Origin of the sequence: Paenibacillus macquariensis (assembly GCF_900156375.1) — a bacterium.
Classification (GTDB): Bacteria; Bacillota; Bacilli; order Paenibacillales; family Paenibacillaceae; genus Paenibacillus_AQ; species Paenibacillus_AQ macquariensis.
The window spans coordinates 1-43,609 of record NZ_FTNK01000026.1 but is presented as its reverse complement, the minus strand read 5'-3'; the positions used below and the strand labels follow the sequence as shown (position 1 = coordinate 43,609).

The following is a 43,609-nucleotide window of genomic DNA, read 5'->3' as shown; positions in this document are numbered from 1 at the left end:
AGCCTTCAGGACTAATCAGTGCTTCCACGAATTTCAGTGAAGGGCGGATGGAGGAGAAAGGAGAGCTTGATCATTACATCGGGGCGGCCACAACGAATGAAGCACGAGATGGCTTCGCCCAGCTGGAGGTGTCAGCCTCTACATGGGCTGTATTCACGGCCGTTGGCTCTTTTCCGAGTGCGCTTCAAGAGATCTGGGGACGCATTTATTCCGAATGGTTTCCGTCTTCGGAATATGAGCTATGCGAAGGGCCTGAAATGCTCTGGAATGAGCAGAAAGATGTAGCATCGCCGCAATTTAAAAGCGAAATATGGATACCCATTAAAAAGAAATAAGTAGCGTTTGTTGAAGTAACGGGACACGATAGTTCAACGAAACAAGGTGCGGCAGTGTTCCTTGTTTTTATTAAACTAACGGACAGGATTGTTTAATCAGTTAGCGAATAACTCAAGGAAGAAGTAATTCACGAAGTTCGTAAATAGATATTATTAGAAACAGCGCAAATCATCAAGCCTTTAAAGGAGGAAATATCAATTATTGAATACATAACTCACTGCTATGATACTGTGCCTTTTAGAAGTTTGTCTGCACTATCTAAGACTGAAGCTTTAGAAGTAATGGAAGATTTGTGTGATGACACTCCTTTTTTTGAGAGATTTAAGGAACCACTTCAATGTTGGGAAAATCGATTAGAAACAGAAGCCTGGTTGAGGGCTGGATTCATCCAAAAAGGTGGTAAACCGAAAGATGAATATCCTTTGTATTCTGTGCTTGGGTCAGCAACTTGGATAGAAAATTATTCATTATCTACAGGTTTAGTCGTCGATATGCTCCAAATTCCTATCTCAATATTTAATGAGAGTGATATAAGTTTCACATTACCGGACAGTATGGTTTCATATTGGATAGCTAGAGACAAACCTAAAGCGTTGTACCAGCCTAGTTATCATGGACAAATCTTTACATTAACAGAAATAAGGTCTCTAATTACAAATGAGTTTATGGATAAGATAGACTCAATGATCCCGGAAGGCACAATACCATATGTTGAAGCACAAATTTGGAATTATGAAATTGCGAAGAATTATTTTGTTGAGAAGATAAGTGCTGAAAAGTAATACCTTCGGACACATCAATACTGAGATTGGATCCAAATTATGGCATGATGCCAATAGGAATATTATTACTTTGAATGGGAATGGAGACTTATGGGATGAGAATGTATACAGACCCTAGAGGTGAAGCTTACGAACAGATAATAGATTTGGCAATACTGAACTCGGAATGTTTTGTACTTGGGGAGAAAATATCGGCTGATATGGTACAGGGCAATTACACAAGCGTATTGGAAGAGCTGGAACCCTATCTGGTGAAAACAATCGTAATCCAAGACGATAATATGGATGAAGTTACACAAATAAGTAATACCTATCGCAGTCATGCCTTTTATACCGCAGGAACCTACAATTTTTATAGATGCTGCGAAGAAAGCGGGAACCTACTGAAGAAAATGGCAAATCGCCTGTCGGATTGGATTTATCCTAGCCTACCGGAAGACTTGTGTTTCTTGAAAGAAGGTGGCGGAGACTACCTTTACTCGGTTGTACATGAACATATGTATGGTATGGATGTAACTGAAGAAGAAGCAATCGAACTGATGGATCGAATTACAGGGCTATTTTTAAAATTAAAGTCTCACCGGGAACTGGATCGTCTGCTAGATGATGCCATTAAGCATAAAGCCGACTGGCTTTATATAAGTGGACATAGGCTGACAGAGCTGCCTGAGCGAATCCGGGAGCTTACAGAGTTGCGTGATCTAGAAATTTTTGAACAGGATCTTTATCGTCTACCCGAAGGGCTGTTCGAATTAAGCAAGCTTGAACGCTTGACAATCATGACGGCTGATTTGGAGAGTATTCCCGCATCAATAGCCAGGCTAAAGAACCTGAGAGAGCTTTGCATCCAATGTGCGAGCTCGGATCGGCCTACTCCAGGGTATCGGACCAAGCCGAAGGAAGAGATCAGCCTAAACCGCATCCCACCGGAGATTGGAAAGCTGGAACAACTGGAGAGGCTTACGATTCAATACACCTCGATCCATGAGCTACCGCCCGAGTTAGAGAAGCTGAAGCGCCTGCGAATCTTGGACTTAGGAATGTGTATGATCAATCGGAAGCCTGATTTCCTCTATGATATGAAGCAACTGAAATACATTAATGTGTCACGGGACTCGTTATGGGAAACGATTGAATCGGAACAATAGCTTAATGCGTTACGCTAACGGGGAACGTTAGTTGAATTAAACAAGGAGTAGTTTGCCTCGGCAGCTGCTCCTTGTTTTCGTTAAGCTAACGGGCAGTTTAACGTAAAAGAACTTCACTTCTTCGCTTACAACCTTTCCCTGTAATAAACGTTTTATTAAGAAGATTAAAAGTGAATGGAGGTTTTCGAAATCGAAAAGAGATTGGTAAAGGGAGCAATATACGGATTTTTAATCGGCTTAGCCCTCGCTATTTTATTTATTCCAGATACTATTACACGTGTAGAAACTAATGTGATTAATGTGACTACAAGCTATTCAATCTCGATGCGGGAGTATTCGCTTAAATTACTTAGATTTGCTGTGAAAACAAGTTTAGCAACCACTGTTGTTCTATGGATCCGAGAGTTTTATCTTGGTCCACGCAAAAAGGGTGAGCCTTCGTTTTTAATTGGTTTTGTTAAAAGTTTTGCAATTGTCTTTACACTAATTATTTTGGTTGTAGTCGCAATTTCGCTGATTACTTAATTTATTTGGCGTTAAAATATTCATTAAGCTAACGGGACACCTTTGTTCAACTAACGGGAAGTAAATTCCCATTACTTAGTTTTCTTGTTGAGATAGCATGATGAAGAAAAGCTCGAACTTCATCGTAACCAACGGATGCAGGAGGCTTACCACAAAATGAATAGAAACGCATCATGTGAGCTAGATACGTTTTTTGAGTGCTTTTGGCAAACCCACGTAACTCCATTGAAAACGTCATGGATTGAATCCAATCTTGCATAGATAACACACCTTCCTTTTTTTACTAAATAATAAAGGAAGGCGTGGTAAAATGGCAGTAAGGATTGTAGGATTAAAAAAGCTACCGCGTAGCGGTTTAGTTCAACATCCTATCTACGCTGCGGTTCTTACGAACCTTGGTCTGCAAGAGGGATTTCTAGGATGCGGATTCAGCAGACAACCATGTACCTCCTAACCGCGACGCGGCCAGTCGCTTTGCTCCTTTAAGGTGGTGAGGATTCTTAGTTACCCACACGTTATAAGAAATATCAGCTAAAGACTAAATAAATTAAAAATTCAAAGGAGAAGTGTAAGACATGAAGTTAAGATTACTAGTAATTGTTTTAATATTAATAAATTTATTCGGATGTTCCAAAACGAATATATCTACTGAAGAAATAATAGAGGAAAACATTTCTATTTTTTTAAAGGCAGTAGAAAATAATGAAGTAGATACTATGGTAAAGTATGCAGATGATTTAAGATTTCCAGACAAGAAAGAACAAAAAAACGAGTATATAAGTATAAACCAAAAAATTAAAAAAACATCAGTAAAAGATTTAAAACAATTAAATGATAAGGAGTATAGTGTCACAATTACGTGTGAAGTTGAGGGTAAAGCGGATGAATTTACATTTCCAATTAAATATGAAAACAAGGATTGGAGAATAATAGTAGGACAAGAACATTTTCATGATTTGCCAAGGATACACGATGTTAAATAAAAGAGAAGTTCTATTAAAGAAGCCACTCTATTGATTCGGAGTGGCTTTGTGGTTATATACAGATGACCTTTGGTTGAAAGATTAGATAATGAAAAAGTTGATCGAGTATCTAATGATGTTTATTCAGAAATGATGGACAAAACATCTAGTATTCAAAATTACGTGCTCAATATTATCGGTGATGCACAAAAAATATCAATTTCTTATTATAAATATCGAAAGCAAGCGGAACGCTTAATTAAGGCTGGTGTAGATGATATAACTTTGTCTACTTTAGATGATGTATTAGAATCACACTTAAATGAATTTAATCGATTAAGATATTGGCAGAATCATATTCCAGAATCACTACTTACATCAGAAGTTTCATTAATTGATGAAGGTAAGTTATTATCACGATCAAAAAATCCAATTGAAGTATATTATTATAACTATGTGTCACTTGAATACTTTAAGGAGATATTGTATTAGAAGAGACTAAATACGGGTCAATTTTAAAACCAAAGAAAAAGAAACATGCACGAATTTATATAAATGGTCTCTGTGTCGCCGAAGAAGAAAATTTTCTCTTTACGTACAATGTCACTTCATTGAATGCAGCCCTTCGTAAAGCCCTCAATAGGGAACGAACAAACGTGGGGCGGAGTGCTTATACCGATCGTGTTAAATCTATATTATTAGATTGTTCATCCCCCTTGGTAGCGGATGAATTGGCGGCAGACCTGAAGAACTTTGAGACCAGCCATCTGCATGATGAACTCCTCTGGACGGACGTACAGCTTCATGCCTGTAAGATCTTGAATGCCAATGAAAAAGTGATCTTTTTGACACCGGACCAATTGCGGAATGGAGGAGCTCTAGTAACTCATGCCCAAAATGATGGCCATCGGATCGTGGTCGTGCCCGATTCCATTGCCAATCGTTTAGGAAATTTACAAGATACCCAAGGCCAGCCAATTCGTGATTCAAGTGGTTATCGCGCGGAGTTTAACAACAGTTTTGAATTTAATATAGTTCCATTAAATCAACTTTCAGAAACAGAGCAGAAAGTATTCGCTGCGAAAGATATGATTTTTAACTGGTTAAGGAAATCCCAGATCCAAAACATCAAAGAGATAAGAATATCTGAAACCATGCGGGTGGACTATGAAGGCAATGAGGTACTTGGATTGTGGGAACCACTGGACCAACGAATTACTATAAAGCGGAGTCAGTTAGGTAACATCGTTGATTTTGCTGGGACTCTCTTGCATGAGGTTACCCATGCGTTTACGAATGCAGATGATGAGACGATGGAATTTGAACACGGATTAACCGAACTACTTGGTCAAGTGGCGTCCTGTGCCTTTAAGAAAGAGTCAAAGAAAGGATTCTGGGATTTATTTAGGTGATCTCCACATAGATCCTCACAGGATGATTAATATGGAGGCACAGTTTGTACGATAATATCATAAGTCATTACGCTAACGGGTAACGTTAGTTAAACACAAACGGATATTGGGGATCTTTTAAACCGAAGATGAAGTCGAAAAGCCGCATCAAACAGGCATACTGTTCATGTGGCTTTTCATCGTATGAAATTCAAGCTAGAAGGAGTATGGGGACTTAAGCTCAAATTCGCAAAATCTTTAATGGACTGTCAGATTTAAAGCGCAGTGCAGCGAAAAATGCGCTCAGGCCGTCTAATAAGGTGGAGGTGATAATTCAGTGAAGCCGGCCGGCTCGAATAACAAGGAAAATTTCCCGAAAGATCCCTCTCAAGCTCTAGAGCAGCTGATGGAAAGCTATGGCTCGACGGTCATGCGCACCGCTTATTTTTATACCGGCGATCGGCATTTTGCCGAGGATATCAGTCAGGAGGTATTCCTTCGCGCTTATCGCAACTGGAACTCGTTTCGTGGAGATAGCGCGGTTAAAACCTGGTTGACGACGATCGCCATCAACGTTTGCCGGGACAAGATGGGCGTGCGGATGTTTACGGAACAGCCGACCGATCCCAGCCGGATGGAGCGGGGACGGACATTCAACGTGGAAGAAGAAGCGCTTAAAAGATTGCAGAAAAGCGAGATTTTGCGGCATATGCTGCGTCTGCCTCTGCCGTATCAGGAGGCTTTGTATTTATATTATTATCTGGACTTGGACACACGGGAAATTGCGAAAGCGACGTCGTCGCCCGAGGGTACCGTGAGAAACAGACTGCACCGGGCGCGCGAGGCGTTGGCTCGGGAAATGCGCAAGGAGGAGATAACCGATGACGGACATGGAGCGTAATTTACGTCAACATTTGCAAAAGGAGTCGGATGATATGTTGTTTTCTAAAATGGAATTGAGTGATAGCGTTAAACAGAAGATCAGGAAGCAAGCCGCCGCGGAACAGAGAAGCCGCCGCCGATTCGTTCTTCCGAAAGCCTGGCTTGCAGGAGCGGCAGCGCTGGTCGCGGCAGTCGTCATAGTGACGGGATTGCCGATGCTGCAAGAGCCCGCCGCAGTACCGACGCCAACGGATAATTCGTCGGGAACCGTGCTGCCCGGAAACGGAGGAGCCACAGGTTCGGAGTTGTCCCAATTGATTACAACTCCATTCGGAACGGCGGAGGCAGCGAAAACAGCTTTCGGTTCCGGTGTGCATGTTCCTCAAGTCGCCCCGGAAGGCTTCAAGCTGGCTGAGATCGTTGGCGTGGGAATGACGGACCAACCGCTCAGAGATTTGAACTTCACATACGGCTCGGGTGATAAGACGGTGACGTTCAGCGCGAGCCGCATGCCGGCGGTGTTCCCGACGGACCTGTTCACACAGACCAAAGTGGGCGGAGCGGACGGCTTTATTTTCGAGCAAGCCGAGTTCACGGAACTGTTCTGGGTGGTTGACGGCATTCAGTATGGCGTGTCCGGTCCGATTTCGGGCGATGAGGCCATGAAGGTAGCCGAATCGGTTGAGCCTTAATGAGTTGATGCGTGTATATCGTGAATGAATTGAACGCCCCACCCGTCGAGGTGGGTTTTTTCGTCAGTAAAGGATTTATTGCAGGGTATTATCAAGCTTTGACTCCATAGACTCCCCCAACCGTATGTGGATTCACTTACAAAGGAAGACATTGAAAGAGGAGGAGTCATTCTACCGAAAAGAACTGTTGATAAAATAGGAGTTTTCGTATCGGGCTGCAGTATTGGATCAGAATTAATCCTATTCCCTAACAGGATAAACAGTTTCGGAGCATAGATTACGCTAACGGGTAACGATAGTTGAATAATATACATTGATGAGCAGTTGCTTCGGTATCCTGCTCTTTTTATTAAGCTAACGGGCAGTATAGTTCCAGTATGTGGTAATATAAGAATGAACCTATTTGGGACTAGGAGTTAGCCAAGAAGCGTCATCGGAATTCATTTCTGAGCTTCTACCTCTGCCGTATGTCGGTTTCGATGCAGTCTATGAAAATACAAAACATGAGGCTGGTATTTTCCTGCGTGTGCACCTTCAAGATGGCGCATCATTTCGGATGGTCTACTATACGAAAGCGAATGGTTTTACGGCAGGAGCCTTTGGAACGGAAAAGTTGAAATTATTAATCACGTCTCAGAGAGAACAAATTAAAGCATCGGCGATACGAAGCCGTAACATTTCGGTCTCAGTCATTCTGCAGAATATGACTCAACTTAAAGGCTTATATAAGGATTCTAGGGAAACGATCATTGGGAACTGTGACACGATTTTATTCCTTGGTGGACAAGAACGATCTACTCTTGAATGGGTGAATAAAAGGCTTGGGAAACAGACCTTTGATACAAAAAATTCAAGCCAATCGAGGGGGAGAAACAGCTCATCGAGTATTAATTACGGAATTCAAGGCCGTGATTTGATGACTATTGATGAAATCGCCCAAATGCTTGATAACAAATGCATTCTGTTTATCCGGGGGATGCCACCTTTCTACAGTGAGAAATTTAAGCTGGAATTGCATCCTAACTATAAGCTTCTGTATGAAGCTAACGACGCGAATTATTTTGATTCTAATATGGGGGTGAAACACGCTGTCGAGCAGATTGCAGAGGATGTTAACATGCGGGTTCCAGACCAAGACCGTGAAGATCGGAAAGAAGAACTAATATTAGTTAATGTTGAGCAGCTGGATGATATCGAAAAACGAATGAATGCATTAATTTAATTTTTTCAAAGCCACCTTGAAGGAGGAATGAACAGATGATTAAAAACCTGAAAACCAAGTTTTCCTGCGAGATGCGCATTAAATTACGATGGTCTTCATTTCTGCCGGCGACGCTTCTGGCCACGGCTGTAGCATTTGTCATCGCGCTACCCGTAAGCGCGGACAAATCCGAAGCCCCCGCTACTTCTGTAAAAAACGACATTAACATCACGATTAACGAAAAAGTGGTGAAGACGATAACGCCTCCTTTCCTAGACCAAGGTGTGGTCTATCTGCCTGTCCGGGATATCGGGGAACTGCTCGGAACCTTGGTGGCCTGGAACACACAGGCCAAAACGGTGACGATGAGGTATCCTGAACTCACGGTTAAAGTTCCCTTCGGCTCGACCAGCGCATCCGTAAATGGGCAGCCAGTCGCTCTGTCCACGCCCCTCCGAATGGTTGATGGTCGTGTGTATGTACCGCTGCGCTTTTTCTCAGAAGCTGTTGGAGCGGAAGTTAAATGGGAGGCGACCACACATAACGTACGCATGACGAAGCCGAATGATTACCTCAAGCTGAACCCATTTGCGATATGGTTCAATCGTACGACCCGTGACCTGTATATGGCCAAAGACGAACAGTTCGATGCACTTTCCATCGGCAAGCTGGATGCGCAGCTGCAGGGCACGGTTTTGGTTCAGTACCCTAGCATACAAGGTGAGAATACGGTGCTGACATTAGTGGACAAATATGCAAGTCCCCATCCCCATCATGAAGTGTACACTCTTCTGATCCGCGATAACCAGATCGTCGAGCAGAAGCATGCGTCTTATGACCAGCGGTATGATCCAAATACGTCGTATTATCAGGTCTATGATCCGAACGGCTGGATTCAATATACGGTGCTGACTGACGGCAAGATCGTGTGGGTATATAACGATGAAGGGAAAGTCGTCTCAACGTATGATCTGCCGGAGCTGACCCAGCAGGACGACGTGTTCGGCGTCCAGGCTGTGGGTACCGATTTTCTGGTAGTCCGACCCAACCGCAGCGGCCTGCTGACACTTATTGACCTGAAAGACAACTCTACTGTGGTTCTGGCCGATAAGCTCCTGACGGGAAAAAATTTGGCATATGCCCATGACAACCAGACGCCATATCCTGGGGATTCGTTGAACTTTGGCGGGGATGTGGGGCACGGCGTTTTGGATTTCGCTTATCTCAGTCCGTTCCAAAACAATAACGGCCAATCAGAACGACTGTCCTACGAACGACCGTCTTATGAAGAAGAACGAAAGTCACTTCCCAAGGAGCGCAGCTTTCAGGAGATGGCATCCACATGCTCTACCGATACGGTCGTGTCTGTAGATATTAAGGATGGGGATCTCATGTATAAACCGCTGATCGGAACGAATAAGCAGGATCAGGAAGGGATCCGCACGGTTTGCCGCATCCTCAAGAAAATCACCGCAGAAGGCGTTGAAGTTACGCTGCCCCGGACATTTCCGGAAACGTTCTTCCATGGAATGTCAGTTAATTTTTCTACCGGAGATTCGGTCAGCATTCACTTAGCATCCGGGGGTAAGCTGGCCATGGGTTCCGAGCTTGGAGGAAAAAACATATTTCTTGGCGATGCCCAAACCATCAAGGAGTTTGAGCGCCTGAAAGTGCTGCCTAAGCAATGAATGATCTGGAAATATGTTGGAGCCCTACAGTACTCCGAATAAACGATCGCCTAAACAAGCCGAGATTTGCCCGGCTTGTTTTTTTGTGGTCGATTTAGAGGGAAATAATCCAAAACCTGCATCTAAAAATAGGACATCCGAGTAATTCGGATTATGATATTGCCATTCCTGCTCATCGATAACGGACTTCTCTACGCGGTTTAGGCCAAATTGGTGTGCCAGGATGGCAGGCGGCTATAAGAACCGCGGCTTCTTGTGATCGGCTGCTTTTTCTAAACTAACGGGCAGTATAGTTTAACATCAAGCAGGGTGAATCGTTTCACAAATAGTGGTAAAGCAGAAAATCGAGTTGATGTTATGATGCTAGGTTTGCAATTGGGTGCTTAAAATAAGCATTTGACACATATCGAAACGGCTGTGAAAATGGCTTTAAAAGGAAGGTCAACATAAATGAAATATGGGAAAATAATTGGTGAAGGTAACACGGCAACTGTATTTGAATGGGAAGAAGGTACAGTGCTTAAGCTTTTCGATCAGGGCTATCCAAAAAATGCAGTAGAAAGAGAGTTTCAAAACGCAAAGGCAATCAATGTTATGAACTTTGCAAAACCAAAGGCATATGAAATTATTTGTTACGAAGAGCGAATGGGTATTATTTATGACAGAGTGGAGGGCGAATCCCTGTTGGATTGGGTTTTGAAAACAGGTGACCTCCAGGGATGTGCGGAATATATGGCAATGCTGCATAAGACTATCGTTCAGAACAGAGTTAGCAATGTACCAGATTACAAAGAATTTTTAAAATCCAATATATTAAACGCGACATCGGTTAATTTAATGGAACAAGAAGGAGTATTAAAAATCTTGGATAGATTGAAAGATGGAGACACACTTTGTCATGGTGATTTTCATCCGGGTAATATATTATTATCAAACGGGCATGCAATGGTTATAGACTTCATGAATGTATGCCATGGAGATTTTTTGTATGATGTTGCAAGAACTGTTTTTTTAGTTCAATATACACCAGTTCCAGTAGAGGCAGATGATAGAGAAACGCTTCTACGATTTAAGAGAACGCTGGCAGACTTATATCTTATCGAAATGAATGTTACCCGAGAAATGATACAAGATTATCTATCTGTGATTATTACGGCTAGAGTAGGTGAATGCCCCAACGAATAGGTTGTGTTTAGGCGTTCCTCACTAACTCTGGGGAATGTTGAACTTAATAGATGATGTACTGGATATCAATTAGCCCTCTCTGGAACAAAAGATTGAACTAACGGGACACGATAGTTGAATAATACACATTGATGAGCAGGAGCTTCGGTATCCTGCTCTTTTTATTAGGCTCTTTTAAACGAGGAGGGAGAGATAAAAAGAGAGGGATTAGCAATCTTAAATGTTGTGGTCGCTCAAGACCGCAATGGTCAAGTCATCGCTCTAAAGCTGGAACAGGTCGAGTACGAGCAGAAGAAGTTGACGCGGTTATCGGTAGCAATATCGACCCGTCTTCTTTTCTATGCACGGATACTGCCACGAACTACAAGAAGTTTGCTCTCATTAAGGAATAGAAGCACGAACATTAACTTGAGTAAAGAAGGATACATTAAAAAAGGCATTTATCATCTGTAAAAACGTCAACAACTACCATAAACGATTAAAAGGTTGGATGGATAGGTTCCAAGGAGTAGCGAGCAAATACTTGGATAATTACCTCTATTGGTTCAGTTTCCTTCAGCAAAGTAAGAAGATGGCGGATAAAGAACAAATAAATCAAATGTTACTCAGTGCCTGACAAAAATCAAATTGTATTTCGGTGAATTTTTTGCGTGAGGTATAGAAAAACAGCCATTCAAATGAGGGTGGCTGCACTCTGAAAAGTAATATTTACTTTTTTAACTCTTGATAATATACTTCAAGTAGTTTTTCTACTGGAATATTATCTATTGTCATTCCTGTTATGTCACTATCAGTAATTTGTAGGTTTCTTAGGTTACTGTTACTAATCTTAGTCCCTTGAAGGTCACATCTTTCAAAAGAGAGTGGTTCTTTGTCATCTCCAAGGTTTGTATCTATAAAGTGAACCCCTCCTAGAGTAACCAACCTTATTTTGCTATAAGATAGGTTTAAATCTGCATAAAACGAATGTTTGAAATTAATGTTTTGGAACTTGGAGTGACTAAGGTTACAGTTACTTATATGAGTATTCATTAGGTTACTGTTACTAAAAGAACTTCCTTCTAAATTCACTTGATAACACTCGGTTTTTTCCATATTGCAATTTTCATATTGAGTATTCGAAATATCTTTATTTTCGATTAGGTTCTCTATATCTGATGAACTTTCTTTTCTCTTAGTGTAGCAATATTCGTCTTCTGTTTTAAAGTTGGTTCTGTAACCCATCTTCTCGTAAAAATGGTGGTTATTAACTTGTCTACTAGATGTCTCAAGATCCCAAGTTCTTACGGTCGGAAATTCCTTCTCGATTAATTCTATTACTCTTGAACCGATTTTTCTCCCTTGATAATCTGGGTCAACGAAAATACGGTCTATTCTTCCAAAGGACTTGCCCGTTATGGTCACTATAATGCCGCCAACAATATCTTTGTTATATATTATTTTGTAATAAACTAATTCTTCAATCATATATTTTGTCATTTCAACTGAAGAATAACCAGGAGGTTGGATATTGTAATCTGAAATTTCTTGATTTAAAATCCATCTTCTTGCTTCTTCATCAAATGTATTTTTCATTATTTCTGTTAGCTTATCGGCATCCGTTATGACTGCTTTTTGAATAGTTATCAATATTTAATTCTCCCTTTTACAAAATTGAATGAACATCTACTCAGTTAAACTGCCTGCTAATTGAGTAGGCTCTTGGTTTATATAATATCATAAAAAGTAAATAATTCTTTGTCTGTTTAAAAAGCAACATTCTTTACGAAAAGAGTCTTTTATTAAGCTAACGGGCAGTTTTCTCTAATGGAAATATCCATAGTATGGATTATGTGGTAAGTTAAAGATTGGCAAGGAATAGTTTTCCATAATGTAATAAAGTCGGTCGTGAATATAGATATGGTAAGAGGGATCTGCGAAGGGTGTCGCAGATATTACGTTAGGTGAAATTATTTCTAAAAGCAGAAAGGACAAAATTATGAATCTCCAATCATTATTCAATGAACAAATTCAAACAGTAACTAAGCTTGGTGGGCATGCAAGCGATGTATGGCATGTGAGAACTTCTCAAGAAGATGTTGTTGTTAGGTCTTCCGGTGTTAGTGAGGACTCAGATGCTCCCTTTATATTTGGATGCAACAAATTATTTGGTGTAGAACTTAACAAAACATTTGATCTTGAAATTATTAATAAAGAACTTTCACTTGTTAGTCCAATTCCAATTCCAAAATGTATTCGTAAAGGAGTAATAGATGGAAGAGAGTTTGTGGTAGTCACCATGATGGTTGGTGAGAAAGTTGATCTAAAGAATGTACCAAGTTCTTTTGCATATCAATTTGGCAGAGATCTAGCTGAAATACATAGCAATAAATTTACAAAGTGCGGAAACATAAAAGGAACTCTCAGATACAGTTTGGATGAATTTCATTTGAGGTTATTTGGAATTATTGAAAAGATAATTTCCCGATTCTATTCTGACAATAAAGTCATAGCTGATTTTTGGGAGACCTATAAGGATGAGGTAACATCATTACCATCTCCAGATTTTGCTGCTTTTATTATGGTTGATATGGATTCAAGGCAGATATTATCCGATGGAACAAGAGTAACTTCAATTGTTGATACAGAGGCCTATGTGATAGGACCAAAAGAGTTTGATTTAATAACACTAGAGTATAATTTTAATCAAGAAACTGCGACTTCATTTAAGTTAGGATATCAATCAGTAATTCCCTTTCCAAATCTATCACTGATAAGGAATACCTATAGATTCTTCTATGGATTAATGCAAGTAAAAGGTCCAATTGAGATTAATGATTGGATGACTAGACCAATTCTTTTTTAGTATATCGAGGAAGAGAAATAACTTCACCTAACACCACATTCCTACTGCGGGCATTCGCCCTTGATCGCTAGAAGGATTTTCAAGGAGTATATTCAGGCGATACATTCAACCAGGTAAGTCTGACGACCCGGACCTACGGTCCTTAAGCTGCTTGAACGTCAGGAATGCCAAACGTTATACGACATCAACAGAAGTCACTTATTACTACGGGGGGCAATGCGAAATTCCTAATTAATTTCAGGAATGTAGAGGTATGGGGGCTGCTTTTCCAGGTCGAGCAGCGCGAATCTATCATTCTGGACGGTTCGCGGCATGTGAGGATTGCGCGGAATAGATTTGAGCCGCGACAGGTTGGGACGGTGTATAGCCTGCTGTCTGTGGTGGGAAGCGGCAGCGGCTGGAATCGGATCGAACGCAACGAGTTCGGGCCAAAAGCCGACCTTGGACCGCTCGTCATTTTTGATGGCGACGGGGAACAAATTTCGCAGCATGATGTTTTTGAATATAATTATTTTCATCATATAGGCCCACGAGTCGTCAACGGGCTTGAAGCGATCCGACTAGGCTTGTCCGGAATCTCTCTCTCGAACGGTTATATTACGATTCCACAACTTGTTTGAAAACTGCGATGGAGAGCCCGAGATAATTTCGGTAAAGAGCTGCTATAATACAATTCGGTACAACACATCTTCGATCCGGAGACGGGCGAAGTGGAGCGTTATGACGGCGGACAGGGCTTCGCGCCGCAATCGTCCTGGTCGCGTGGCCAAGCTTGGGCGCTCTACGGGATGAGCTGCGCTTACCGCTATACGGGTGAAGCGCGTTACTTGAATGCAGCGAAGCGGGTGGCGCATTATTTCATCAGCGCATTGGCGGAAGACGATGTACCGCATTGGGATTTTCGTGCGGCGGCCGACTTGACGGACGAGCCGCGCGACACCTCGGCGGCAAGCTGCGCGGCATCGGGACTGATCGATATCGCGTCGCAGGTGCCTCCTGAGGAAGCCGCTTTATATCAGCGCGCGACCACGCGCATTCTGCGCTCGTTGTCGAACAACTACAGTACGTTCGATCAGCCGAAGTATGAAGGCATTCTGCTCGGTGCAACCGGGCATAAGCCAGTCAATAGCAACATCAACGTATCGCTGATTTACGGCGATTACTATTATATTGAAGCTTTGGCGAAGAGCAAAGGCTGGAGCCAGCATATTTTTTGAGCGGGATCATGGGCCGTATTAACGAAGCCGGGAGGACAGGAAGCACCTCCCGGCTTCCGTATTCTTGAGAGGAGGTGCGGACGGAACGAAGGGAATGATTCAATAACCATCAATTCATAACGGAAAGGATGAAGAATTATGGGAACCAAAAGTATGACATGCATTATTTTGCTCTGTATGCTAGTTGCGTTAATGCCAGGAGCGGCGAGGGCGGCCGATGCGAAGTTCACAATTGGCAGCTCCGGCGTGACGGCGAGCGGAGATGACGGCAACGTTCCAGCCAACACGGTGGACGGCGATTTCTTAACACGTTGGTCGGCGAATGGCGACGTGCAATGGATCCAGTACGATTTGGGCGTAAATCGCAAAGTGTCTTTCATCAAAATTGCATTTCTGAATGGGTCAAGCCGCACTTCTACTTTTGATATTTTGACGTCTACGGACGGTTCCACCTTTTCGGCCGTCAGCAGCGGAGTTGTGAGCAGCCTTGTGGAAGGTCTGCAAACGTTCGATTTTCCGGATGTCGATTCTACCCGCTATGTGAGGATCGTTGGGCACGGCAATTCCTCCAACCTGTGGAACAGCTATTCTGAAGTTGAACTTTACGGCACCGCGAGCGGCCCTTCGCCGGGTTCAAGCAAGCTGGCGGTTACCGTACCGCAGCTTATGGCTAGTGGAGATGACGGCAACATCGTCGCAAATACAATCGACGGCGATCTCGGCACGCGCTGGGCGGCGAGTGGCGACGGGGAGTGGGTCCAATACGGCCTTGGATCGAGCAAGCAGGTGGATTACGTGAAGATCGCCTTCACAAACGGGGCGGAGCGAACTTTCGCTTTTGATATCCAGACTTCCTATGATGGCTACAACTTCAGCACAGCGCTTTCGGGAGCGGTCAGCAGTCTGAGCATCAGCTTGCAGACGTTTGATTTTGCCGATGTTGCCCCTGTCCGCTACGTTCGTATTATTGGCCACGGCAACTCGGTGAACGCTTGGAACAGCTTTGCAGAGGTCGAAATTTTTGGCAGCGATTCAAGCGGCAGCGGTAGCGAAGGGACGGTCGTCGAAGTTAGCACTTCCACGCAGTTGGCTGCCGAGCTTGCAACCGCTACGGCGGGTAAAACGATTGTGCTGGCAAACGGCACGTATTCGCGTACAAGCCCGTTTGCTGTTCAGAACAAAAACGGCACCGCCAATGCGCCAATCGTCATTAAGGCGAAAAACCGCGGCCAGGCTATCATCTCGGGAGCGTCGGGCTTCCGCGTCGAGAACTCCTCGCATGTGGTGCTGGACGGATTAAAGTTTACGAACACAAGCAATGGCGCAGTGGTGTTGGAAGGCTCGCGCCATGTGCGGTTGACCCGTAATACATTTGCGCTGCCAAGCTCGGGCGGCGGCCTGATGTGGCTGCAAGTGCGAGGCACGAACAGCCATCATAACCGCATCGACCGGAACGACTTCGGACTGAAGAGCGACACCGAACCGCTGATCGCTTACGAAGGACAGGACGGCTCAGGGCAAATTTCGCAATACGATATTATCGAATACAACTATTTCCATGATGTCGGCCCATGGGTAGCTAACGGCAAAGAGACGATCCGTCTCGGCTTGTCCGGTCTAACGCTCTCCCACGGCTATAATACGCTACAATACAATGTATTTCAGAATTGCGATGGTGAGCCGGAAATTGTTTCGGTCAAGAGCAGCAGCAATACGGTGCGCTTCAATACATTCCTCACGTCCAAGGGCAGCCTGACGCTGCGGCACGGCCATAACAACAGCGTATACGGCAACTTCTTCCTCGGGGACGGCGTGGAGTCGGATCAGGAAGGCATCCGGATGTTCGGCAATGACCATAAGATTTATAACAACTACTTCGAGAATTTGACAGGGGAAGCAATCTACTTGCCAAACGGCGATTTCGATGGTGGTACTGGAGGCTCCCCTCCAAGCCCGACGGTCGAACAATTGCGCAAACAGTGGAAAGTTTACCGGGCGCTTATCGTCAACAATACGATTGTAAACAGCACAACCGGCATCGTCATTGGATCGGGCAAAGCGTATGCTCCGCAGGATTCCGTCGTGGCGAACAATATCGTGCGAAACAGCACCGGCACGCTTTATTACGAGGCGGCGACAACGAATACGCTGTTTCAGGTCAACATCGGGTATGGCAGCACCATTAGCAACATATCGCGCAGCTCGGGGCAGATCCGAAATATCAATCCGCTGCTCACTACGGTGAGCGGCATCCAGAAGCTGTCCGCGAGCAGCCCGGCAATTGACGCCGCTGTAGGGACATACGCGTTCGTGCAGGCGGATATGGACGGCCAAATGCGGGCGACAACGGATGTGGGGGCAGACGAATATTCCGGCGCGCCTCTGCTGAATCGCCCGCTAGCGGCTGGCGATGTGGGGCTGAATATGCCTTAGGGCGATTGATGAGCAAGCATGCCGGTTATTCACTTCATTTGAAAGGATGGGAGACCATGGTTCGCAGCAATTATGGAGCAGCGGAAAAAGGCGAGGTGACGTTACATGCATACTAACACGATGCTGCCGGCTCCGCGTGGCGGCGGCTTCCGAATGGAAGGTTATTGGATATGGTGTGGTTCCGTCGTGCAGGGCGAGGACGGCAAGTTCCATATGTTTGCCTCGCGCTGGCCGAAGACACTACCGATGCACCCCGGCTGGATGACCGCTTCGGAGATTGTCAGGGCGGACTCGGATACGCCCGAGGGTCCGTACCGGTTCCGCGAGGTGGCGCTTCCGGCGAGGGGAGCGGAATATTGGGACGGACGTTGTACGCACAACCCCCAAAAGATTGCGCCCGAAAGAGCGAACTCCGTTATCAATGCCTATATGCTGGATTTCTTCGATATGTATCTGAAAAATCAAGGCGGAATCTTAATGAAAGGACCGGATAGCCGCTTTTCGGAGGTGAAGTTCGTAACCTCGCTATTATAAATTACGGAACAGGCTACCGATTTTGATATGCTCCCCTTCAAGTAGACAGGTTTAATAAATAAACCGCTACTTGAAGGGGAGTTTCCTTTTGTCTAAGATTAACGAATACAATGCGATTGAGAAACTAGCCATCATACAGGAGTTAAAAGCAGGACAGAGCAGCAGTGTGGAAGTAGCAAAAAAACATAACATCAGCGTTACCACCTTAGTGAAATGGCGACATCGCTATGAGTTGTACGGAATTGAGGGGTTAGAAATTCATTCCCACACTCGGAGTTATTCTGCAGAACTTAAACTTCAAGCGGTTCAGGATTATCTCTCCGGTGAGTATTCGCAATACGAAATCATCGATAAATACAAGATCGCCAGCCGAACACAATTCTCAGATTGGGTGAAGAAGTATAATGGTCATAGCAGCTTAAAAGCCTATAAAGGGGAAGCGAAAGCTATGAGCAAGGGGCGGTCTACCAGTCATCAGGAACGAATAGACATTGTTCTTTACTGTCTTGCCCACGATCATGACTACCGGAAGACAGCGGAACAGTATCAGATTTCCTATCATCAAGTGTACCAATGGGTTAAGAAGTATAAGGAGCACGGTCCTGATGCTTTGCAAGATGGTCGGGGACGGAAAATAGCAGAAGAAGAGTTAACCGAATCTGACCGCCAGAAGCTTGAGATGAAGAAGCTGGAGTATGAAAATGAGCGACTTCGAGCGGAGAATGCTTTCCTGAAAAAGTTACACGAATTAAACAAGACTTTAAGTAATGCATAATAAATATGACCGTCCAGAAGTAATTCGGACAACCGACCGACTCATTTTTCTGCTTTCATTTTTTTAGGCGTCCAAGGCACACCATGCATAGCATGTATCCACACTTCACTCATAAGTTTACCCCTCGCTTCATTTCCCGAATAATTCCAATTGTGAAAAGACCACCTAGTATATATACCGACAACATAGAGAAAGCAAACAAGCCAAGACGGAGTTCCACTACGTTTCATGATTCCGGATTGAGTGAGCAGAAGTGAGAAGTCAATCCGATCCCATAAGCCCTTTAGAATAGGCGCACCGGCGCACTCGCTATGATTCAATTGCTTAAACCTTGGTTATTAGGCCGATTCTGAAATGTCAAGATATTTTTTGGGTTTTATATAGATATTTAGGGCAAGTTTGACTTTCACGATAGATTACCAGTTAATGATTTGCAGAGCATAGATCATATGGGTTATTCTAATATATGGAAATCATAATTTTATTAAAGTTAGAGGAGAGGTTACAAAGATGAATAATGATCTACTGAAGCAGCTCACTCTTTGGCATAATAAGAGCCAGTATGAGAAAATCATTAACAAAATTATGGAAATACCCGAAGCAGACAGGGACTATGACTTAGTTTGCCATTTGGCAAGAGCATTGAATAATCAAGAAAACTATAAAGAAGCTATCCAATATTTTTTATCTGTGCAAGAGCAAGGCGAGCACGACCCTCTTTGGCATTTCCGAATAGGATATGCTTATTATTACCTAGAACAGTATAAGGAAGCGATAGTTGCTTTTGAACAAGCTGTAGCATTAGATCCTGAAGATTCACATGGCAGGACGTTTTTAGAAATGAGCCGCAACGCCGCTGCTAGAGCAGGAAATGAAACCATCCATAAAGTGAACGTTGAAAAGGGGATGCGGATTGGGACTGACCCCCGTTTGTTAGAAATTGAAGAAAAAATAAACCCATTTGGGCTAGTTGCGCATAATAATGGAAGCATATCAATGATTTTAAGTGCTGGCAAATATAAGCATGAAATTTTTCAAACACGAGCCGAAGAAGGAGTTGAGGGCAATGGCTATGATTGGGGTTCATTAGCAGCGGTGTTTCTTGAAGAAAAAATGCCTCACTTAGTTGATATCATACGATTTGACCCGGAAGCCGATACGTTCTGCATTTATACAGACAATAAAGAAGCCATACTTAGTTTTGCAATCGCCTTTAAGGAAGCATGTGAAGATGACTCATTAATGAAAGACCTATTTTCACGAGCTGTATTAGATTGATTAGAAATATCAAGGTACAACAGTATCCTCTGTTGCATCGAAATGACATTAGCCGATCCAAATACTCCTTAATTGTAGCGAGTTTTTTTTATAATCGGATCAAGTTTGTGTCATTTCTCAACGACACAAACTTGATCCGATTATTGTTTTGCGACACCGTATGATTTGATTATCTCACACAAGCTCGTGTATTTGGCAGAATACTCATCTCCTACAGAATTGATGGTTGTGAAAAAGGAAATCGAGATTAATAGGATTATCAGTAGTAGAAGCTTTACAGTAGCATATAACTTTCCAGAGGTGATGAGCGTATGGGAACATGGAGTGCTGAGGTTTTTGGTAATGACACCTCGTGTGAGATCAAGGAATATTTCTATGAGCAGTACAATCAGGGTTCTGAAGTTACTCAAATTATAAGCGAGTTACAAGAGAAATTTACTTATAGCTTAAATAATACCGATGATAGAAACAATGTATTATTTGCGTTGTCCTACTGCCTTTGGGAAACGAAATCCTTAGATGATTCGCTGTTAGAGAAGTCGCTCAGATCATTGAGAGTGGGAGTGACTTAACTGTCTGTGAACAGCTTGGAGCCAATGTACAATTTATTAACAAGCGAAAAAAGTATTTACATACATTTATCACCAAAATTAGCATGCCCAAAAGTATAGCAAAAAAGAGGGTCAAGCCACCTACGCAAGTTGAAAGTGATTATCACAATGGTAGCTGCCTTACTTTTCAATATCCCAGTGGCTTATACGGCGGCATAATCATTATCGACTGCGCCTTTTATCGTAACCGTGGTTCAATGCGCATAGCATTCACCGATATTGAGCAGCACTCTGAACCCGATTATAACGATTTTCTAGCCTCTCGCCTGACCAACTTCAGCTGGGAGGGAGTATCGGGAGAAGCGAACAAGTATGCCGCTTTTGAAGGTAAGACTGCCCGCATTACTACCTATCCGTTGAGCTATGATTATGCTAAAGAGCGTATTCCTTATTTTGAGTATAACGATATGTTCTTCAAAATTGTGGGCGAGCTCCCTAAATACACACAATGCCTACTAGCTACAGTTGGCATTGGATTCCATTACAATCTTGCTTATCCTGAGTTCGCCATCTCTATGAAAAAGACATTACTATATTGGAAGCAAAATGAAGACCTATACAGTGAAAAAGTTTCTAAGGAAACGATTACTAAATTCAATAATTCATTAGTCCTCAACAAGTAGCATTTCCTTAGATGTCAGGATTTTCGGAGGGAATCGTTTCAGGGACCTTTGCAGAACAAACAACTGAAAAGGCATTCCAGGTGTATGATGAAACTATCTTATTTAGAAAATTACAATGCCTAAAGAGAAAGTGGGGAAGAACATGTACATAAGCAAATGGTGGGGATATTTAATTGGCGGTTCCGATGATTCGCTGGCATTAATAGACTATTTGGAACAATTGGACTTAACGGATGTGACGCTCAATCAGATTTTAAAGGACCTGGGTTTCGATATTCTGCTTTCTGAGGGAGACTTGAAAACCGGCGGAAATATTGGATTTGATAGGAGAAGTGCTAACGGCACGTTTCGGGTAGAACTTGATATTGCCTGCGGTGCTCTAATCGATCTTTCAGCCATTGTGTTGGAGTGTCTTAAAACAGGTTATGTTGATTTGCATGATTTGGATGAGACTAGGCAGCCGTGCAAACTTTATATTGATGCCTCCGAAGAAAAAAGAAACCTGCTTCGGGAAGAATTGAACAAGTTTTCCCGTAATCCGCTGTCCTACAATTTAGCCGAGCTTGTTCCGACCGATGATATGAGGGAGCTTGCGGAAAAGGCAAAAATGATCGCAGATGAGCTGTTATAAGTTGGTCAGTGTGTGACTTTGACACCCTCGCGTCACCAAACGAAGCGGTGTTTTTTTATTTAGCAGGATTGCAAGATGCATGCTCTGAGATGTGAGTCCTGTCGTCAAGGAGGCCACGCATGGCATGGACCAATTTCTGCACTTTCCGAATTGACTTGATATGATTTAGAAGAAAGGAAGATAGAAATGCCAAATGATAATCATGCTCGTCCTCCTGCTGCTTCCATAAGAGAAGATGGTCGTTTTCCCATCGACCTGACAGGTCCTCGCAGTCACACTCTTGTCATTCAGCCCGGTGTGGGCAGCATATCCATTGGACCATCGCAATTGGGGAAGAAGGCAGATCTTCACGTTGCACCTGATGGGATCATCGATTGGACCGTATTCGATGCCTTTGCCACTCCGGGGGGCTCGTCCTGGCCGCGATTTCTGTACTATACAGGCAGTGACGCAGGCTTTTTTGACTGGGCACAGAAACGTCCTATTGAAGAGATGACGTGGGCTCCGATCTTGTCTGAAGACACAGTGGTGGACGCAAGCCAGTCCAATTTGCATGGCTTACATATCAAGTTGGACCAGACTGAGGGCCAACTGAGCCTGAAGCTTCCAAAGCGGCAATTACGCCTGAGCTTGTCCGGCGATCTATCACGATTCACGGCCACTGGCGATATGCCATCTTCTCTGGTTCTATCGCCGCGCACTAGCAGACGTAAGAATAATAATTCTTTCTTGTTGCCCGACCTGGGTGAATTGCACCAAGTAACGAGTCTAACGCTACAGAACGCGCCGCTAGGACAGCCCATCTCGCTGGAGTGTCTGAATCGGTTCCCAAATCTTAACTCACTGAGTTTGTGGGGGAACTTCTGCGACGTGGACTTACTGGCTCGTCATGACCGGTTAACGAATCTGGAACTGCGCTACATGCCTGATCTGGGGGACTTGCCGCCTTTGAACGTATGGCCGTTACTTGACAGATTTATCGCCTACAATGTGGAAGAGATCGCGGGCAAGCGCCTAAAGCAACAAATGAAAACACGTGCTAAAACACGAGCGTGGACCGGCCATGCTTCAGTGAGCCAATTGCGAAAACCTGAGTGGTGGACGACCGAGTTTGGCCGCCCGTTCTCGTCCTGGCCTAAACGTCTGGCCAAGCTGGCTAACGAAGCTTACAACATTGCACAGGCAACCTTGGCCCAGGCCCGCAGCTTTGCCGATGCCGAGGCAGCCATTACCGCTTTCACCGTACGCTTCAATACCCTCAAAGATATCGAAACCACCGAACGAGAAGACCTTGGTGAAGCGGTTTGGCAACTCAGCCAGTCTGATCACTTGATTGGCCAGCCTATAACAGAGGAGATGGCTCAACACTGGTTCGATTCAGTTCGTGATTACTGAATGATATGAGGAAATAAACAGGCACTAGGAAACTGGCAAATTTCGAGCAATTCTTATGAGAGCATTTGGTTAAGAGGTGCAGTGTCTAGCATAAGGGTGATCAACCAGTAGGAGGAAGTATGAATAAGAAGTATAGTGAATTCATTAGTTGGACTAAAGATAATGGATGGGATATAACTGATAAATCTGAATATGAATTAAATTTAAATGATAGTATAGCATCCAGGTATAAAGAAATTCCCGAAGGTTATTTAGATTTTCTAAAAAGGGTTAAAGAATGCATAACACCTAGTGAGAAAACATGGTTTATATGTGAGGATGAGTATAATAACAACTCGGATAGTGCATTTAAATGGAATGAATTTGAAGTGTTAAGCTTAGAAGCTGCAGAGAATGATGAGAAATGGAAATCAGAAATAACTTCATGGTGGGATAAATATCTACCCATAGTTATGTCAGTTGATGATGGATATTCATTCTATGCAATTGATCTAACGAATGATATAGGTGCTATTGTACAAGGATATGAGCCTGAATTCGAAGAGGTAGAAAAAATAGCAAATAGTCTTGAAGATTTTTTTCAATTAATCATGTCTAATACAATAGAGCTGCGATAGCGAGGGCTTGAACGGTAGCTAATTCGAATTAATTGGCAGGGAGGGCGGCTATCCTATGAATGATACATTAATGAAGAGATTAAATACTTTCCTTCATCGGGAGGATAATAGCACAATCCTAGGCAGTCCGGCGAGCCAAGAGGAAATTGCTAATGCAGAGCAGCGTCTGAAAGTAAACTTTCATGAGGATTATGTACATTTTATCCGGACGTTTGGGGGGGCATATGCAGGTCTTGCGGTATATGCATTCTCAAATGGCTCCAGTCTCGGAAACGAAACGGTTGTCGATTTGACTCTTGGGGCCCGCGAGCAATTCAAGGAGCCTCCCTTTGCAGAGGTTTTACAAACCAGCTATGTCATCTCTATGGATGGTTCCGGCGATCCGATTATAATCAACGAGGCAGGAAACGTTTTCATTTGTTACCACGATAGCGGGGAGATCGAGTTATTAGCGGATTCATTCGAGGCGCTGATCGAGGATAATTTTTATGAATGGTGAATGCTTTTATATGACCTTTTTGGGGTCCAATCATAGAACAATATCCTTATTTTTCAAAATGATAATTTAATAATGGTGATAGTTGATTTAAGAAAGATTTGGATAATAGGTGGTAAAATTCATTGAACTTATATGAACAAGGCGCTTATCTTATGCTCGTTTAAACAATTTGGTGATGCAATTCCTTTTTCAAAAAAGTTTGTGAATGTAACCCAAATGATACAGGTAACATGATTGAAATAGATACTATCTTACAAACGAAAAGAGGCAAAGTAATGGAAAAAGACCCTTTCGCACAACTTATTATTTGGCATCAAGAAGGTGAACATAAAAAAATAGTAGATAGAATTATGGAAATCCCCCAATCAGACAGAAATTATGATACGGTCAATTTATTGGCAAGAGCTATGAATAATCTGGAACGCTACGATGAAGCACTTCAACAGCTTTTGACTATTGCAAAACTAGGTGAGAATGACCCTCTTTGACATTTTCGCGTGGGCTACTCCTACTATTACCTTGAACAATATGCGGAAGCATTAAGAGAACTTGAAATTACAAATAAGCTAGATCCAAAAGATGGAGCTACTTTGGCATTATTAAATTGGAGCCGAGGTAAAGTAGACCGAAAGAAAAAGAAACTCAAGCAATCTGCCGCTTTGAAAGCGATGAACGAACAAACTAAGGTTGAAAAACTGAATTCTGTAGTAAATGTTGCAGACAAAATTAAACCATTTGTGCTAAGAGTGCAAGATAATGGTAGTGCGTCAGTCATTTTGAATGTTGGTACTTATAAAAAAGAAATTTTTAAAAGTCGGGAAGACGAGGGATTCGAAGGTGGCGGTTATGATTGGGGTTCCTTGGCGGCTGTTTTCCTTGAGGAAAAAATGCCTGAGTTGGTAGACATCGTACAATTTGATCCAGAAGCGAGTATGTTCTGCGCTTATTCTGACAATAGAGAAGCTATACAAAGATTTGTGCTCGGATTTAAGGATGCTTGTGAGGACGATGATTCCATTAGGGATTTATTCTCACGTGCTGAATTAGATTAGGCAATGATAGATCGTTTTATTGTGAACTAATCATCATTTATCTTAATTGGAAAAGAGGTTTTGAATCAATGAATAGCAATATTATTTGGGGGATAGTATTATTAGCGCTGAGTTTGTTTCTTAAGCCATTATTGGCGATTGTGGGGCTGAATGAAAGGTTGTTCGGATTGTACTGGCAAGGTGAAACTGTGTTTTCATTGAGTCCATTCTTAGTTCGGATTATTCTAGCAGTAATTGGGATTATCATGCTTATCATCGGCGGTATGCAAGTTGCAAAGCAGAAGAATAAATAGTTGAAAGGATAGAGAGGTGATGTCAGATACTAGTATAGATAATAATTGTAAGATGACAAGAATATAGCCCGATTAATATCCGCGTAAATCGCGGTTTTTTTTGTTTTATCGGAACAGATTCTTGTCATTGCGCATTGTCAAGAATCTGTTCCGATTGTCGTTTGAGGCCAAGAATATAGTCCGAATGCCGATAGAGATTAAAATGTACTATTACGCTTTATATGGAAAGGCTACTTCTAGGAAAGCAGTTATCATTGCATAAAATTATAGCTATGTCGGATGATAAAAATATGTACCGCTAACTTTAGGCTGGTCGGACGGCCATACGTTTCTCCCTTAGCGCTACTAAAACAATAGCATTTAATGGTGTTCAATCTGGTACTTATTATTTAGTGATCCAAAATATTGGTAACACCGTTATAAGTGGATATGGATCTGTCAATGATTAAGTAAATCAAGTAAGCGAAAAAGGAGCAGTTGTCGAGAGACAACTGCTCCTTCTTTATGTACTTACCTATTTTCTGAACTTAATGGAACATCAGTGTTAACAGGATTTTCCTCTGTTTCATTTACAATTATCGGTTGGGGATACGAATCCGCTATTGTTGATTCATCTCCTTTTAAGAAAATCCCGCATTCAAGGATTAGTTGATTCGTATTAGATCCGATTTGATCTAACTTTCTTGCTATCTCAGATTCCTTGAAGATACTTTGTTCATATACTCGAACGAAAATGCCATAGGGTGTATAAAGTTCACCAAAATACATCTTTGCGAGTCTTGATTCTACTGAATCTACAGTATTTAATGGAAGATCAGTGTTAACAGGATTTGCTACTGTCTTATTTACGGTTACCGATTCTGGATAGGAATCCGCTGTTGAATTTGCACTTAATGCCACTCCTGAAATTATAGTCACTGCAAAGGCTATTAAAAATATTTTTTTCAACATATTTATTTCCCCCTTTTCTATACCAATTATTATTTCCTACTTTCAATCTCCGCATTCAGAAAAAAAGTTGAAAGAATCGAGAAGGTCAGAGATGGAAAGAACTACACTAAAGAAAGAACCCCACTATAAAATGTATAATATTTCTAATTTATATTATACTACCTTTGAGGGTGTATGAGAACTGAATCGATTCAATATGGGAACACGAGTAAACCTCATTTGCAGTATATTAACGCACCACTCATGAATCAGTGGCAAATGGAAGGGTATGATCGTATAACAATCTATTCAATTTAAAAGACGGAGACGTGGTATTCTACAACGCTGACAAGTCCAGTAGAGACGATTTCGGATCCCAAGTACCACATTAATCAGAGACTCCTGGAACATATCATTCCAGGAGTATTTTTTAGATGTTCATGCAGGAGGTAAAGTATGATGCCAAAGATATCTAGAAAAGAATTTGAAGAAATATTCAAGGAAGTGAACGCTTCTATGGATTTTGAGGATGCAGCGTTGAACGACAGAGAAAAGTCACTTTTGTATAGGAGACTGAATGATGAAATCAGTGATGAAGAGTACATTGAGTTATTTTTAAAGGATTCTAGGGAGGGGAGTTTCTATGAAAGAACTAAGCTGGGAAGAGTTGAATGAGTACGGCAAACAAGCTACAGCTGCAGCGAGAAAGTCCGCTTTTGATGCAGGAACTTTTTACTGCTACGCTGAGGGTGATAAAGTGATTCGAGTATACCCTGATGGTCGCAAAACGGAAGTTATATATGACGGAAATGGAAACCAGAAAGAGATCAAATTGGATGACCCCGAAAAATGAAGTAAATCGAAGAAAAACCGTGTTCGGCTAGTTGGCCAAAACACGGTTTTTTTCATTGTTCCACGGAACGCTAATCGGCTGTCACGGTCAAATTCGGCTGAATTTGGAGATCCGGAAGCTAGACATGTTCACAAAACTATTATTTTTGTACATATGTAACTCAAGTAATCGTGTATATAGAGTAAATAGAACAGTAATAATTATTGTACTCTAAATAAAGAGAAGAAGAGAACACACATACCGGCAATCGGAATATATTCTTGTCATTTATCGGAACACATTCTTGTCATTTATCGGAACACATTCTTGTCATCCGACATGTGTAAGAGGACAAGAACATATACCTTATGAAATCCGCGTTGGGCGTGGATTTTTTATTATATGGGACCAAGTTCTTGTCCTTTGCTCGGGACAAGAACTTGGTCCCATTGCCGAAAATGGACAAGAACTTGTACCGTTAGCAACACGTCATCTGTCGGAAGACAAGATTGTGTACCGCTAACCGACGATGATTAAGCTAACGGGCAGGTTAGTTGAACAGTGTTGTTTAATTTGTGTTCAACAATCGGTACATAATGTGGAATAAGAAAATTTGTCATTATTTTAATGTGTAGTAGACTTAGTAACTACAGTTTTTTCTTCCTATTTAGTTGGAATGAATTTTTTGGTTTTTTAAACGAAGAGGAGAGTCAATATGGAAGTAGTATATTTTGCAGGTGGATGTTTATGGGGAGTACAAGCTTTTATAAAAACTTTACCTGGAGTTAAGTTTACAGAAGCAGGAAGAGCTAATGGAACAAGTCATACACTTGAGGGTGATTATGATGGGTACGCCGAATCTGTTTAGGTATTTCACGGATTCAGGGTATCATATTAGGTTCAACATCGAAATCACCTCCTTAAATTTTCATCTTAATTCTTCCACAAAATAACAAAGTTTCCTATTGGGAAAATATAGAACAACTAATCTATCAGATTCATAATTGAACTCTTGCCACAAGTAAACTTCATTAAAATTTGGTATATTATCTTTAGAAACATCTAAGCGCAGCAATATATTCTCAACATATTTTTTTATATCTCTTTCATTATCATGAAGAGTATCCCCGGAATATTTTTTAATAATCTTTCTTCCGCTTGTTGACTCTAATATTGAGGAAAAGTGTTTTTCTTTAGATTTAAAAATAGTATAGCGTATCCCTTCCCCGTGAAATCCACCTTGATTTGTATATTGATCAAGTTCTTTAAATTTGGAAGGCAATTTCAATTGCCAATTTCTCTCATATTGTCTTTTGTGCGAGAAATTGTTTTTTGCTTCTTTCAATAGATATGCCGGCAATAAAATGGCAACGATAACAACAATAACCACCAAAACATTTATGACTTTCATTTCCATCCTCCAGAGGCCTTTTCCAAATTTGTCTATCATATTCTATTATTTTCCATTATTTAAAATATATTAACACATAAAAAATAATAAAACTACATTGCTTCGTCGCTATATTTGATGGATGGGTAAGGTCTAAAGCATAGAGAAGTAGAGCAGACTGTTCCTAAGAAGACTAATAGGGAGGGAAGAACAATGAAGATATTTAGTAGCCGAGAAGATCATGTGATTGCAGCGTTATTTAAAGTGGCGTTGCAGGTGGAAAAACCATAGGAACTGAAACTAAGTTTGACGAACAGGAACAAGGCTAGCACTTATTTATGGACTTTAAACGTTCATTTTTCCAACCTCATTTATATATTCATCGATTAATTAGTAATGTAGTTCAACATTATTTAATTATTTTACCTTTTTTTCATGCAACGGCTTTAAAATGGCACACAGAGAGACCACTCAAACTGCTTTATCAGAGCACGAGCAGCGAAGAACCGTATCATAAGTAGGCACAAAGTCATCGTTAATCGCTGCATTAATGTTTTATAAACGAAAACCGTTAGGTTAACAGTGTTTTACGAAATAGCTTTTATTACCTGAATTAACCTATTATATTTTGTTTTTACTTGCTTTATTTATATAATCTTTTATTAAATGGTAGATATCCAATTTCCATACTTGATCTTCTTTTTGTAGCCCTAAAGCCAACGATAGTTCAAGAATACACATTGATGAGCAGGTGCTTCGGTATCCTGCTTTTTTTATTAAACTCCCATGAAAATTAAATCCGCGAAAAACCTCAAAAAGACAATAATAAATTAGACCTAGCCGAATGATTTTAAAAAAAGGCTGAGCCTGAGCAGCTTTGGAGCCACAAAGGAAATTTCAGTAATAGGATCAACACTGGGAAGTCCGCAAGACTTTGAAAATATGCTGAAGCTTGCGGAAGAACATAAAATACATCCGGTGTTGGATAACATTTATTCGTTGGATCAATTGCCTGAGGCACTTGAAAGAGAAATTCGGCTTCTTTTTCTTTTTTTACGTGGAATTATATGAACAGTACGGGAATTCAGCTGGAGAGAGATAACATCCAAACAGACACATTGTAGGGAGATTAATGTCATTAATGTAGGCACATTAATGTCCTTGGACAAATGTAAGAGGACAAGAACATATACCTATTGGAACCCGCGCTAGGCGGGCTTTTTTAATTTTATGGGTACAAGTTCTTGTCCTTTGCTCCAGACAAGAACTTGTACCTATTGCCGAAAATGGACAAGAACTTGTACCGTTAGCCAGGGAGACAAGCCCGAGACGTTTACAAATTACAGGTGACAACAATAACATTTCATTAAATACCGCTTATTAGTATTTTTTTGTTTTTTAAGGGACCAAGTAGGTTCGAATCATATGTAACCGACAACACGGCATTAGTTGGATGACAAGACTGTGTACCGTTAACCGAAATAGGCTAAGAATATGTTCCGGTGGACGATGATGATTAAGCTAACGGGCAGATTAATGGAACTTTTATTGTATTTATAGTGTCTAAAACTATAGGGTTATTTGTTAATAAATTATGTGTGTTTCTCAGAGGCATTATTTGAGAAAGCAGAAAGGACGGGATAATGAAAAAGACAAGGATTTTAGTGTCAGCTATTCTAATTGCAACTTTTATTGTGTATGTAATTGTCACGTCACCATCAACTAAGACAATCAAAATTTCAGGAAATGCAACTGCATATAACATAGAAAATCAATTGAACAAGTCAATTCCTTTTCAACTCGTGGGTACATTGGATAAACGTAAAAATTCATTTATCGGGACGCTTAAAATGGATGGGTTTATATTTGAAAACGCTATGATTGCAAATGGTTTCAGTATAGTAACCTATGATAAAGCTATTCGAACAATTATTGGTACTGCCTATATAAATTCTGATATGACGAAGCTGTCAATTGAATTTAACAACGATCAAATAAAAATCTTTAATACAAGCGGCACTACTGTTCTTAGTTACCCAGCGGACAATTTAATGGAAGCCGTTGAGTTAAACAAAAATCTAAAAGTAAGGAATTATACAAAGGGTGAACGTTAGCGTAACAAAAGGGAGACAGCTACTCGGTTTTAGTTATTCAGCTAACGGGACACTTTAGTTGAATGATACGCATTGATGAGCAGGCGGTACGGTAGCCTGCTTTTTTCATTGAAGTAACGGGCAGTATAGTGGAACCTATACTTGTAACCTTTTTATAATCATTACGTTTAACATATGAAACTAAATTGTGATTGAATTTATGTAACACTTCTAAATATAAGAGGAGGTACGGTTATGAATAGTTTATTTTTTTATATGATGGATTACAACTACGTTTGCTACCTTTTTTAAAGACGGATTATGGGTTTTAGGTTTCTTTTATCTACTAAATAAGACATTTGAAAATAAAAAACTAAAACAGTTATCAAAAGTAGTTATTATAGTCATGTTAGCTTTCTTATTACTCTATTATATTTCTAGCAGTTTGAGCTTAGTAAAATAACGGAATACATTAGTTGAATAAGGATTCCGAACACAGTCAACATATTAATTGTTTCCCTATTTCTGTCGTATCCGGACGATACTGTTCATCTTTCTTATTGAACTACGGGCAGGATAGTTGAAGATCAAACATGGGGAACCGTATAATAGTTTTATTCATGAAAGAAGGGGAAAAATGAATAAAGAGTCATCCGAAAGAAAGCTATTCTATTTGGATGGCATTAGGGGACTCGCGGCATTTGCCGTGGTTATTTCTCACTACATACAAGTATTTTATCCAGCTGCGTTAAATGGAAGACCGCAACAAGCTCATTTTGAATGGGATATCTGGTACGGACATTCTCCGATTAATTTATTTTATAATGGACAATTTGCCGTTTGTTTGTTTTTTGTGCTAAGTGGTTATGTGCTCAGTGTCAAAATGTTTGAAAAAGAGCTCGATAGTGAGACCTTTCAAAAATTGTTGCATTCCAGCGCCATACGAAGGTACATTAGGCTTGCCGTGCCGGTAGCGGTATCCGTATTGCTTGTGTATCTAGCAATTATTACAAATGCCTTTTATCTCCAAGAACTATGGGGAACAACATGGACGGATATGAAAAAGAATTACTACGCTTTAGATACAAATGTATATACCGTTATCAAGGCTGCTATTTTTGATCCGTTTTTCCGTTTTAAAGCACATCCTTACAATCCAGTCCTTTGGACAATGAGCTATGAGTTATTAGGTTCTTTTTTAATTTTTGGTTTTCTTGCTTTATTTGGACGTGTGAAAAAAAGATGGATTGTGTATGTGGTCTTATCCATTGCGTTTATTCAAACCTATTTTGTCGCTTTTTTGTGGGGAATGCTGCTTGCCGATTTGCTCAAGCACAAATGGGTCCAAAGTAAAATAACCGCAGTACTTGTGCTTTTAATGGGGATTTACTTAGGTTCGGCGCCTTATACTCCATTAATGGGGACTATGTACGAACCCATAGAAGTGTTGACAAAAAATATCAATGAATGGGTTCAATTTAACATCGATCCACGACTTCTTGCACGAACCCTAGGTTCTGCTATGATTTTGTTTGCTCTGCTTCGTTTAAAAGTGCTGCAGCATGTGTTTGGATGGAAACCGTTTGCTTATTTAGGACAGATTTCATTTTCCCTTTTCCTTATTTATTTTACTTTCCTAAATACGTTCTCCGCGTTCCTGTTTAGTAAAGTGATTCATCATTTAAGTTATAACCTTGCCTATGCAATTACGTTTATGGTTTCCATGGTGCCCTTATTTATTTTGTCGCATTATTATATGAAATATATCGATCAAGGGGCATTAAAACTAGCTCGAAAAGTTGAAAGCATGTTAGAACATGAAAAAGCGTCGACTACTCAAATTTATGCCCAGCTGCGCGAAGAACGTAGAAGAGAGTTATAGAAGAGAGTAATATCGCCGCTGTTTTTTAACAAATAGTTGAGTAACGTCAATTTGAAAATCAAAATGCCGTTACTCAACTAAAGGGAGACGATAGTTCAATAATACACATTGATGAGCAGGTGCTTCGGTTATCCTGCTCTTTTTATTAAACTAACCGGCAGGTTAGTTTAATAAAAATTGAGCTATTACACCTCAAAAATTGGACTTTTTTCTAAAAGGAAAGATTCTTCTGAGGTGAGTTAGTGAAATATAAATCAATTTAAAGTAGGCTCTTTCTCTATCTACATCTGAAGTTGTATGACATGTTAGGGCTTAAAGTTAATTGAAATACTTACAAAAAGATTGTTAATGAAAGGAGAGCTTATATTGAAAGCAGTAATTCGAAAGATTGGTTACATAAATTGCGTATTAATAGCATTCTTTCTAATACTATGGATTAGTGTTTTTTTAATTGGAGGTATAGTTGGTGCATATTCATGGACACTACTCAAACTAGTTCTACCCTTTATAGGAGCGCTGGGATTGTTAATGAATTTGATAATTTTTATCATTTTATTATTTAAAAAAATCAAAAGTTTAAAGTTAGCTTTTAATGTAATGGTCAATATACTAATGATTTTCCCTATATTAATGACTATGAACATTATTCCTTTGGCTTATCCAAATACCGTTGAACATGCCCAACCATCCGTCACTGTAAATTTCCCTTTAAAGGAACAGACAGTAGTTGGTTGGGGTGGTAATAATGTTAAAGACAATTTACCGCATGCCATATGGTCATCAGAGAGATGGGCATATGATTTATTAATGGAACCATATAACATTAATAGTGATAATAACGAAGATTACGGCATTTGGAATAAAATAGTTTATTCGCCTGTTTCCGGGGTAGTAATTGCTACTTACGATGGTGAAGATGATATTACACCAGGCTCAGAAGACTTTAATTCATTGGAAGGTAATTATGTATACATAGAAATAGAAGAAACTGGTACTTATCTTTTGCTTAACCATTTAAAAAAAGATAGCGTATTAGTTAAAGTTGGAGATAAAGTAAAGCCAGGTGATTTATTGGGGCGTGTAGGAAATAGTGGTTCAACTTCAGAGCCACATTTACATATTCATCATCAAAGACAAAATCCAACCAAGACTATACACCCTGTAATAGCAGAAGGACTTCCTTTGTTTTTTAGAGATTTAAATGTTAGTTCAATGCCAAGAAAAGGTGACGTTATAACACCTCAAAATTAAATGACAAGTGTTGATTTTTTTGTGAAATTAGAGGGTTCAGTTTTATTAAAGTGCAATAATCAAAATCATAGACCGACAATTTATGGATTTTTTTGTTACTAATAGAAGATTGATTTTACTTCAACAAAAGTTGTGAACTATTGTACTTAAACTCCCATGGAAGAACGGAATTACTTCCATCATCTGTGGTGCAGCGCCAGCGCTGCATGTATGGCTAACGGGACACGATAGTTGAATATTACACATTGATGAGCAGGTGCTTCGGTATCCTGCTCTTTTATTAAGCTAACGGGACACGATAGTTGAATAATACACATTGAAGAGCAGGTGCTTCGGTATCCTGTTCTTTTTATTAAGCTACCGGGCAGTTATCCGCAACATTGAGATATTCATAACGTCCATATACTTGCAGTTAAGAACATAAGAAGTAAGAGGGAATGGGAATGATGACTAAATCAGGGGGAATCGGCTAAGGGATCAAGTTCTTGTCCTCCGACAATAATATAGGGGTTTTTGTAAGAGGGCAAGAACATATACCTATTAGAACCCGCGCTAGGCGGGCTTTTTTAATTTTATGGGTACAAGTTCTTGTCCTTTGCTCGAGACAAGAACTTGTACCTATTGCCGAAAATGGACAAGAACTTGTACCGTTAGCCAGGGAGTCAAGCCCGAGACGTTTACAAATTACAGGTGACAACAATAACATTTCATTAAATACCGCTTATTAGCGTTTTTTGGTTTTTAAGGGACCAAGTAGGTTCGAATCATATGTACCCGACAACACGGCATTAGTTGGATTACAAGACTGTGTACCGTTAACCGAAATAGGCTAAGAATATGTTCCGGTGGCCGATGATGATTAAGCTAACGGGCAGGATACTTCAGTCAATTCCTCGAATTCTTTCAGTTAAGCTAAAAGTATGGAGGTAATGGAATGTGCAATAGATGCGAGGGTTTTTCAGAGAGAATAAAGATCGCTCATCCATATGAATACTTTAATATGATTGAACAGGTGAAGGAAGTCCTTAATGAAGGAACAATGGAAATAATCCAAGGTAACTGCGACTTTTTTTCTCTTCAAAAAGGACAGCCTTGGCCAGATGAAGTTTTATATCACTTGTTTAAATGTACTTCATGTAACAGAAAGTTTGAGTTAAGTGTTGAGACCTATCATGGCTCAGGTGGAGCCTGGGATGTATTGAAATTGTGATTCCATTTTCAATAAACGATTAAGCTAACGGGACACGATAGTTGAATAATACACAGTGATGAGCAGTTGCTTCGGTATCCTGCTCTTTTTATTATGCTAACGGGCAGTTTAGTTGAACAAGATAAGTGGAGGTTTTATGTCGCATTTGACACATTAAGCGTAACAGCACTAAGGAAATAGCGAGTCATGACACAATTATAGGGTGTATAACCTAAACAAAGAAATCCTGCTCAATGAGCAGGACTGTAAATTACATTTAAGCTTCTGATTCAGGTCTCTTCACTTGAAGCGGAGGAGGGATTAACCAACCTTTTTCCTTGCTGATTTCAAGGATCTTAACTCCCAAAGCTGCTGTAGCGAGATGGTATTTAGCAAACAAAGCACCTACATCCACTCTAATTGATTGACCCATAGCTTGGCTACAAGCAACCAGTCCGATAGCGGCATCTGCGCCAATTCTTGCAGCTATTTCAAGATCAGTAAATCTTGCGCCGGCAGGGATATCTTCAAGTTTTACTGGTGGTCTTTCAGGCATGATTGGTGCGGGAGCAAATCCGTTTTCAGTAAGTAATTTATCAAATTCTTTAATCTCTAGTTTTGCTTGATCAATAAGATCATTGAGTATTTTTTTAAGGTCCTTGTCACCGGCGTGGTTTAAAAATGCTTGGTAGCATGATACAGATCCTCTAGCAACCACAGAGCCACTCCATACACTGAAAATTTCACCATAATGTAATGGTTCATCTTTCGGATTGCCGTTTAAAATACCCAATATTTTAGCTCCTTCAATTCATATTTTTCAACTTTGTTATTATGTCCAAGAAAAATTAATTAATGCTAGATTGTTGTATGCGAGTGTTAAAACCTAATGCACACTGATTTTTAAATGTAATGAGGACCAAATCAAATTGAGTGAAGTTTTAAAAGGTATTGATGCGAAACCGCTATTCGGAGATCGAAGAAGCAAAACGCCGCAGTGGCTCACATTTATGAAAGATCAATGCGTAGTTCGACGATATTGTGTAATAAAAGAAAGCGTGCTTGTTCAACTAACGGGACACTATAGTTCAATAATAAGAGGGCTGCCGAGAGGTAGCCCTTTGTTCAACTAACGGGCAGTTTAGTTGAAGAAAAAGCCGTTCCGTTTATGCTATACTCTAAATGGATTACTAATCATAAGATACTTTAAAAAGTGGGGATATACGATGATTGCAAAAACAGAAGAAGATTTTAATGGTTTGAAGGAAATTGGCAAAATTGTTGCCTCCATTAGAGATGAATTGGTACAAAGAACAATTCCTGGCATAACGACCAAAGAACTTGATGATATAGCTGGAGAGTTTTTAGAGAGAGCAGGTGCAGTTTCAGCCCCAAAAGGTGAGTATGATTTTCCTGGCTATACTTGCATTAGTGTTAATGAAGAAGTGGCACATGGTATTCCGGGTCATCGGGTTATTTATGAAGGGGATTTAGTAAATATAGATGTTTCTGGTTCAAAAAACGGGTATTTCGCAGATACAGGAATCTCTTTTGTAGTGGGCGAGGGAGAAGAAGTATTAATGAAAATATGCGACGTTGCTAAAAAGGCATTTGAAGCAGGGCTTAAGAAAGCAAAACCTGGTTCAAAAAAAAGTAGAATCGGAAAAGTAGTATTCCAAACAGCGAGAGAGAATGGATTAACTGTTGTCAAAAATCTTACAGGGCATGGTATTGGACGTACAATACACGAAGCACCTGACCACATTTATAATTATAATGATACATGGGATGATGAATTATTAAAGGAAGGGATGGTTATCGCATTCGAACCATTTATCTCGACCTTTGAAGAAGAAGTATCCCAAAAAGAAGACGGGACCTTTGTTACAGAAAAAAGCTTTGTAGCTCAATACGAACATACGATTATTCTTACGAAGGATGGACCGATTATTACTACATTATAAGAGCACTAATAATTATGAAAGTACCTTAATTAAAAAGTGTTTTCATAACGTAATAATAACTTGTACAAATAGAATTGATTAACAGTCTTTCCGACTATAATCAAGGAATGTACTTTTTACCTTTCAAAAAAAATCCCCTTATCGTTGTAAATACGCATTTTTCTGACGCTACCCCATTAAATAAAAACTAAGCTATAACATAAGCCGAATTCCTTAACGTACAGGTATTTGGCTATATTTATGTCGAAATTTGCTTCGCGTACAAAATTTCTGAAATGTTGGCTGTACCCCTAATAGTAAGAATTAAAAAACAAACTTGGTTTATTCAACATCAATAAGGCTCATCTTGTTGCATGTGTGAACTTTGAGTATGGAAAACAGTTTTTGCCCATGAGGTACGTTGAGAAATTTACCAGTCCGAGGCTTTATTATGTTGCAATCGATTATAGCGTTTATAGGGAAGATAAATTTCATATAAATGGGGTGAATTATTTCCTCATATGCGTTGCATTGGAGGACAATCAATGGAAGATTGTCTTAACCCCTCATGTTCCAGTTAAATCACTTATTGCAGATGGGTATGGATTTGGAAGAGATGTCGAAAGAACATTCGATGATAGAAGAATAAAGTTCATACATTGATTACGCTAACGGGACACGATAGTTGAATAATACACAAACACATTGATGAGCAGGTGCTACGGTAGCCTGCTCATTTTTTTGAATAGCAATATTGCAAGAACTAAAGCGATGCTTACAGCAGCCAAACCTACCCAATTCAGATTCAGGACAGAGGTACGGCTGATGACAAGCCCGCCTAATCCAGATCCCAGTGCAAAACCAAATTGGATGAAAGAAGTATTTACGCTTAGGGCAATGTCCGGATTTCGAGGTACCAGCGTAACCAGATATAGCTGCTGGGCAGGTGAAATACTCCAGGTGGCTAACATAAAGATCATTAGAATCAAGATGAATAAAAAGAGATTAACACCAGCTAGAGCGAATAAAAGGAGAGTTGCTCCTTGTAACAGGAGTCCAAGACAAATTGTGAATTTAGATCCCTTTGCATCTGCCAATTGTCCTCCTACTCTTGATCCGACGAAGCTGCAAATTCCCGCCAGGAATAGAACACCGCTAATTGTGGTTATTGAAAGAGAGGATGTAGCTTGTAAGAACGGTGTAATATAAGTAAAGAGCGTAGAGTAACCACCGATATAAAATAAAGTAATAACTAAGGCAGTTAGAATCTTTGAATCTTTTAAAATGGCGAGCTGCATCCTGAGGGTAACAGCTTCTTCTTCTATGATTGCAGGAACCTTCTTATAGATGATAATCAATGGAATAATGCTTAACATACCGATCACAATAAACAAAACCCTCCATCCAAACATCTCGCTAAAAAATGTACCAATTGGAACACCCAGCACGAGCGAACTGCTGAGTCCCATCAAAATAATACCGATGGCACTGCCCCTGCTTTCTTTTTCAACGAGTCGTGTCGCTACTGCCATAGCTACTACGGTAGCGATTCCTCCACTAGCCCCTTGAATAATTCTTACCCCTAGTAGTGTTTCGTAAGAAAGGTTTACAAACATAAGTCCGTTGCTGGCAATAAATACACTGAGGTTAGCCATGAGTAGCTTCTTGCGATCCACATTTATCGTTAGGGCGATCAGAATCGGAGCGATAATGGCCGCTGCGAGTGCAAATACAGTCACCAATAGCCCAATTTCGGAAGTAGATACGCCCAAGTCCCCTGCAATCATTTCAATGACTCCTGTAATAATGTATTCAATGGTGCCGATCAGAAAAACAGAAAGAGCCAGGACATAGATGATCAGGTTATTTTTCAATTCAATCTGCTCCTCCTCTTTTCTCGTCTATTCAAGCAAGAATCTTTTTAGGTTTTTATCTATAAATACGGAATCTGGTACATGCTGTCCAATTCCTGCGCAATGCCCCCATTTCGATTCAATCGAGAGGAAGAGTGCATCAGGCATATGTTGTGCCTCATATTTATTGTCCTGGGGAGGGAAGAAAAGATCCGTACTTCCCGACATAACCAGTGCCCGTGCAGTAATACTGCTTAATGCAAGTTCAAAATCGCCATCATACAATGAATTTGCACTAATATCTCCTGTGATTCCGGTACATAACATGGTGATTAGGTCATTGGCGTCAAAGGTCAAAAAAACTTGATCCCAGTAATCCACAAGATATTCTTTCAGTGTCTGGTAGCCCTCTATTTGATAGAGCTGCTCTAGATAATAAGCCTGAGAGAAGCCCCAAGCTGCATAGACTCGGCCCATTGCTGCCAATCCCACTTTGGGCTGCTGCGTGTAATAGCCATTCTTCCAGGCTGAATCAGCTTGAAGGGCAGCGATCATTCCTTCAAATACAACATTTGCATGTGGCCGTGTCTTGGCAGTTCCTCCGAATGGAGCAATTCTCTCGACCATATCCGGATAACTTGCTCCCCACTGAAAGGTCTGAACAGCTCCAAGTGACCAGCCAACAACAAGGGCAATTTTTGTAATACCAAACTTTTGAGTAACTAGTTGATGCTGCAACCGCACATTATCATATATCGAAATTAGTGGGAAATTTGATTGATGATAGGGCGGTGGCGTATTGCTTGGTGAGGAGGATAATCCATTGCCTAGCATATTCGGTATGATAATAAAATACTTTTCCGGGTCCAGCGACTTACCGGGTCCTATTAACCATTCATTATCGGTATGCAGACCTGCAAACCAGGTGGGATAAACAATTACATTATTTTTTTCTGCATTTAGCGTACCGTAGGTTTTGTAGGCGAGAATGGCATTTGGCAGAGTGTCACCGGATTGCAGCAGAATATCACCCAGTTCATAAATTTCATAATCTCTCATGTGAAAATCTCCTTTTCATAGCTAAAGTTGGACTGCCTTTCTTGTCATTACTCTACGATGATGCTATTGTGAAGTCAAAGAAACGTTTATGAATGAAACGTTCATTTTTTTTGAATTAAGGAGTGGGATGTACCATGGAATTGCGCCAACTAAAGACTTTTTATACGCTTGCTTCGACACTCAACTTTAGCCGCGCCGCAGAAGTGCAAAACTATGTTCCCTCAACGGTTACGATGCAGATGAAGGCTTTGGAGGAAGAACTGGGCGTCAAGCTGGTGGACAGATTGGGCAAAAAAGTGATCCTAACCGATGCGGGGAGGCGGTTTCTGGTCTATGTAGACAGCATATTGAGTGAGCTTGAAGAAGCACAGCATGCCGTCAAACAAACCAGCGAGGTGACGGGTACGGTGGTCATTAGTGCGGATGAAACGTTGTGCACCTACCGGCTGCCGGCTGTACTGCGCCGGTTTCGCTTGCGCTATCCGGGGATTCGACTCATGTTTCGGCCGCTGACTAATCCGAACCTCAAACAGAGCTTGCGTGAAGGGGACGCGGACATTATTTTTATGCTGGATGAGGACAAAGGCGAGACAGGATTTTGCGGTGAAAAAATACTGGATGAGCCCTTTTATGTATTGGCAGCGCCCGATCATCCGTTGGCTACACGTACTACGCTAACCATTGAAGATTTTAATGGTGAGACCTTTTTGTTGACGGAGAAGGGATGTTCCTATCGCACATTTTTTGAGCGAAGTCTTTCACAGAAGGGCATGGGCGGAATTACCGAATTAGAATTTAATAGCGCTGAGGCGATTAAACAATGTGCGAAAATAGGTATGGGCATCGCCATATTGCCTGAAATGGCTGTGACTGCAGAAGTGAATCGGGGAGAACTGGTTCCGTTGCCGTGGGATTTGACCGCTATATCGTTTGCAACCCAAATGTTTTGGCATGAGGAGAAGTGGATCTCGCCTGCGATCGAAGCCTTTTTGAACTTGACCCGAGATACATTTTTTGAATAATAGCACCCTGTAAAATGTTGGCCATATATGTCTTGAAAATAAAATACCTTGCATAGTTCGAAAATAGCTCTATTTGCATTAACCTAACGGGCAGGATAGCGTAGTGATTATCGACTTAAAGAGTGGTTATGTAAGGTTCGATAAAAATTGATTATAACTACTTATTACCAAATGGATAATCGAAAAAATAGTAAAATAATACTGTTATGCGCGATGGCTGGCGATAGGGCTTTCATTTCGATTATCCTTTTTGCGTCTATATAAGTACATGTATTTTCTTATAGAAATTATTTTTTCTCAATGCAACATTGTGTTTATTTTATTCAATAGATTTATTTTTGGCAATTCGAAATGTTATAACAAGAAATGAAAGGGGGAATGGCGTTGATTGAACATAGCAATCTTGAAGAATATCAAGATCCGGTAAATTACGATCTTGAATTTGACGGTGAAATTGACAAATATCAGTTCTATCTTGAGCTTGCTAGATCGAGTCCTGGGGAAGTATTAGAACTTGCTTGTGGTACAGGCTTAACAACGATAACCCTGTCGGAAGCCGGCATAACGATGACCGGTGTAGATATCTCTTCAGCGATGCTCGCTTATGCGCGGTTGAAGGCGGAAGGGTTGACTGTTACTTTTATGGAAGGCGATGCCCGTACCTTTGAATCGGACAAGCGATTTTCGATGATTTATTTGACTGGTAATGCATTTCAGGCATTCTTAAGTGATCAAGATCAAAACGATTTGCTCACGACCGTTCACAAACATTTACAACCTCATGGAATCTTTGCATTCGAGACCCGTAATCCGGAGGGAACGGATTTATCCGATCAAGAAGAGACAGAATGGGGATCATTTATTGATAAGGATGGGAATAACGTCAAGGTATCAGGCACACAATATTACGATGCTAGCCAGCATATCATGCATTGGATCACGATGCGTAATTGGGGGTATAAGCAAACGACTTCCCGAATTGCTTGTCGGTTCACGGATCAGGATACGCTGCATTCTTTATTAACCCGTCACGGCTTTCGCGTCGAACATCAATATGCTGACTGGGATAAAACGCCGTTCTCTCCGTCATCTTCAACTATCATTAGCATTTGTAGGAAATGTTAGGAGAGGCGGTAATGCATTGCAATAGAAAAAACCCCCTCAGGTCGAGGGGGTTTTTGGTGATCCTAAGTTTAGCATACTTTTCGCATTAATAATTTAATCGGTCCGCGGGAAATTCGTTATTTCCACCCATGCGAGAAGATAACGGCCTCTAATGGGCAGTTATCCGCAATATTGATGATATTCATATCGTCCGTATATTTACAGTTAAGAACATAAGAAGTAAGAGGGAATGGGTACATGTTCTTGTCCTCAGACATTACGCAAGCTTCTAACACTACTGCTGGAGGCATTCCAGTAAAAACGGGTAATGATAGTTGAACAAATAAAAAGGGGCAGTTTGCTTGAACTGTAACCCTATTATTCAAACCGAGAGAGATTGTCCTGGTTCTCACTCCTAATGCCGAAGCTTACCTATTGGTAAAGATTTTGCCGAAACAAAGGGTACATGGATGTACGGGATCGAAGAAGCTATGTAGATCTTGAAAGATGAATTTGCTCAGAGTGGAATTACCTTATTTATAAGAAACAGATGTAGGATTTTTTAAAAAATTAGATTTTCTTGATTTTATTCCGGAAACAAAGCCGATTAAAGAATTGATCTATGTTTGGTTTGAGGAGTTGTCAGATAAGGAGAAAAGTGTAGTGCCTGGATATTTACTCCTTAACGTCGGAAGAGTTGACAGGAGTAAATTGCAGTAAACCATCTGAAGGAAGGGGGCTGTATTTTTTCAGCCCCCTATAATGGAGATTATCACAAGATGAAAAATCAGAAGAAATGTTTTTTCTCAAATTGAGTCAACAGTCTATTCCAGTTATTGATAGCCCTCATATTGTATAAGTACGGAGGTGACATGTGTTGACTAATTTCTGTTCAGCAAAAAAAAAGAAATGTGTAAAACACCACATGTCACAAAAATCGAAAATGGGCAAACATCGAAGATCCAAACTTAAGAAAAAGCAGAAACTCGGGAAGAGAAAAGCACACCAGCATGATAAACCGAAGGAAAAGAAAAAAGTATACACAATGTGTATGTTATGCAGGGAGATTCATTGTATCTGTAAATGGGAGAAGAAGGTAAATAATAAATGTTGTAAAAGAGGGCCTAGAGGTGTGCGTGGGTTTCGAGGTTATAAGGGAGCAACAGGTCCCCAAGGAGCTGTTGGAGATCGAGGAGTTCGAGGCGCGACGGGGGCTACTGGTGGAACTGGTTTAACAGGAGTAACAGGAGTAACAGGTCCGACTGGAGGTACAGGTGTAACTGGAGTTACGGGAGCAATTGGAGCTATCGGTGCAACTGGCCCGACTGGAGCCATTGGCGTTTCAGGAGGTACAGGAGAAACTGGAGTTACCGGTCCGGTAGGAGCAACAGGAGTTATGGGTGTTACTGGTGCAACTGGAGTTACAGGACCAACTGGCGATACTGGAGTAATAGGTCCAACTGGCG

44 protein-coding genes and 7 pseudogenes are annotated in these 43,609 nt (G+C 41.0%); 43 read left to right on the top strand and 8 right to left on the bottom strand.

Going from position 1 to position 43,609, the window contains the following annotated elements; genetic code table 11:
- The 4 genes from BW961_RS26665 to BW961_RS26650 form a co-directional block, all read left to right on the top strand.
- On the top strand, positions 1 to 335 hold a 335-nt coding region (locus tag BW961_RS26665), incomplete at its 5' end, for a GyrI-like domain-containing protein (RefSeq protein WP_139331759.1).
- Positions 336 to 581: 246 nt separating this feature from the next.
- Positions 582 to 1,118, top strand: coding sequence for a hypothetical protein (locus BW961_RS26660; RefSeq protein WP_244556073.1), 537 nt, complete (start codon positions 582 to 584; stop codon positions 1,116 to 1,118).
- Positions 1,119 to 1,213: 95 nt separating this feature from the next.
- Positions 1,214 to 2,266 (top strand): leucine-rich repeat domain-containing protein, encoded by a 1,053-nt coding sequence (locus BW961_RS26655; protein WP_068591762.1) that lies wholly within the window; start codon positions 1,214 to 1,216, stop codon positions 2,264 to 2,266.
- 174 nt (positions 2,267 to 2,440) lie between these two features.
- A complete protein-coding gene (locus BW961_RS26650) occupies positions 2,441 to 2,791 on the top strand; it encodes a hypothetical protein (RefSeq protein ID WP_082867692.1) in 351 nt (116 codons plus the stop codon).
- 46 nt (positions 2,792 to 2,837) lie between these two features.
- Here the strand turns inward: BW961_RS26650 and BW961_RS26645 are convergent, their stop codons facing one another.
- Positions 2,838 to 3,050 carry a phage integrase N-terminal SAM-like domain-containing protein gene (locus tag BW961_RS26645; protein ID WP_068591764.1) on the bottom strand — a complete coding sequence of 71 codons (213 nt, stop codon included), beginning with the start codon at positions 3,048 to 3,050 and terminating at the stop codon, positions 2,838 to 2,840.
- A 51-nt stretch (positions 3,051 to 3,101) separates the two neighbouring features.
- On the opposite strand from BW961_RS26645, the gene BW961_RS30735 reads away from it, so the two are divergent.
- From BW961_RS30735 to BW961_RS29650, 11 genes and pseudogenes are all read left to right on the top strand, one after another.
- Positions 3,102 to 3,245 (top strand): hypothetical protein, encoded by a 144-nt coding sequence (locus BW961_RS30735; RefSeq protein WP_156510176.1) that lies wholly within the window; start codon positions 3,102 to 3,104, stop codon positions 3,243 to 3,245.
- 121 nt (positions 3,246 to 3,366) lie between these two features.
- Positions 3,367 to 3,774, top strand: coding sequence for a hypothetical protein (locus tag BW961_RS26640; protein ID WP_068591766.1), 408 nt, complete (start codon positions 3,367 to 3,369; stop codon positions 3,772 to 3,774).
- Between the two features lie 69 nt (positions 3,775 to 3,843).
- Positions 3,844 to 4,245 carry a hypothetical protein gene (locus tag BW961_RS26635; protein ID WP_068591768.1) on the top strand — a complete coding sequence of 134 codons (402 nt, stop codon included), beginning with the start codon at positions 3,844 to 3,846 and terminating at the stop codon, positions 4,243 to 4,245.
- Positions 4,236 to 4,406: pseudogene (locus tag BW961_RS32135) on the top strand (ATP-binding protein); the annotation flags it as partial. The gene BW961_RS26635 and the pseudogene BW961_RS32135, both read left to right, overlap by 10 nt.
- A 3-nt stretch (positions 4,407 to 4,409) precedes the next feature.
- The gene (locus tag BW961_RS26630; protein ID WP_068591770.1) at positions 4,410 to 5,165 is read left to right on the top strand and encodes a hypothetical protein; all 756 of its coding nucleotides are present in this window, start codon (positions 4,410 to 4,412) and stop codon (positions 5,163 to 5,165) included.
- Between the two features lie 316 nt (positions 5,166 to 5,481).
- The gene (locus BW961_RS26625; RefSeq protein WP_244556072.1) at positions 5,482 to 6,045 is read left to right on the top strand and encodes an RNA polymerase sigma factor; all 564 of its coding nucleotides are present in this window, start codon (positions 5,482 to 5,484) and stop codon (positions 6,043 to 6,045) included.
- Positions 6,026 to 6,718, top strand: a complete 693-nt coding sequence (locus tag BW961_RS26620) for a DUF4367 domain-containing protein (protein WP_068591772.1) — start codon at positions 6,026 to 6,028, stop codon at positions 6,716 to 6,718. The genes BW961_RS26625 and BW961_RS26620 overlap by 20 nt, the downstream gene beginning before the upstream one ends.
- A gap of 403 nt (positions 6,719 to 7,121) precedes the next feature.
- A complete protein-coding gene (locus tag BW961_RS26615; protein WP_068591774.1) occupies positions 7,122 to 7,940 on the top strand; it encodes a type IV secretory system conjugative DNA transfer family protein in 819 nt (272 codons plus the stop codon).
- Positions 7,941 to 7,975: 35 nt separating this feature from the next.
- On the top strand, positions 7,976 to 9,607 hold the full coding sequence (locus BW961_RS26610) for a copper amine oxidase N-terminal domain-containing protein (protein ID WP_068591776.1): 1,632 nt from the start codon (positions 7,976 to 7,978) through the stop codon (positions 9,605 to 9,607).
- A 450-nt stretch (positions 9,608 to 10,057) separates the two neighbouring features.
- A complete protein-coding gene (locus tag BW961_RS26605) occupies positions 10,058 to 10,792 on the top strand; it encodes an aminoglycoside phosphotransferase family protein (protein WP_068591778.1) in 735 nt (244 codons plus the stop codon).
- 176 nt (positions 10,793 to 10,968) lie between these two features.
- A pseudogene (locus BW961_RS29650) lies at positions 10,969 to 11,408 on the top strand (IS1595 family transposase); the annotation flags it as partial.
- Between the two features lie 92 nt (positions 11,409 to 11,500).
- On the opposite strand, the gene BW961_RS26595 reads toward BW961_RS29650, so the two are convergent.
- Positions 11,501 to 12,367 carry a GNAT family N-acetyltransferase gene (locus tag BW961_RS26595; protein WP_068591806.1) on the bottom strand — a complete coding sequence of 289 codons (867 nt, stop codon included), beginning with the start codon at positions 12,365 to 12,367 and terminating at the stop codon, positions 11,501 to 11,503.
- Positions 12,368 to 12,770: 403 nt separating this feature from the next.
- Between BW961_RS26595 and BW961_RS26590 the strand changes: the two genes are divergently transcribed.
- Positions 12,771 to 13,637 carry a hypothetical protein gene (locus BW961_RS26590; RefSeq protein ID WP_068591780.1) on the top strand — a complete coding sequence of 289 codons (867 nt, stop codon included), beginning with the start codon at positions 12,771 to 12,773 and terminating at the stop codon, positions 13,635 to 13,637.
- A gap of 227 nt (positions 13,638 to 13,864) precedes the next feature.
- On the opposite strand, the gene BW961_RS30100 is transcribed toward BW961_RS26590, so the two are convergent.
- Positions 13,865 to 14,158 carry a hypothetical protein gene (locus BW961_RS30100; protein WP_139331757.1) on the bottom strand — a complete coding sequence of 98 codons (294 nt, stop codon included), beginning with the start codon at positions 14,156 to 14,158 and terminating at the stop codon, positions 13,865 to 13,867.
- A 189-nt stretch (positions 14,159 to 14,347) separates the two neighbouring features.
- Between BW961_RS30100 and BW961_RS26580 the strand changes: the two genes are divergently transcribed.
- The 14 genes and pseudogenes from BW961_RS26580 (at position 14,348) to BW961_RS26510 (ending at position 25,595) form a co-directional block, all read left to right on the top strand.
- A complete protein-coding gene (locus tag BW961_RS26580) occupies positions 14,348 to 14,854 on the top strand; it encodes a glycoside hydrolase family 88 protein (protein WP_068591784.1) in 507 nt (168 codons plus the stop codon).
- A gap of 138 nt (positions 14,855 to 14,992) precedes the next feature.
- A complete protein-coding gene (locus BW961_RS26575) occupies positions 14,993 to 17,287 on the top strand; it encodes a chondroitinase-B domain-containing protein (protein ID WP_139331756.1) in 2,295 nt (764 codons plus the stop codon).
- A gap of 387 nt (positions 17,288 to 17,674) precedes the next feature.
- Positions 17,675 to 17,821, top strand: a pseudogene (locus tag BW961_RS30945) (alpha/beta hydrolase family protein); the annotation flags it as partial.
- An 88-nt stretch (positions 17,822 to 17,909) separates the two neighbouring features.
- Entirely contained in the window at positions 17,910 to 18,596 is a 687-nt protein-coding gene (locus tag BW961_RS32015; protein WP_068591788.1) for a helix-turn-helix domain-containing protein, read from the top strand.
- Between the two features lie 510 nt (positions 18,597 to 19,106).
- Positions 19,107 to 19,874: an Imm51 family immunity protein gene (locus BW961_RS26555; RefSeq protein ID WP_068591792.1), complete on the top strand. Its 768-nt coding sequence runs from the start codon at positions 19,107 to 19,109 to the stop codon at positions 19,872 to 19,874.
- 311 nt (positions 19,875 to 20,185) lie between these two features.
- Positions 20,186 to 20,446 carry a hypothetical protein gene (locus BW961_RS26550; RefSeq protein WP_068591795.1) on the top strand — a complete coding sequence of 87 codons (261 nt, stop codon included), beginning with the start codon at positions 20,186 to 20,188 and terminating at the stop codon, positions 20,444 to 20,446.
- Between the two features lie 236 nt (positions 20,447 to 20,682).
- Complete coding sequence (locus BW961_RS26545) at positions 20,683 to 21,108, top strand: hypothetical protein (RefSeq protein ID WP_156510177.1); 426 nt, start codon at positions 20,683 to 20,685, stop codon at positions 21,106 to 21,108.
- A 142-nt stretch (positions 21,109 to 21,250) separates the two neighbouring features.
- Positions 21,251 to 21,739, top strand: a complete 489-nt coding sequence (locus BW961_RS26540; RefSeq protein WP_068591810.1) for an imm68 putative immunity domain-containing protein — start codon at positions 21,251 to 21,253, stop codon at positions 21,737 to 21,739.
- Positions 21,740 to 21,925: 186 nt separating this feature from the next.
- Positions 21,926 to 23,134: a hypothetical protein gene (locus tag BW961_RS26535; RefSeq protein ID WP_068591799.1), complete on the top strand. Its 1,209-nt coding sequence runs from the start codon at positions 21,926 to 21,928 to the stop codon at positions 23,132 to 23,134.
- A 119-nt stretch (positions 23,135 to 23,253) separates the two neighbouring features.
- Positions 23,254 to 23,751: an SMI1/KNR4 family protein gene (locus BW961_RS26530; RefSeq protein ID WP_076577047.1), complete on the top strand. Its 498-nt coding sequence runs from the start codon at positions 23,254 to 23,256 to the stop codon at positions 23,749 to 23,751.
- 55 nt (positions 23,752 to 23,806) lie between these two features.
- Positions 23,807 to 24,250, top strand: a complete 444-nt coding sequence (locus tag BW961_RS26525; RefSeq protein ID WP_068592190.1) for an SMI1/KNR4 family protein — start codon at positions 23,807 to 23,809, stop codon at positions 24,248 to 24,250.
- Positions 24,251 to 24,525: 275 nt separating this feature from the next.
- Complete coding sequence (locus BW961_RS26520) at positions 24,526 to 24,738, top strand: hypothetical protein (protein WP_068592187.1); 213 nt, start codon at positions 24,526 to 24,528, stop codon at positions 24,736 to 24,738.
- A gap of 9 nt (positions 24,739 to 24,747) precedes the next feature.
- Positions 24,748 to 25,302: an immunity 51 family protein gene (locus BW961_RS26515; protein WP_244556071.1), complete on the top strand. Its 555-nt coding sequence runs from the start codon at positions 24,748 to 24,750 to the stop codon at positions 25,300 to 25,302.
- A gap of 68 nt (positions 25,303 to 25,370) precedes the next feature.
- Positions 25,371 to 25,595 carry a hypothetical protein gene (locus BW961_RS26510; RefSeq protein WP_068592185.1) on the top strand — a complete coding sequence of 75 codons (225 nt, stop codon included), beginning with the start codon at positions 25,371 to 25,373 and terminating at the stop codon, positions 25,593 to 25,595.
- 510 nt (positions 25,596 to 26,105) lie between these two features.
- Here the strand turns inward: BW961_RS26510 and BW961_RS26505 are convergent.
- The gene (locus BW961_RS26505) at positions 26,106 to 26,546 is read right to left on the bottom strand and encodes a hypothetical protein (RefSeq protein ID WP_068592183.1); all 441 of its coding nucleotides are present in this window, start codon (positions 26,544 to 26,546) and stop codon (positions 26,106 to 26,108) included.
- Between the two features lie 183 nt (positions 26,547 to 26,729).
- Between BW961_RS26505 and BW961_RS31420 the strand changes: the two are divergent.
- The 4 genes and pseudogenes from BW961_RS31420 to BW961_RS26490 all read left to right on the top strand — a co-directional run.
- A pseudogene (locus BW961_RS31420) lies at positions 26,730 to 26,917 on the top strand (hypothetical protein); the annotation flags it as partial.
- A gap of 64 nt (positions 26,918 to 26,981) precedes the next feature.
- Entirely contained in the window at positions 26,982 to 27,200 is a 219-nt protein-coding gene (locus BW961_RS26500; protein WP_082867709.1) for a hypothetical protein, read from the top strand.
- Positions 27,169 to 27,378 (top strand): hypothetical protein, encoded by a 210-nt coding sequence (locus BW961_RS26495; protein WP_068592181.1) that lies wholly within the window; start codon positions 27,169 to 27,171, stop codon positions 27,376 to 27,378. Before BW961_RS26500 ends, BW961_RS26495 begins: the two co-directional genes overlap by 32 nt.
- A gap of 694 nt (positions 27,379 to 28,072) precedes the next feature.
- Positions 28,073 to 28,222, top strand: a pseudogene (locus BW961_RS26490) (peptide-methionine (S)-S-oxide reductase); the annotation flags it as partial.
- Positions 28,223 to 28,285: 63 nt separating this feature from the next.
- Here BW961_RS26490 and BW961_RS26485 read toward each other — a convergent pair.
- Entirely contained in the window at positions 28,286 to 28,768 is a 483-nt protein-coding gene (locus BW961_RS26485) for a hypothetical protein (protein WP_068592179.1), read from the bottom strand.
- 1,622 nt (positions 28,769 to 30,390) lie between these two features.
- On the opposite strand from BW961_RS26485, the gene BW961_RS26480 reads away from it, so the two are divergent.
- The 4 genes from BW961_RS26480 (at position 30,391) to BW961_RS26460 (ending at position 35,183) form a co-directional block, all read left to right on the top strand.
- Complete coding sequence (locus BW961_RS26480; RefSeq protein ID WP_068592177.1) at positions 30,391 to 30,861, top strand: hypothetical protein; 471 nt, start codon at positions 30,391 to 30,393, stop codon at positions 30,859 to 30,861.
- A gap of 616 nt (positions 30,862 to 31,477) precedes the next feature.
- Positions 31,478 to 32,722 carry an acyltransferase family protein gene (locus tag BW961_RS31415; protein WP_068592175.1) on the top strand — a complete coding sequence of 415 codons (1,245 nt, stop codon included), beginning with the start codon at positions 31,478 to 31,480 and terminating at the stop codon, positions 32,720 to 32,722.
- A 366-nt stretch (positions 32,723 to 33,088) separates the two neighbouring features.
- A complete protein-coding gene (locus BW961_RS26465) occupies positions 33,089 to 33,973 on the top strand; it encodes a M23 family metallopeptidase (RefSeq protein WP_244556070.1) in 885 nt (294 codons plus the stop codon).
- Positions 33,974 to 34,907: 934 nt separating this feature from the next.
- Positions 34,908 to 35,183 (top strand): hypothetical protein, encoded by a 276-nt coding sequence (locus tag BW961_RS26460; protein WP_068591324.1) that lies wholly within the window; start codon positions 34,908 to 34,910, stop codon positions 35,181 to 35,183.
- Positions 35,184 to 35,439: 256 nt separating this feature from the next.
- Here BW961_RS26460 and BW961_RS26455 read toward each other — a convergent pair whose 3' ends face one another.
- Positions 35,440 to 35,955: a DUF3231 family protein gene (locus BW961_RS26455; RefSeq protein ID WP_068591322.1), complete on the bottom strand. Its 516-nt coding sequence runs from the start codon at positions 35,953 to 35,955 to the stop codon at positions 35,440 to 35,442.
- Positions 35,956 to 36,029: 74 nt separating this feature from the next.
- Here BW961_RS26455 and BW961_RS31410 point away from each other — a divergent pair.
- Together BW961_RS31410 and map are read left to right on the top strand one after the other, a co-directional pair.
- A pseudogene (locus BW961_RS31410) lies at positions 36,030 to 36,181 on the top strand (SAM-dependent methyltransferase); the annotation flags it as partial.
- Between the two features lie 207 nt (positions 36,182 to 36,388).
- The gene (map, locus tag BW961_RS26445) at positions 36,389 to 37,126 is read left to right on the top strand and encodes a type I methionyl aminopeptidase (RefSeq protein ID WP_076577045.1); all 738 of its coding nucleotides are present in this window, start codon (positions 36,389 to 36,391) and stop codon (positions 37,124 to 37,126) included.
- A gap of 698 nt (positions 37,127 to 37,824) precedes the next feature.
- Here map and BW961_RS26435 read toward each other — a convergent pair.
- Both BW961_RS26435 and BW961_RS26430 read right to left on the bottom strand, forming a co-directional pair.
- Positions 37,825 to 38,979 carry an MFS transporter gene (locus BW961_RS26435; RefSeq protein WP_068591315.1) on the bottom strand — a complete coding sequence of 385 codons (1,155 nt, stop codon included), beginning with the start codon at positions 38,977 to 38,979 and terminating at the stop codon, positions 37,825 to 37,827.
- Between the two features lie 27 nt (positions 38,980 to 39,006).
- Positions 39,007 to 40,017: an alpha/beta fold hydrolase gene (locus BW961_RS26430; protein ID WP_068591313.1), complete on the bottom strand. Its 1,011-nt coding sequence runs from the start codon at positions 40,015 to 40,017 to the stop codon at positions 39,007 to 39,009.
- 134 nt (positions 40,018 to 40,151) lie between these two features.
- Here BW961_RS26430 and BW961_RS26425 point away from each other — a divergent pair, with 134 nt between their 5' ends.
- From BW961_RS26425 to BW961_RS26415, 3 genes and pseudogenes are all read left to right on the top strand, one after another.
- A complete protein-coding gene (locus tag BW961_RS26425; protein WP_068591311.1) occupies positions 40,152 to 41,039 on the top strand; it encodes a LysR family transcriptional regulator in 888 nt (295 codons plus the stop codon).
- Positions 41,040 to 41,423: 384 nt separating this feature from the next.
- Positions 41,424 to 42,164 (top strand): class I SAM-dependent DNA methyltransferase, encoded by a 741-nt coding sequence (locus BW961_RS26420; protein ID WP_082867667.1) that lies wholly within the window; start codon positions 41,424 to 41,426, stop codon positions 42,162 to 42,164.
- Positions 42,165 to 43,275: 1,111 nt separating this feature from the next.
- Positions 43,276 to 43,609: pseudogene (locus tag BW961_RS26415) on the top strand (hypothetical protein); the annotation flags it as partial.

Excerpts from the sequence above, each read along its gene's own strand:
- BW961_RS26550 (WP_068591795.1), top strand. The coding sequence starts at position 20,186 with ATGGGAACATGGAGTGCTGAGGTTTTTGGTAATGACACCTCGTGTGAG.
- BW961_RS26530 (WP_076577047.1), top strand. The coding sequence starts at position 23,254 with ATGAATAAGAAGTATAGTGAATTCATTAGTTGGACTAAAGATAATGGA.
- BW961_RS26545 (WP_156510177.1), top strand. The coding sequence starts at position 20,683 with ATGCGCATAGCATTCACCGATATTGAGCAGCACTCTGAACCCGATTAT.
- BW961_RS26535 (WP_068591799.1), top strand. The coding sequence starts at position 21,926 with ATGCCAAATGATAATCATGCTCGTCCTCCTGCTGCTTCCATAAGAGAA.
- BW961_RS26480 (WP_068592177.1), top strand. The coding sequence starts at position 30,391 with ATGAAAAAGACAAGGATTTTAGTGTCAGCTATTCTAATTGCAACTTTT.
- BW961_RS26520 (WP_068592187.1), top strand. The coding sequence starts at position 24,526 with ATGGAAAAAGACCCTTTCGCACAACTTATTATTTGGCATCAAGAAGGT.
- BW961_RS26595 (WP_068591806.1), bottom strand. The coding sequence starts at position 12,367 with ATGAAAAATACATTTGATGAAGAAGCAAGAAGATGGATTTTAAATCAA.
- BW961_RS26605 (WP_068591778.1), top strand. The coding sequence starts at position 10,058 with ATGAAATATGGGAAAATAATTGGTGAAGGTAACACGGCAACTGTATTT.
- BW961_RS30735 (WP_156510176.1), top strand. The coding sequence starts at position 3,102 with ATGGCAGTAAGGATTGTAGGATTAAAAAAGCTACCGCGTAGCGGTTTA.
- BW961_RS26610 (WP_068591776.1), top strand. The coding sequence starts at position 7,976 with ATGATTAAAAACCTGAAAACCAAGTTTTCCTGCGAGATGCGCATTAAA.
- BW961_RS26540 (WP_068591810.1), top strand. The coding sequence starts at position 21,251 with ATGTACATAAGCAAATGGTGGGGATATTTAATTGGCGGTTCCGATGAT.
- BW961_RS31415 (WP_068592175.1), top strand. The coding sequence starts at position 31,478 with ATGAATAAAGAGTCATCCGAAAGAAAGCTATTCTATTTGGATGGCATT.
- BW961_RS26500 (WP_082867709.1), top strand. The coding sequence starts at position 26,982 with ATGATGCCAAAGATATCTAGAAAAGAATTTGAAGAAATATTCAAGGAA.
- BW961_RS26460 (WP_068591324.1), top strand. The coding sequence starts at position 34,908 with ATGTGCAATAGATGCGAGGGTTTTTCAGAGAGAATAAAGATCGCTCAT.
- BW961_RS26510 (WP_068592185.1), top strand. The coding sequence starts at position 25,371 with ATGAATAGCAATATTATTTGGGGGATAGTATTATTAGCGCTGAGTTTG.
- BW961_RS26485 (WP_068592179.1), bottom strand. The coding sequence starts at position 28,768 with ATGAAAGTCATAAATGTTTTGGTGGTTATTGTTGTTATCGTTGCCATT.
- BW961_RS26650 (WP_082867692.1), top strand. The coding sequence starts at position 2,441 with ATGGAGGTTTTCGAAATCGAAAAGAGATTGGTAAAGGGAGCAATATAC.
- BW961_RS30100 (WP_139331757.1), bottom strand. The coding sequence starts at position 14,158 with ATGATGAAAATAATTATATTCAAAAACATCATGCTGCGAAATTTGTTC.
- map (WP_076577045.1), top strand. The coding sequence starts at position 36,389 with ATGATTGCAAAAACAGAAGAAGATTTTAATGGTTTGAAGGAAATTGGC.
- BW961_RS26495 (WP_068592181.1), top strand. The coding sequence starts at position 27,169 with ATGAAAGAACTAAGCTGGGAAGAGTTGAATGAGTACGGCAAACAAGCT.
- BW961_RS26555 (WP_068591792.1), top strand. The coding sequence starts at position 19,107 with ATGAATAATGATCTACTGAAGCAGCTCACTCTTTGGCATAATAAGAGC.
- BW961_RS26620 (WP_068591772.1), top strand. The coding sequence starts at position 6,026 with ATGACGGACATGGAGCGTAATTTACGTCAACATTTGCAAAAGGAGTCG.
- BW961_RS26505 (WP_068592183.1), bottom strand. The coding sequence starts at position 26,546 with ATGTTGAAAAAAATATTTTTAATAGCCTTTGCAGTGACTATAATTTCA.
- BW961_RS26430 (WP_068591313.1), bottom strand. The coding sequence starts at position 40,017 with ATGAGAGATTATGAAATTTATGAACTGGGTGATATTCTGCTGCAATCC.
- BW961_RS26525 (WP_068592190.1), top strand. The coding sequence starts at position 23,807 with ATGAATGATACATTAATGAAGAGATTAAATACTTTCCTTCATCGGGAG.
- BW961_RS26640 (WP_068591766.1), top strand. The coding sequence starts at position 3,367 with ATGAAGTTAAGATTACTAGTAATTGTTTTAATATTAATAAATTTATTC.
- BW961_RS26590 (WP_068591780.1), top strand. The coding sequence starts at position 12,771 with ATGAATCTCCAATCATTATTCAATGAACAAATTCAAACAGTAACTAAG.
- BW961_RS26655 (WP_068591762.1), top strand. The coding sequence starts at position 1,214 with ATGAGAATGTATACAGACCCTAGAGGTGAAGCTTACGAACAGATAATA.
- BW961_RS26425 (WP_068591311.1), top strand. The coding sequence starts at position 40,152 with ATGGAATTGCGCCAACTAAAGACTTTTTATACGCTTGCTTCGACACTC.
- BW961_RS26575 (WP_139331756.1), top strand. The coding sequence starts at position 14,993 with ATGGGAACCAAAAGTATGACATGCATTATTTTGCTCTGTATGCTAGTT.
- BW961_RS26645 (WP_068591764.1), bottom strand. The coding sequence starts at position 3,050 with ATGCAAGATTGGATTCAATCCATGACGTTTTCAATGGAGTTACGTGGG.